60 protein-coding genes, 2 tRNA genes and 1 pseudogene (2 of these 63 only partly in view) are annotated in these 53,298 nt (G+C 67.3%); 23 read left to right on the top strand and 40 right to left on the bottom strand.

Annotation, left to right across the window (positions count from 1 at the left end; all coding sequences use genetic code 11):
- On the top strand, positions 1-872 hold the 3' portion of the coding sequence (locus tag ABDW31_RS11190) for a class I SAM-dependent methyltransferase (protein ID WP_343698771.1). Its footprint begins 664 nt before the window's first position; 872 of the gene's 1,536 nt are visible here — the last part of the coding sequence; the start codon falls outside the window, past its left edge; the stop codon is at positions 870-872.
- 578 nt (positions 873-1,450) lie between these two features.
- Here the strand turns inward: ABDW31_RS11190 and ABDW31_RS11185 are convergent.
- From ABDW31_RS11185 to ABDW31_RS11175, 3 genes are all read right to left on the bottom strand, one after another.
- Positions 1,451-2,200, bottom strand: coding sequence for a DUF599 family protein (locus ABDW31_RS11185; protein WP_343698770.1), 750 nt, complete (start codon positions 2,198-2,200; stop codon positions 1,451-1,453).
- Positions 2,201-2,346: 146 nt separating this feature from the next.
- The gene (locus ABDW31_RS11180) at positions 2,347-2,502 is read right to left on the bottom strand and encodes a DUF3309 family protein (protein WP_184721576.1); all 156 of its coding nucleotides are present in this window, start codon (positions 2,500-2,502) and stop codon (positions 2,347-2,349) included.
- Between the two features lie 104 nt (positions 2,503-2,606).
- Positions 2,607-2,999, bottom strand: a complete 393-nt coding sequence (locus ABDW31_RS11175) for a DUF983 domain-containing protein (protein WP_343698822.1) — start codon at positions 2,997-2,999, stop codon at positions 2,607-2,609.
- Between the two features lie 269 nt (positions 3,000-3,268).
- Here ABDW31_RS11175 and ABDW31_RS11170 point away from each other — a divergent pair, with 269 nt between their 5' ends.
- Positions 3,269-3,427, top strand: coding sequence for a hypothetical protein (locus tag ABDW31_RS11170; protein WP_343698769.1), 159 nt, complete (start codon positions 3,269-3,271; stop codon positions 3,425-3,427).
- On the opposite strand, the gene ABDW31_RS11165 is transcribed toward ABDW31_RS11170, so the two are convergent.
- From ABDW31_RS11165 to ABDW31_RS11155, 3 genes are all read right to left on the bottom strand, one after another.
- Entirely contained in the window at positions 3,424-3,561 is a 138-nt protein-coding gene (locus ABDW31_RS11165; protein WP_343698768.1) for an entericidin A/B family lipoprotein, read from the bottom strand. The genes ABDW31_RS11170 and ABDW31_RS11165 overlap by 4 nt on opposite strands.
- 88 nt (positions 3,562-3,649) lie before the next feature.
- A complete protein-coding gene (locus ABDW31_RS11160; RefSeq protein ID WP_343698767.1) occupies positions 3,650-4,048 on the bottom strand; it encodes a beta/gamma crystallin-related protein in 399 nt (132 codons plus the stop codon).
- An 11-nt stretch (positions 4,049-4,059) separates the two neighbouring features.
- Complete coding sequence (locus tag ABDW31_RS11155) at positions 4,060-4,668, bottom strand: beta/gamma crystallin-related protein (protein WP_343698766.1); 609 nt, start codon at positions 4,666-4,668, stop codon at positions 4,060-4,062.
- Between the two features lie 222 nt (positions 4,669-4,890).
- Between ABDW31_RS11155 and ABDW31_RS11150 the strand changes: the two genes are divergently transcribed.
- Positions 4,891-5,769, top strand: coding sequence for an alpha/beta hydrolase (locus ABDW31_RS11150; RefSeq protein WP_343698765.1), 879 nt, complete (start codon positions 4,891-4,893; stop codon positions 5,767-5,769).
- Here ABDW31_RS11150 and ABDW31_RS11145 read toward each other — a convergent pair.
- The gene (locus ABDW31_RS11145; RefSeq protein WP_343698764.1) at positions 5,766-6,839 is read right to left on the bottom strand and encodes a L,D-transpeptidase; all 1,074 of its coding nucleotides are present in this window, start codon (positions 6,837-6,839) and stop codon (positions 5,766-5,768) included. The two genes, ABDW31_RS11150 and ABDW31_RS11145, sit on opposite strands and share 4 nt — an antisense overlap.
- A gap of 75 nt (positions 6,840-6,914) precedes the next feature.
- Here ABDW31_RS11145 and ABDW31_RS11140 point away from each other — a divergent pair, with 75 nt between their 5' ends.
- A complete protein-coding gene (locus ABDW31_RS11140; RefSeq protein ID WP_343698763.1) occupies positions 6,915-8,003 on the top strand; it encodes a D-alanyl-D-alanine carboxypeptidase family protein in 1,089 nt (362 codons plus the stop codon).
- On the opposite strand, the gene ABDW31_RS11135 is transcribed toward ABDW31_RS11140, so the two are convergent.
- Both ABDW31_RS11135 and ABDW31_RS11130 read right to left on the bottom strand, forming a co-directional pair.
- Positions 7,933-8,553: a glutathione S-transferase gene (locus ABDW31_RS11135; RefSeq protein WP_343698762.1), complete on the bottom strand. Its 621-nt coding sequence runs from the start codon at positions 8,551-8,553 to the stop codon at positions 7,933-7,935. The genes ABDW31_RS11140 and ABDW31_RS11135 overlap by 71 nt on opposite strands.
- Complete coding sequence (locus ABDW31_RS11130; protein WP_343698761.1) at positions 8,550-8,723, bottom strand: hypothetical protein; 174 nt, start codon at positions 8,721-8,723, stop codon at positions 8,550-8,552. Before ABDW31_RS11130 ends, ABDW31_RS11135 begins: the two co-directional genes overlap by 4 nt.
- 63 nt (positions 8,724-8,786) lie before the next feature.
- On the opposite strand from ABDW31_RS11130, the gene ABDW31_RS11125 reads away from it, so the two are divergent.
- The 4 genes from ABDW31_RS11125 (at position 8,787) to ABDW31_RS11110 (ending at position 14,288) form a co-directional block, all read left to right on the top strand.
- Positions 8,787-9,332, top strand: a complete 546-nt coding sequence (locus tag ABDW31_RS11125) for a hypothetical protein (protein ID WP_184721561.1) — start codon at positions 8,787-8,789, stop codon at positions 9,330-9,332.
- A gap of 53 nt (positions 9,333-9,385) precedes the next feature.
- Positions 9,386-10,162 (top strand): DUF3883 domain-containing protein, encoded by a 777-nt coding sequence (locus tag ABDW31_RS11120; RefSeq protein WP_343698760.1) that lies wholly within the window; start codon positions 9,386-9,388, stop codon positions 10,160-10,162.
- Between the two features lie 122 nt (positions 10,163-10,284).
- On the top strand, positions 10,285-10,755 hold the full coding sequence (locus tag ABDW31_RS11115) for a response regulator (protein ID WP_343698759.1): 471 nt from the start codon (positions 10,285-10,287) through the stop codon (positions 10,753-10,755).
- Positions 10,752-14,288, top strand: coding sequence for a PAS domain S-box protein (locus tag ABDW31_RS11110; RefSeq protein ID WP_343698758.1), 3,537 nt, complete (start codon positions 10,752-10,754; stop codon positions 14,286-14,288). The genes ABDW31_RS11115 and ABDW31_RS11110 overlap by 4 nt, the downstream gene beginning before the upstream one ends.
- A gap of 85 nt (positions 14,289-14,373) precedes the next feature.
- Here ABDW31_RS11110 and lepA read toward each other — a convergent pair whose 3' ends face one another.
- A complete protein-coding gene (lepA, locus tag ABDW31_RS11105) occupies positions 14,374-16,182 on the bottom strand; it encodes a translation elongation factor 4 (protein ID WP_343698757.1) in 1,809 nt (602 codons plus the stop codon).
- A gap of 535 nt (positions 16,183-16,717) precedes the next feature.
- Between lepA and ABDW31_RS11100 the strand changes: the two genes are divergently transcribed.
- The 3 genes from ABDW31_RS11100 to ABDW31_RS11090 all read left to right on the top strand — a co-directional run bounded on the left by ABDW31_RS11100 (position 16,718) and on the right by ABDW31_RS11090 (position 18,949).
- Entirely contained in the window at positions 16,718-16,903 is a 186-nt protein-coding gene (locus ABDW31_RS11100; RefSeq protein WP_343698756.1) for a hypothetical protein, read from the top strand.
- 1,471 nt (positions 16,904-18,374) lie between these two features.
- Entirely contained in the window at positions 18,375-18,668 is a 294-nt protein-coding gene (locus ABDW31_RS11095; RefSeq protein WP_343698755.1) for an antitoxin of toxin-antitoxin stability system, read from the top strand.
- Complete coding sequence (locus ABDW31_RS11090) at positions 18,665-18,949, top strand: type II toxin-antitoxin system RelE/ParE family toxin (RefSeq protein WP_343698754.1); 285 nt, start codon at positions 18,665-18,667, stop codon at positions 18,947-18,949. The genes ABDW31_RS11095 and ABDW31_RS11090 overlap by 4 nt, the downstream gene beginning before the upstream one ends.
- A gap of 467 nt (positions 18,950-19,416) precedes the next feature.
- Here the strand turns inward: ABDW31_RS11090 and ABDW31_RS11085 are convergent, their stop codons facing one another.
- The 7 genes from ABDW31_RS11085 to ABDW31_RS11055 all read right to left on the bottom strand — a co-directional run bounded on the left by ABDW31_RS11085 (position 19,417) and on the right by ABDW31_RS11055 (position 22,505).
- A complete protein-coding gene (locus tag ABDW31_RS11085) occupies positions 19,417-19,602 on the bottom strand; it encodes a DUF3606 domain-containing protein (protein WP_343698753.1) in 186 nt (61 codons plus the stop codon).
- Between the two features lie 77 nt (positions 19,603-19,679).
- Positions 19,680-20,099: a hypothetical protein gene (locus ABDW31_RS11080; RefSeq protein ID WP_343698752.1), complete on the bottom strand. Its 420-nt coding sequence runs from the start codon at positions 20,097-20,099 to the stop codon at positions 19,680-19,682.
- A gap of 122 nt (positions 20,100-20,221) precedes the next feature.
- The gene (locus ABDW31_RS11075) at positions 20,222-20,836 is read right to left on the bottom strand and encodes a hypothetical protein (RefSeq protein ID WP_343698751.1); all 615 of its coding nucleotides are present in this window, start codon (positions 20,834-20,836) and stop codon (positions 20,222-20,224) included.
- Positions 20,837-20,840: 4 nt separating this feature from the next.
- Positions 20,841-21,425 carry an SOS response-associated peptidase family protein gene (locus ABDW31_RS11070; protein WP_343698750.1) on the bottom strand — a complete coding sequence of 195 codons (585 nt, stop codon included), beginning with the start codon at positions 21,423-21,425 and terminating at the stop codon, positions 20,841-20,843.
- A gap of 14 nt (positions 21,426-21,439) precedes the next feature.
- On the bottom strand, positions 21,440-21,841 hold the full coding sequence (locus ABDW31_RS11065) for a hypothetical protein (protein ID WP_343698749.1): 402 nt from the start codon (positions 21,839-21,841) through the stop codon (positions 21,440-21,442).
- Positions 21,838-22,194 carry a hypothetical protein gene (locus ABDW31_RS11060; protein ID WP_343698748.1) on the bottom strand — a complete coding sequence of 119 codons (357 nt, stop codon included), beginning with the start codon at positions 22,192-22,194 and terminating at the stop codon, positions 21,838-21,840. Before ABDW31_RS11060 ends, ABDW31_RS11065 begins: the two co-directional genes overlap by 4 nt.
- Complete coding sequence (locus ABDW31_RS11055; protein WP_343698747.1) at positions 22,191-22,505, bottom strand: hypothetical protein; 315 nt, start codon at positions 22,503-22,505, stop codon at positions 22,191-22,193. The genes ABDW31_RS11060 and ABDW31_RS11055 overlap by 4 nt, the downstream gene beginning before the upstream one ends.
- Before the next feature lie 389 nt (positions 22,506-22,894).
- On the opposite strand from ABDW31_RS11055, the gene ABDW31_RS11050 reads away from it, so the two are divergent.
- Positions 22,895-23,155: a hypothetical protein gene (locus tag ABDW31_RS11050; protein WP_343698746.1), complete on the top strand. Its 261-nt coding sequence runs from the start codon at positions 22,895-22,897 to the stop codon at positions 23,153-23,155.
- Between the two features lie 263 nt (positions 23,156-23,418).
- On the opposite strand, the gene ABDW31_RS11045 is transcribed toward ABDW31_RS11050, so the two are convergent.
- Positions 23,419-24,759 (bottom strand): hypothetical protein, encoded by a 1,341-nt coding sequence (locus tag ABDW31_RS11045; protein WP_343698745.1) that lies wholly within the window; start codon positions 24,757-24,759, stop codon positions 23,419-23,421.
- 388 nt (positions 24,760-25,147) lie between these two features.
- Between ABDW31_RS11045 and ABDW31_RS11040 the strand changes: the two genes are divergently transcribed.
- Positions 25,148-25,882 (top strand): EipA family protein, encoded by a 735-nt coding sequence (locus ABDW31_RS11040; RefSeq protein WP_343698744.1) that lies wholly within the window; start codon positions 25,148-25,150, stop codon positions 25,880-25,882.
- 6 nt (positions 25,883-25,888) lie between these two features.
- On the opposite strand, the gene ABDW31_RS11035 is transcribed toward ABDW31_RS11040, so the two are convergent.
- The 13 genes from ABDW31_RS11035 to infC all read right to left on the bottom strand — a co-directional run bounded on the left by ABDW31_RS11035 (position 25,889) and on the right by infC (position 38,933).
- Positions 25,889-27,463 carry a DUF4139 domain-containing protein gene (locus tag ABDW31_RS11035; RefSeq protein ID WP_343698821.1) on the bottom strand — a complete coding sequence of 525 codons (1,575 nt, stop codon included), beginning with the start codon at positions 27,461-27,463 and terminating at the stop codon, positions 25,889-25,891.
- Between the two features lie 2 nt (positions 27,464-27,465).
- Positions 27,466-28,851 carry a DUF4139 domain-containing protein gene (locus ABDW31_RS11030; protein ID WP_343698743.1) on the bottom strand — a complete coding sequence of 462 codons (1,386 nt, stop codon included), beginning with the start codon at positions 28,849-28,851 and terminating at the stop codon, positions 27,466-27,468.
- 66 nt (positions 28,852-28,917) lie between these two features.
- Positions 28,918-29,514, bottom strand: coding sequence for a peptide-methionine (S)-S-oxide reductase MsrA (gene msrA, locus ABDW31_RS11025; protein WP_343698742.1), 597 nt, complete (start codon positions 29,512-29,514; stop codon positions 28,918-28,920).
- A 65-nt stretch (positions 29,515-29,579) separates the two neighbouring features.
- Positions 29,580-29,867: a hypothetical protein gene (locus ABDW31_RS11020; RefSeq protein ID WP_343698741.1), complete on the bottom strand. Its 288-nt coding sequence runs from the start codon at positions 29,865-29,867 to the stop codon at positions 29,580-29,582.
- A complete protein-coding gene (locus ABDW31_RS11015; RefSeq protein ID WP_184721471.1) occupies positions 29,852-30,148 on the bottom strand; it encodes a hypothetical protein in 297 nt (98 codons plus the stop codon). Before ABDW31_RS11015 ends, ABDW31_RS11020 begins: the two co-directional genes overlap by 16 nt.
- Positions 30,149-30,273: 125 nt before the next feature.
- Complete coding sequence (locus ABDW31_RS11010; protein WP_172263880.1) at positions 30,274-30,426, bottom strand: hypothetical protein; 153 nt, start codon at positions 30,424-30,426, stop codon at positions 30,274-30,276.
- Positions 30,427-30,697: 271 nt separating this feature from the next.
- Complete coding sequence (pheT, locus tag ABDW31_RS11005; protein ID WP_343698740.1) at positions 30,698-33,136, bottom strand: phenylalanine--tRNA ligase subunit beta; 2,439 nt, start codon at positions 33,134-33,136, stop codon at positions 30,698-30,700.
- A 10-nt stretch (positions 33,137-33,146) separates the two neighbouring features.
- The gene (gene pheS / locus ABDW31_RS11000) at positions 33,147-34,220 is read right to left on the bottom strand and encodes a phenylalanine--tRNA ligase subunit alpha (protein ID WP_343698739.1); all 1,074 of its coding nucleotides are present in this window, start codon (positions 34,218-34,220) and stop codon (positions 33,147-33,149) included.
- Between the two features lie 143 nt (positions 34,221-34,363).
- A complete protein-coding gene (gene rplT, locus ABDW31_RS10995) occupies positions 34,364-34,720 on the bottom strand; it encodes a 50S ribosomal protein L20 (RefSeq protein ID WP_172263421.1) in 357 nt (118 codons plus the stop codon).
- Between the two features lie 15 nt (positions 34,721-34,735).
- Positions 34,736-34,936, bottom strand: coding sequence for a 50S ribosomal protein L35 (gene rpmI / locus ABDW31_RS10990; protein WP_018061454.1), 201 nt, complete (start codon positions 34,934-34,936; stop codon positions 34,736-34,738).
- Positions 34,937-35,069: 133 nt separating this feature from the next.
- Complete coding sequence (locus ABDW31_RS10985; RefSeq protein ID WP_343698738.1) at positions 35,070-36,263, bottom strand: MFS transporter; 1,194 nt, start codon at positions 36,261-36,263, stop codon at positions 35,070-35,072.
- Positions 36,264-36,320: 57 nt separating this feature from the next.
- Positions 36,321-38,225, bottom strand: coding sequence for a S9 family peptidase (locus ABDW31_RS10980; RefSeq protein WP_343698820.1), 1,905 nt, complete (start codon positions 38,223-38,225; stop codon positions 36,321-36,323).
- Positions 38,226-38,411: 186 nt separating this feature from the next.
- Complete coding sequence (infC, locus tag ABDW31_RS10975; protein ID WP_172263415.1) at positions 38,412-38,933, bottom strand: translation initiation factor IF-3; 522 nt, start codon at positions 38,931-38,933, stop codon at positions 38,412-38,414.
- Between the two features lie 238 nt (positions 38,934-39,171).
- On the opposite strand from infC, the gene ABDW31_RS10970 reads away from it, so the two are divergent.
- Positions 39,172-39,771: a YitT family protein gene (locus ABDW31_RS10970; protein ID WP_343698737.1), complete on the top strand. Its 600-nt coding sequence runs from the start codon at positions 39,172-39,174 to the stop codon at positions 39,769-39,771.
- 1 nt (position 39,772) lies between these two features.
- Here ABDW31_RS10970 and ABDW31_RS10965 read toward each other — a convergent pair whose 3' ends face one another.
- Both ABDW31_RS10965 and ABDW31_RS10960 read right to left on the bottom strand, forming a co-directional pair.
- Positions 39,773-40,744, bottom strand: a complete 972-nt coding sequence (locus ABDW31_RS10965) for a glycosyltransferase family 9 protein (RefSeq protein ID WP_343698736.1) — start codon at positions 40,742-40,744, stop codon at positions 39,773-39,775.
- Complete coding sequence (locus tag ABDW31_RS10960; protein ID WP_343698735.1) at positions 40,741-41,958, bottom strand: glycosyltransferase family 4 protein; 1,218 nt, start codon at positions 41,956-41,958, stop codon at positions 40,741-40,743. The genes ABDW31_RS10965 and ABDW31_RS10960 overlap by 4 nt, the downstream gene beginning before the upstream one ends.
- A gap of 56 nt (positions 41,959-42,014) precedes the next feature.
- Here ABDW31_RS10960 and ABDW31_RS10955 point away from each other — a divergent pair, with 56 nt between their 5' ends.
- Positions 42,015-42,887 carry an alpha/beta hydrolase gene (locus tag ABDW31_RS10955; RefSeq protein ID WP_343698734.1) on the top strand — a complete coding sequence of 291 codons (873 nt, stop codon included), beginning with the start codon at positions 42,015-42,017 and terminating at the stop codon, positions 42,885-42,887.
- Between the two features lie 3 nt (positions 42,888-42,890).
- Here the strand turns inward: ABDW31_RS10955 and ABDW31_RS10950 are convergent, their stop codons facing one another.
- Positions 42,891-43,751, bottom strand: a complete 861-nt coding sequence (locus ABDW31_RS10950) for an SDR family oxidoreductase (protein WP_343698819.1) — start codon at positions 43,749-43,751, stop codon at positions 42,891-42,893.
- Between the two features lie 147 nt (positions 43,752-43,898).
- On the opposite strand from ABDW31_RS10950, the gene ABDW31_RS10945 reads away from it, so the two are divergent.
- From ABDW31_RS10945 to ABDW31_RS10920, 6 genes and pseudogenes are all read left to right on the top strand, one after another.
- A tRNA-Gly gene (locus tag ABDW31_RS10945) sits at positions 43,899-43,973 on the top strand.
- Between the two features lie 49 nt (positions 43,974-44,022).
- Positions 44,023-44,097: transfer RNA gene (locus tag ABDW31_RS10940), tRNA-Gly, on the top strand.
- Positions 44,098-44,197: 100 nt separating this feature from the next.
- The gene (locus ABDW31_RS10935; RefSeq protein WP_343698733.1) at positions 44,198-45,961 is read left to right on the top strand and encodes a DUF885 family protein; all 1,764 of its coding nucleotides are present in this window, start codon (positions 44,198-44,200) and stop codon (positions 45,959-45,961) included.
- Positions 45,962-45,963: 2 nt separating this feature from the next.
- Positions 45,964-46,896: a sugar kinase gene (locus ABDW31_RS10930; RefSeq protein ID WP_343698732.1), complete on the top strand. Its 933-nt coding sequence runs from the start codon at positions 45,964-45,966 to the stop codon at positions 46,894-46,896.
- Positions 46,896-47,756 carry a hypothetical protein gene (locus ABDW31_RS10925; RefSeq protein ID WP_343698731.1) on the top strand — a complete coding sequence of 287 codons (861 nt, stop codon included), beginning with the start codon at positions 46,896-46,898 and terminating at the stop codon, positions 47,754-47,756. The genes ABDW31_RS10930 and ABDW31_RS10925 overlap by 1 nt, the downstream gene beginning before the upstream one ends.
- A gap of 25 nt (positions 47,757-47,781) precedes the next feature.
- Positions 47,782-47,994, top strand: a pseudogene (locus ABDW31_RS10920) (DUF6456 domain-containing protein); the annotation flags it as partial.
- Here the strand turns inward: ABDW31_RS10920 and ABDW31_RS10915 are convergent.
- The gene (locus tag ABDW31_RS10915) at positions 47,966-48,715 is read right to left on the bottom strand and encodes a glucose 1-dehydrogenase (RefSeq protein ID WP_343698730.1); all 750 of its coding nucleotides are present in this window, start codon (positions 48,713-48,715) and stop codon (positions 47,966-47,968) included. The pseudogene ABDW31_RS10920 and the gene ABDW31_RS10915 sit on opposite strands and share 29 nt — an antisense overlap.
- Positions 48,716-48,862: 147 nt before the next feature.
- Between ABDW31_RS10915 and ABDW31_RS10910 the strand changes: the two genes are divergently transcribed.
- Positions 48,863-49,387, top strand: a complete 525-nt coding sequence (locus ABDW31_RS10910) for a hypothetical protein (protein ID WP_343698729.1) — start codon at positions 48,863-48,865, stop codon at positions 49,385-49,387.
- A gap of 4 nt (positions 49,388-49,391) precedes the next feature.
- On the opposite strand, the gene ABDW31_RS10905 is transcribed toward ABDW31_RS10910, so the two are convergent.
- The 5 genes from ABDW31_RS10905 to ABDW31_RS10885 form a co-directional block, all read right to left on the bottom strand.
- Positions 49,392-49,694, bottom strand: coding sequence for a helix-turn-helix domain-containing protein (locus tag ABDW31_RS10905; protein WP_343698728.1), 303 nt, complete (start codon positions 49,692-49,694; stop codon positions 49,392-49,394).
- A gap of 86 nt (positions 49,695-49,780) precedes the next feature.
- Positions 49,781-50,230, bottom strand: a complete 450-nt coding sequence (locus ABDW31_RS10900) for a PA2169 family four-helix-bundle protein (protein WP_343698727.1) — start codon at positions 50,228-50,230, stop codon at positions 49,781-49,783.
- Between the two features lie 56 nt (positions 50,231-50,286).
- Positions 50,287-51,255, bottom strand: coding sequence for a rhodanese-related sulfurtransferase (locus ABDW31_RS10895; protein ID WP_343698726.1), 969 nt, complete (start codon positions 51,253-51,255; stop codon positions 50,287-50,289).
- Positions 51,239-51,664 (bottom strand): SufE family protein, encoded by a 426-nt coding sequence (locus tag ABDW31_RS10890; protein ID WP_343698725.1) that lies wholly within the window; start codon positions 51,662-51,664, stop codon positions 51,239-51,241. Before ABDW31_RS10890 ends, ABDW31_RS10895 begins: the two co-directional genes overlap by 17 nt.
- Positions 51,665-51,706: 42 nt before the next feature.
- Positions 51,707-52,504, bottom strand: a complete 798-nt coding sequence (locus ABDW31_RS10885) for a HAMP domain-containing sensor histidine kinase (RefSeq protein WP_343698724.1) — start codon at positions 52,502-52,504, stop codon at positions 51,707-51,709.
- A 193-nt stretch (positions 52,505-52,697) separates the two neighbouring features.
- Here ABDW31_RS10885 and ABDW31_RS10880 point away from each other — a divergent pair, with 193 nt between their 5' ends.
- Positions 52,698-53,298 carry the 5' end (the start) of a HAMP domain-containing sensor histidine kinase gene (locus ABDW31_RS10880; RefSeq protein WP_343698723.1) on the top strand. 1,154 nt of this gene lie beyond the right edge of the window, so the window shows 601 of its 1,755 coding nt (coding positions 1-601); it begins with the start codon at positions 52,698-52,700; the stop codon falls past the right edge of the window.

Here is a 53,298-nt window from a genome sequence, read left to right as displayed (position 1 = left end):
TGGCGCACGAGTACATGAACCGCGACTGGTCGCCGATGTACTTCGCCGACATGGAGGCCTGGCTGACCGAGGCCAAGGTCGGGTTCGCGGCTTCGGCCCACACGATCGACGGCCTGCACGACCTGAACATGACGGCCGACCAGGCGGCGTTCATGCGCGGCATTCCGGACGCCTCGCTGCGCGAGACGATCCGCGACTTCTACACCAATCAACAGTTCCGCCGTGACTACTGGCTCCGCGGCGTCCGCAATATGGTCGGCCACGAGCAGGCGACGGCCCTGCGCGAGGAGCGGGTGGTGCTGACCGTGGCGCGGCCCGACCTGCCGACCAAGGTGCGGGGCGGTCTGGGCGAAGCCGGCCTGATGGAGCAGATCTATCACCCGATCTACGACATCATGCAGGATCACAAGCCGCGGACCATCGGCGAGATCGAGGCCTATGTCGCCGCCAAGGGCGTCAGCTTCCAACAGCTAACCTCGGCCGTCAGCATCCTGCTGGGGCTGGGCGTCCTGCTTGCGGTCGCGCCGGGGCAGGATCTCGCCAAGGCCAAGACCCGGTCGCACGCCCTTAACCGCGCGATTTCCAAGCGGTCGATCTCTGTGGGCGACGTGGCCTACTTCGCGTCGCCCGTCCTGGGCGGCGGGATCACCGCACCGCGCTTCCAGCAGCTCTTCTGGCTGAGCAAACAGAACGGCGGCAAGGGACCGGCGGACTGGGCGGCCTTCGCCTGGTCGCTGCTGCAGGGCCAGAACCAGGCGCTGATCAAGGAGGGGGCGACCCTTCAGGGCGAGGACAACCTCACCGAACTGACGGCGCAGGCCGAGGCCTGGGGCGCCAAGGTTCTGCCGGTGTGGACCGCCCTGGGGGTCTGATCGAAACTTCGGTGCGCGCTAAGCGGGAGTTTGGCGCGCATCGAGGCCTTCGGGTCGCCCCGAGCGGCGCCGACGTCGCGGGACGGATTCGCTTCTCCGGTGAGTGAAAGGCAAATCTATCCACGCTGTTTGGCGTAATCACGTCTTTAGAAGGTGATGTGGGGTGCGTGGCGCACTAAATGCGTCGGCATATCAATGTTCACGCCTCTGGTTCGACTTGATTTTTGCGAAGTAAACCGGCGCGGCAGTTCTATATAAATCGAACTGCTGCTCGCGTCTTTCTCCGGGGCATGGTTCTTAATTTCGATATTTCAAACCTGGCCCCGGGAATCTGGGAGGAGCTTGGCAATATCGGAAGTTGAACGCCCAATTCACGAAAGAATATCGGAATCTCGCCGTTGCCCCGTTGCGAAGCGCAGCTGGTTAAGGTATGAAGAGCTTGTCTACCCACAAGACTTCCCATTAGCCCCGCCGGAGACCGTGTCACCGGCGGGGCTTATTGCATCTGGGCTCAATCCTTAGCGGCGAAAGAACGCCGCGCGCGGGGCGGCGTTCCTAAAGCTCAGTTTCCGCAAAACCTAAATCCGGTCTTCCGGCGGCGAGGTGTCCCGCACGGGCATGTGCGGGCCATGAACCACGGGCTGGCGCTCCAGGATCTGGCGAACCTTGCGGACGGCCGTGGAGGCGCGGCTGCGGCGCTGGCGCCAGAGCAGCAGGGTCATCGCCCCCACGGTCGCGGTCATGAAGGGCAGGGGGCCCAGCAGCCAAACCGCCGCCGCCAGGGCGAAGTAGTAGGCCCGTACACCGGCGTTGAAGGCCGACAGGGCCGGGTTGAGGATGCCGCCCGCCGCCTCGGCATATTCGGCCAGCACCTTGGGCGGGGCCCACATCGGCGTCGCGCCGATCGCAGCCAGGCAGTAATTCATCTGGCGGATCGACCAGATGAAGTCGAGCAGGCCGCGGGCCAGGGCCACCAGCACCAGGCCCAGCTTGACCTGGAACATCAGCGGGGGGGTCTTGGCCAGTACGGCCAGGCCCTCGACGTTTCTCAGCGCATTGTCGCCGCCGAACAGCACGCCCGCCGCGGCGGCGATCAGGATCAGGTTCGACGAGGCGAAGAAGCTCGCCGAATTGATCGCGTGGCCAAGCAGTTGGCCGTCCAGCAGGGCGATCTCGCGCACCGCCATCTCCTGCATCCACCGGCGGCGGATGATGGTCATGTCGGTGTTCAGCGCGCCGCCGCTCTCGCCCAGGCGCTTGAGCATGGGTTCATACAGCAGCCAGCAGGCGGCGAAGACGGCCAGGACGATAATGTCGAGCAACGGCATGATGACGTTCTAGACGCAGGCGAAGAGTCGGAAAACCAGGTTCGGCCTTGTTGTCGGGTTCGGCCGTATCGAGCCGGCATGAAAAACTCCCCCTCCCGTTGCCGGGAGGGGGAGCTGAAGCGGAGCATCCGTTTGGCGCGGGCGGCCTAGAGCCTGCCCATCAGCACCAGGATGATCAGGATGATCAGCACCAGGCCCAGGCCGCCGCTGGGGAAGTAGCCCCACGAACGGCTGTGGCCCCACGTCGGGAGCGCGCCGATCAGAGCCAGGATCAGGATAATGATGAGGATGGTGCCCAGCATGGTCCGAAAGTCCCTCCAATCCCGCGTCCGCCACCACGGCGCCGCTGGGATCACGCTTTCGGAATACGTGGCGCCGCTTATCGGTTCCGCGCCGCTTGGTTCCCTCAGGTCGCGGTGTTTTCGGCCTTGCGCATCCGCATGGCCCACAGCGTGCCGATGACCGCCCCCTTGACGCGCGGCAGGGTCAGCAGGGTCAGCGTCGCCAGCAGGGTCAGGGTCACGGGGGCCACCAGCATCGGCGGGGCTTCCCAGATCCATGGGAAGAACAGCAGCGGCGCGACCACCAGGTGGCCGATCAGCAAGATGGTGAAATAGGCCGGACCGTCGTCGGCGGGATAGCTGGCCAGCTCGTGGCCGCAGGCCTCGCACTCGGGATCGACCTTCAGGTAGCGCATGTACAGCCGGCCGTCGCCGCAGTTGGGGCAGCGGTGCAGCAGGCCGCGCTTGAGGCCGGTGAGCAGAGGGTTGGCGGGCTGGGTCTCTGACATGGCGTCCATATGCGCCTTGAGCGGCGTCAAGGAAAGGGCGACCAGCCGTCGCACCTTGCTCATGCCACCATGTGTTGAACAAGTATTGGTGAACGCGTCTTTAGATCCGCGGGCTGGTTGTCCGTGCAAATCCTATCGCGATGACAACTTGGATAATCCCGCTATCGAAGAATATTCAATGATGGGTGGGGCTTAGGTGCCGGCGCTGAGCGAACTGAGGCTGGAACGGGCGTCGCGCGCTCACGTTGATTACCGGATCTGAATATAGTGAGGCGAGCATGTCATCGAACGTCGAAACGCCCAATCCGCAGCCGCCACGGGACGGCGCGGCGGCCTCGAAGGCCGAACACGCCGTCCGCAAGGCCCCGGAGGCCGCCGTCGCACCGCGCGAGAAACGGGCGATCGGCGCGGAGACCTCTCGGGAGGAAGACGCCTAGCGCTTGGCGTCGCTGGCGGTGGTGCTGACGGCGCGGCCGGCGGCCGAGACGTCGCGACCCATGCCTTCGATGGTGTTGCAGGCCGAAACCAGCAGGGCGGCCGCCGCGGCGGCCAGAACGACGATCTTACGCATGGGTTTCGAACTCCACCTGGAAAAGCGCGGGAACTTAACCGTTGGCCGCGCCGGGCTTCAAGAGGATCCTCAGGCGCGGCGTCCGGGTCTAGCGAATGCGACGGACCGAGCTGTACCGGTCGTTCTGCTTCTTGGGCAGTGACGGCGCGTCGTAGCTGTAGGTCCAGCAACGGCCGCGGTAGTAGTTGTCCTCGCAGAACTCCCACTCGCCGCGCAGGATCTTCATCGACGACACGACGTCGTTAAAGCTCATGCGGCCCAGGTCGGGCTCGTTGCCGCGGATCGGGCGGGACTGACCGCCGAAGTCGCGATGCTCGAACAGCACCAGGTCGACGCCTCCGCGATCCCAGCGCCCATCCCGGCGATCATCGCGACGCTCGTAGCGGCCGTCACGGCGATCGCCGTAGTGGCGGTCCTGCGCCACGGCGGCGCCGGTGGTCAGCAGGGCCAGGGCCCCGCAGACCAGGGTGAAGGCTGTCTTGCGCATGGCGGTGTCTCCTAGCGGACGCGACGGACCGAGCTGATCGCGTCGTTCCATTCGCGCGGCAGAATGGTCTGATCGGCGTCCAGTCGGCTGCAGCGGCCCTGATAGTTGGTGTGCTCGCAGATCTCCCACTGGCCGCGGACGATCTTGATGGACGAGGCCTTGTCGTTGAATTTGACCATGCCCAGGTCGGGCATGTCGCCGACCACCTCGTAGACGCGGCCCTGATAGCCGGCGTCTTCGAACATCAGAAGGTCGCCGCGATAGCTGTTGCCCGGGCGACCGCCACCGCCACCGCCCCAGTTGCCGCCACCACCATTGCCGCCGCCCCAGCCGCCGCCGTTGCCGCCGCCGTAGCCGACGCACTGCAGGCGGCCGTCCCGGTTCTCCAGGCCCTGGGCGCCGCAGTCGCGGATACGGGCGCTGCTCCATTCCCAGCCGCCGCGACGGTTCGAGCACCGGGCCCAGACCTCGCCGCGGAAGGCGGTGATCTCGCGGCAGGATTGCGTGTACGAGCCGCGCGGCGGATCGTCGTACTGGCCGTTCCAGGACGGCGCCTGCGCGGTGGCGCTGCCGGCCAGGGCCAGAACGGAAAGAGCGGTCAGGCTGAAAGTCTTGAGCATGTCGTTTCCCCACCCAGAGGGCTTCATCGTGAAGCCAAGCTAGCCGTTCTCCGCCTGAACGGCGTCTGAACGCTGCAGCTTCATACCGTACCGTCGTTCGTTTGCAGATAGCCGACGGGAGCGCCCGCGTCGGCGCTGCTGGAGGTTGATCCGTAGGGGGCTTGCGAGTCGCCCGGTGTCGTGGCGGGATCGGGCGACGACCTCAGGGGAGGGCCAAGTCCCATGGACATCACCTGGAACCGCCGGAGCCTCCTGGCCGCCGGTCTGGCAGCGACGGCCGCGCCGGCCTGGAGCGCCGAGATCGCGCCCGAGCATATCCCGCTGTGGCCTGGCCTGGCGCCGGGCGGGGACAAGGTGCGGGTGGTCGAGCGACTGGACCCCTTCACCATGCCCGACGGCACGATCGACAACAGCGTCGTCGGCGTCACCCGCCCGACCCTGACGATCTATCCCGCCCAGGGAACGCCCAGCGGCCTGGCCGTGCTGGTCATTCCCGGCGGCGGCTTCCGCAAGGTGGTGGCCGACAAGGAAGGCCGCGCCATCGCTCGGTGGCTGGCCGGCGAGGGGATCACCGCCGGCGTGCTGGTCTACCGCCTGCCGGGCGACGGATGGGAGGACGGCATGGACGCGCCTCTGCAGGACGCCCAGCGGGCCTTGCGGCTGCTGCGGGCCCGCAGCGGGGCGGCCAAGATTGGGGCGCTGGGCTTCTCGGCCGGCGGCACGATCGCCGCGGCCCTGGCCTCGCGCGGCGGCGCGCCGCTGTATCCGCCGATCGACGACCTGGACGAGAAGGCCTCGCTGCCGGACTTCGTGGGGCTGGGCTATCCGTATTTGAACGTGCCCGCGCCGCGCCGGCCCGAGCAGTCGATGTTCCGGGGCTTCACCACGCCGACCAAGGCGTTCCTGTTCCACGCCGTCGACGACCAGCGGGTCTCGGTCGAGAACAGCCGCAAGGGCGCGGCGGCGATCCGCGCGGCCGGCGGGACCGCCGAGGAGCACGAGTACCCGACCGGCGGGCACGGCTTCGCCCTGACCTCGCCGCCCGGCGCGCCCGCCGGCGCCTGGCCGGCGGCGTTCCTGAAGTGGGTGAGGGCGCTCTAGGAAGCGCGGGCTTCGGCGCCCATGAAGATCACCTTGGCGCCCTTGCTGACCGCCGAGCCCAGTTCGGCGGCGTCCCAGTTGGTCAGACGCACACAGCCGTGCGAGGCGCGCTTGTTGACCAGCTTGGGATCAGGCGTGCCGTGGATGCCGTAGGTGTCCTTGGTCAGGTCGATCCAGGTCGAGCCCACCGGATTGTTGGGCCCGGCCTTGATGGTTAGCTTGCCCTTGGGCTTGCCGAAGGTCAGGCGCGAGGGGTCATAGGTATAGGTCGGGGCGGGCGCCAGGGTGCGCACGGCCCACTCGCCGGACGGGGCCGGGCGCTCGGTGCTGCCGACCGTGGCCGGATACACCGCCAGCTCCACGCCTTGCGCGTCGAAGGCGCGAACCTGGCCCAGGGCCTTGTCGATCTCGATCCGCTCGACCTTGCGATCCAGCTTGTCGACGCCGGCGGCGGTGACCACGATCGCCGTACCCGCCTTGGCAAAGTCGACGCCGGGGTTGAGGGCCTGCAGCAGGGCCTCGTCCATGTGGAAGCGCTCGGCCAGCAGCTCCAGCGGGCTGTGGTAGTTCATGGCCGGCAGCTTCGACATCGCCTCGTAGTCGCCGGGGTCCAGCTCGGGCGAGAACGGCCCACCGACATCGGCGTCGCTGATCGTGTAGTCGACCAGGACAGCACCGCTGTCACCGGCGGTCAGGGCGTCGAGGAGGGCCTGGGTGACCTCGCCGTCGGCGGTCAGGTTGCGGGCGGTCTGGAAGGCCTTGATGGCCAGGGTCATGTTGGTGCCGTCGCGGCCGTCGATGACGCCGGGCGAGAAGTGGGCGCGGTCCAGCAGGGTCTGCACCCGCACCAGTACGTCGCGGCGGGCCATGGGATCGGTCGCGGCGGGGTCGAAGGCGGCGGCGTTGATCGCCTGGGCCATCGGGGTGTTGGCGGCCGAAGCGGGCGGCGCGGCGACCACGGGGGCTTTCTGGACGGTCTTGGCGGGGGCGGGCTTGGCCGGCGGAGCGTCGTCGCAGGCGGTCAGGGCCAGGGCGGCGACGAGGGCGAAGCGGGAAACCAGACCGATCATGCATACTCCACGGGAACGAGTCAGAGTTCTCAAGCCTTGAGCCATGGCGAAGTTCCACAGCGGGTAGGGATCGACTTGAGGGCGCTGCGTCGGCTGCTGTGGGGTGTGGGCGTACTGGCGCTGGCCGTCGGCGGCTTCTGGCTATGGGTCGTCTGGCCGACCGGAGGAGCCACGCCCGTCCAACCGCAGCCGCGCGACGAGGTCGCCTATGCGACGCCGCAGCATGTGGCCTCGATCGATCCGCCCGCCATCCCCCTGAGCGGCGCCGCGCCCCTGGCCGGCGCGCCTGAAACCTGTGACGGCAGGGATGCGCCGGGCAGCGCCGCCGCCGTCAACGCCGCCGCCCTGTCGACCCTGGCCTGGAGCCCGTTCGGCAAGCCCGAGACCGGCTGGGAGATCTATGCCCCGCGCATCGCCGCCGAGATCGGCACGACCTGCGCGCCGGGCTCGAACGGCTTCGCTTCGGCCCTGGCCCGCTGGCAGGGCGCCCACGGCAAGCCGCGGACCGGCGTGGTCGATCCGGACACCTTCGGGACCATGCTGACCGGCTGGCACCTGGCGCGACCCTTTGTGCGGGTGAACCGTCAGGGCATGTGCCCCGGCGCGCCGCCCGAGGCCAACCTGGCCCAGGCCGACGCCAAGGAGAGCTATGGCGGCAAGACCATCCGCCTTCGGCCTGGGGCGCTGGAGGCCTATCGCAACATGGTCGGCTCGGCGCGGGCGGCGGGCGTGCTGACCAAGCCTGAGGCCCTGCGGATCTTCTCGGGCTTCCGCGCGCCGGACGCCGACGCCCAGCGCTGCGCGCGGGACAACAACTGCCAGGGTCTGACCCGCACGATCTGTTCGGCCCACCGCACGGGTCTGGCCATGGATGTGGTGATCGACGCTGCGCCGGGCTTCGGACCCGACAGCTCGGCCGACGCTAATCGCCTGGCGATGGCGCGCTCGCCGCTCTATCGCTGGATGGTCGTCAACGCCGGCCGCTTCGGCTTCGTCAACTACGCCTACGAGCCCTGGCACTGGGAGTGGACGGGCGAGGCGATGCTGCCCGGCGTGCCGATCTCCAGCCTGCCGACGGCGGGCTCTGAGCCGCTTACGGAACCTCCGGAAGCGCCCACTTCCGGAAAGCCGGCCGCGCCTGCAGTCGCGCGTAATAGTCGTTGAGCGCCGGCCATTCCACCCGCTCGATCGGGCTGTGCAGCCAGCGGTGCACCGACAGGCCCAGCACGATGTCGGCCAGGGTGAACTGCTCGCCGATCACATAGGCGCCGGTGTCGACCAGCCGCGCGTCCAGCAGACCCATGGCCACGTTCCAGGCGTCGACGCTGTGCTGGATTCGCCGCTTGTCGCCAAAGCCCCGCGTCTTGCGCACCAGGCCCGAGAAGGCGAAGCGCCAGGCGGTGTTCAGCTCGGTGGCCTGCCAGTCCATCCACTGGTCGACCAGCGCGTGCGGGCGGCGGGCTTCGGGGTACAGCGGCGTTCCGGTCGCCACATAGCGGCAGATGGCGTTGCTCTCCCACAACGGCCCCTCGTCGTCGACCAGGACGGGCACGAGGGCGTTGGGGTTCAGCTTGACGAACTTGGCGTCGTTGGTGGGCGCAAAACCCTGGCCCCAGTCCTCCCGCTCGTAGGCGACGCCCAGCTCGTCCAGGGTCCAGAGAACCTTGCGGACGTTGATGGAGGCCGTGCGGCCGAGGACCTTGGGAATTGTCACCGGGTCATCCAGGGCTTGGACTTGCCGGTGGGGGCGACGGCGCTGGCGCGCTCGACCTTGCCGCTGGAGGCCTTGGGGCCATGGCCATGCTTGCCCTGGGCGGCCTTCTTCAGGCGCAGGGCGCGCTGCATCGGCGTCTCGTCGGCGGGCGGGGTCTGATTATCGGTCATAAGGGCGATGTAGGCCTGCGAAAGCGCCTTGAGAAGGCCGTGCTTGGCGGTCAGTCTGGAAAGATGTCGCGCCGCCGTTCGGTTCCCCTGTTGTTTGCGCTCTCCCTGGCCAGCCTGGGAGCGTCCGCCGCCTTGGCTCAGGAGGCCAATCAGGTCTCGCCGGTGCTGATCCTGCCGCCGACCAATCCGCCGAAGATGGTCTCGACCTATCCGGCGCAGGGCGCGACCGTCGCGCCCGGCGTCCTGATTCTGAAGGTGGCGTTCGACCAGCAGATGTCGCCCAGCGCCTGGAACTACGCCCCGGCGCCGGATGTCACCCCGATGGACTGCGTGAAGACCCCGCGCCTGCTCAGCGACCAGAAGACCTTCGTGCTGCTGTGCCGGGTGCTGGGCAACCGCGACTACGGCGTCACCTTCAACGCCCAGCGCGGGGGCGGCTTCGCCAATCTGGGCGACAATCCCGCCGAGACCGCGGCCCTGACCTTCAAGGTCGGCGCAGACGATCCGGTGACCACCCTGCGCCGGGCCATGGACGCCGCCGGGCTGAAGCCCGACCAGATGCCCGTGCAGGACGCACCGCGCGCCGTCGGCGACGCGGCCAAGGGTTGATCCGCATACTCTAGCTTGTGGCGTCGTCCCGCAGCTTGGCGCATCATTCTCCGATGACGGGGGAATCGGGGCGCGACTGGACGGGAGCTGAGCTCGCGGTGGTGGTGGGCGACTATGTCGTCCAGCTGGAGAAGACGCTTGCCGGCAAGCCCGTCGACCGCAGCGCCCACGATCGCAGTGTCCGCTTCGTCACCGGCAAGGCCGACATGCCGATCCTGTGGAAGCAGGGCGAGATTTCGGCGGTGCTGTCGCTGATCGGCCTGCCGATCCTGCGCGATCAGCCGCCGCGCTGGTCGTATGACCACGCCCTTCTGGAGGCCGTCGAGGCGCAGCTGGCCGCCAAGCCCGCCCTGCTGGCCGCCGCCGTCCGCCCCCACGCCCTGTTCGCCGCGCCGTCGGCCGTGCCCCTGATCGAGGCCGCGCCGCCCAAGCCGATGCCGATGGACGCGCGGATGGTGCAGGCGATCCAGCGCTTCGACATGTCCACGCGCGAGGCCGACGACCGCTTCCTGCGCGGCCTGGGCGTGGCCAGCATCGTCGCCCACGAGGCCCGCCGCCTGTCCGAGCGCGGCCGTTCCGACCTAGCCGGCCGCGTCCATCCGGCCCGCGAAGGTGATCCTGCCGGTTGCGACGTCATCGCCTTCGGCCTGGACGAGAGCCCGCGCCTGATCGTCGTGAAGACCACCCTGTCGGGGGACGTCTCGCCGTTCGGCCTGAGCCAGGCCGAGTTCGACCTGTCGGAGGCCCGACCCGAGGCTTTCCGCATCCGGCGGGTCTACGACCTGCTGGGCGAAGCGCGATTCTACCGCCTCAAGCCCCCGTTCCATTGAGAAGCGCGATCTCGGGACCATGCGGCGATGCGCCACAGCGGTCGAGGTCGATGATTCAGGGATTTTGAACGTGTGAGGCCGCCTTCTGGCGTTGGCCGCATGTATGGCTGACGGAGGGCGTCTTGGGCAGTTCACGGATGGCGGACCGCGCCGCTACCGATCTCAAAGGGCGCGACGAGCGCGGCCTGGGGTCGTTGATCTACGTCGTTGATGACGATCCGATCCAGATCGCCTTTCTGGAAGCCAGCCTGGCGCGCTGCGGCCACGTGGTCGTGGGCTTCGCCGACGGCGAGGCCGCCCTGGTCGCCGCCCTGCAGTCGCCGCCGGACGTCTGGGTGGTCGACATCCGCATGCCCCGCATCGATGGCCTGGAAATGCTGAACCGCATCAAGGCGGCTTCGGAGGGCAAGGCCCGGGTGATGATGATCACCGGCGGCGGCCGCCTGGACCGCATCGCCCAGGCGATCAGCGCCGGCGCCGACGACTACCTGATGAAGCCCTTCGCCCCGCTGGAAGCAGCCCAGAAGATCCACACGCTGGCCACGCGCCCGTCCGCTGCCCCGCCGGCGAACGATACGGACGCCCGCCGGTGAACCCAGACCCAGAGGTCGCGCGCCTCGCGGCGCTGAAGTCGTACCGCGTTCTGGACACCCCGCCCGAGGACGTCTTCGACGAGATCACCGCCCGCGCCGCGGCGCTGTTCGACGCGCCGATCTCGCTGGTCTCGCTGGTCGACGACCATCGCCAGTGGTTCAAGTCGCGCCAGGGCCTGGAAGCCTGTTCGACTTCGCGCGAGGTGGCCTTCTGCGCCCACGCCCTGCAGCTGGAGCCGCACGGCGTGCTGATCGTCGAGGACTCGGCCAAGGATCCGCGCTTCGCCCAGAATCCGCTGGCGATCGACGAGCCCTTCGTGAAGTTCTACGTCGGCGCGGTCCTGACCAGCGACGACGGCCACAATCTCGGCACGCTGTGCGTGATCGACAACAAGCCGCGGCCGCGGCCGGACCAAAACCTGGTCGAGCAGCTGAAGATCCTCGCCAGTCTGGTCGTGGCCCGGCTGGAGGCGCGTCGCGCCCAGCACCAGAGCCGGGAGCAGGGGCGGCTGCTGGCCATGACCGAGACCATCTCGGGCGTGGGTCACTGGCGCGCCGACCTGACCGAGCGGACGGTGACCTGGTCCGACGAGGTCTATCGCATCTACGGCCGTGATCCGGCGACCTTCACGCCCGGCGTCGACATGTGGCTGAACCTCGTCCATCCCGATGACCAGGGAGGGCTGCGCGTGCGTCTGCGCGACGCCCTGGCCGGTGAGCCGCAGAGCTACAAGATCCGCATCCTGCGCGGTGATGGAGCCTTCCGCACCTGCTTCGGCCGCGCCACCTGCGAGTTCGACGCCGACGGCAAGGCGATCGGCGTCTTCGGCGTTCTGGAGGACATCACCGACCGCGAAGCCGCGACCGTCGCGCTCAAGCGCAGCCGCGCCGGCTACAAGCTGCTGGCCGCCAGCATGGCCGACACCGTCGCCCGCATCCGTTTCGACGGGGCCAGCGACTACGTCTCTCCCGCCGTGCAAAGCCTGATCGGCTGGACGCCCGAGGAGATGGCCGGGCAGGGCGCTCTGGACTTCGTCCACACCGACGACCGCTGGCTGGTCTCTGCGGCGTTACAGCGCCTGGCTAAGGGCCAGGACGTGGCCACTGTCCGCCACCGCGCCGTGCACCGCGACGGCCACGCCATCTGGGTTGAGACCCGCTTCCGCCTGGCGCAGAGCGACGAAGACGGCCGTTTCGACACCGTCGCCGTCATTCGCGACATCAGCGACCGCAAGGCGCTGGAAGATCAACTGCAGGCCAGCGAGGCGCGCTCGCGCAAGATCCTGGCCAACGCTCACCAGGCCATCGTCACCATGGACGGCGAGGGCAAGGTGACCGGCTGGAACCGTTTCGCCGAGCAGACCTTCGGCTGGTCCAGCAGCGAGATGTTCGGCAAGCCTTTGACCGACTTCATTATTCCGCTGCATCGGCGTCAGGCTCAGCTTGACGACTTGGCGGGCTTTATCCGCACGGGGCACAGCGCTTTCGTCGATCAGCGGGTCGAGGTTCCGGCCCTGCGCAAGTCCGGCGAAGCCTTCACGATCGAGTTGGCGATCAGCGCCGAGCGTGGGCCGGATGGCTGGAGCTTCACGGCGCTGATGCACGACATCTCCGCCCGTAAGGCCCAGGCCGCCCTGTTCGAGACCGCATTCCACAACGCCGCCGTCGGCATCGCCCTGGTCTCGCCGGAGGGGGGCTTCGCCCGCGTCAACAGCGCCTATTGCGACATCGTCGGCTACAGCGCCGAGGAGATGCTGGCGGTCGACTTCCAGACGATCACCCATCCCGCGGATCTGGATAACGACCTGGAGCTGCTCAACCAGTTGGTGGCCGGCCAGATCCCCAACTACCACATGGACAAGCGCTATATCCGCAAGGACGGGGCGGTGGTCTGGGTGCGCCTGTCGGTGTCGATGGTGGCCAATCCCGACGGCAGCCCCAAGCACTTCATCGCCCAGGCCCAGGACCTGACAGCCCGGGTCGAGGCCCAGGAAGCCCTGGAGCGCCAGACCGAGCATCTGGCGACCATGGCCGTGCAGCTGGCCGCCGCCAAGGACGACGCCGAGGCCGCCACCCTGGCCAAGGCCGAGTTCCTGGCCAACATGTCCCACGAGCTACGCACGCCGCTGAACGGCGTGGTCGGCTTCTCGCGCCTGCTGGCCGAGGAGGCGATGTCGCCGTCGGCCCGCCGCAAGGTCGACCGCATCCGCTCGGCCGGCGAGACGCTGAGCAGTCTGATCAACGACATCCTCGACTTCTCCAAGCTGGAGGCCGGTGCGGTCGAGCTGGAGGCCAGCGCCTTCAATTTCGATGACTTCGTCACTGACAGCATCGCCTTCGTCGAGCCCCAGGCCGGTGAGCGCCGCGTGACCGTGAACGCCAGCGGCAACCCCGTCGGCTGGGTGGTCGGCGACCAGCTGCGCCTGCGCCAGATCCTGCTGAACCTGTTGTCGAACGCCGTGAAGTTCACCCGCGAGGGCGCGGTGAACGTGCGGACCAAGGTGGTCCAGGCCGGCGGCGTGGTGCGTCTGCGCCTGGAGGTCGTCGACGAGGGCGTCGGCATCGCGCCCGAGGCCATCGATCGCCTGTTCACCCGCTTCGCCCAGGCCGACGGTTCGATCACCCGCGTCTTCGGCGGCACGGGCCTGGGCCTGGCCATCTGCAGCGAGCTGGTCGAGCTGATGGGCGGCCGCATCGGCGTCGAGAGCATGATCGGCCAGGGCTCGACCTTCTGGGTCGATCTCGTGCTGTTCACCGCCGATCCGGTGGTCCAGCCGATCCGGAGCGACGTGGAGCACGGCGACTATATCGGCCGCGTCCTGCTGGTCGACGACGTCGAGCTGAACCGCGAGCTGGCCGAGGAGCTGCTGAAGCGCCGGGGCCTGATGGTCGACGTCGCCTGCGACGGGGCCGAGGCCGTGCAGGCCGTGTCCCGCCAACGCTACGACCTGGTGCTGATGGACCTGCACATGCCGGTGCTGGACGGCCTGGCCGCCACCCGCGAGATCGCCGCCCTGGGCCTGGACTGCGGGCCGGTCATCGCTTTGACCGCCAGCAACACCGAAGTTCAGGTCGCCGCCTGCCGCCAGGCGGGCATGGTGGGCCACCTGCTCAAGCCGTTCCACGAACGCGAGCTGGACAAGCTGCTCGCCGATCACTTGCGGCCGGACCTGTCCCGCATCGCCGGCGAGCCGGCCCTGGCGGACCTGTGCGGCGAAGCCCGCGCCCGCGACGACTTCGTCCAGGCCCTGGGCAAGGACGCCGCTGTGAAGCTGGGCGGCCTGCTGCTGGTCCAGCTGGACGGCAAGTTCCAGTCCGACGACGTGGCCGTGCTGGAATCCGACGGCCACTCCCTGGCCGGCTCGGCGGGCCTGCTGGGCTTCGACACCCTGGGCGCCGACGCCCGCAAGGTGGAATCCGCCTGCGCCGCCGGCCTAGGCGTCCACGAAGCCGTGGCCCAGGCCCGAGCCAGCGCCGCCGCGGCCCGCGAGGTGCTGACGGCATGGCTGGAGACGCTGGGGGCAGGGCGCTAGACGCGGCCGATCCCTAAAAGACAAACGCCCCGCCGGCTGGACCGGCGGGGCGTTTTTCTTTGTCCGAAGTCCCGGCGTGGGCCGATCAATCCTCGTCCATCTTCAGGGCGGCGATGAAGGCTTCCTGGGGGATCTCGACCTTGCCGAACTGGCGCATGCGCTTCTTGCCGGCCTTCTGCTTGTCCAGCAGCTTGCGCTTACGCGAGGCGTCGCCGCCGTAGCACTTGGCGGTCACGTCCTTGCGCAGGGCGCGGACGGTCTCGCGGGCAATGATCCGGCCGCCGATGGCCGCCTGGATGGGGATGACGAACATGTGCTGCGGGATGAGTTCCTTCATCTTCTCGCACATGCCGCGGCCACGGCTTTCGGCGCGGTCGCGGTGGACCAGCATCGACAGCGCGTCGACCGGCTCGGCGTTGACCAGGATCGACATCTTCACCAGGTCGCCGACGCGATAGTCCTCGAGCTGGTAGTCGAAGCTGGCATAGCCCTTCGAGATCGACTTCAGGCGGTCGTAGAAGTCGAAGACGACTTCGTTCAGCGGCAGGTCGTAGACGACCATGGCGCGGCTGCCGACGTAGCTGAGCTCGCGCTGCTGGCCACGACGGTCCTGGCACAGCTTGATCACGCCGCCGAGATATTCGTCGGGCGTGAAGATTGTGGCCTTGATCCAGGGCTCGGAGATGTTCTCGATCTGCATCACGTCCGGCAGGTCGGCCGGGTTGTGCAGCTCCATCTCTTCGCCGTTGCGCAGGTGGATTTTGTAGACGACCGAAGGAGCCGTCGCGATCAGGTCGAGGTCGAACTCGCGGGAGAGACGCTCCTGGATGATCTCCAGGTGCAGCAGGCCGAGGAACCCGCAGCGGAAGCCGAAGCCCAGCGCGGCCGAGCTTTCCATCTCGTAGGTGAAGCTGCCGTCGTTCAGGCGCAGCTTGCCGACGGCGGCGCGCAGGTCCTCGAAGTCGGCGGCGTCGACCGGGAACAGGCCGCAGAACACCACGGGCTGGACGTCCTTGAAGCCCTTCAGAGGCTCGGCCGTCTGCTTCTTCTCGTCGGTGATGGTGTCGCCGACGGCGGCGTCGGCCACTTCCTTGATCGAGGCGGTGAAGAAGCCGACCTCGCCGGGGCCCAATTCCGCGACGTCGGTGGCCTTGGGCGTGAACACGCCGACCTTGTCGATGCGGTGAGTGGCGCCGGTCTGCATCATGCGGACCTGCTGGCCGGCCTTCAGCGTGCCGTCGAAGATGCGCACCAGCACGACCACGCCCAGATAGGCGTCGTACCAGGCGTCGACCAGCAGCGCCTTCAGCGGCGCGTCGCGGTCGCCCTTGGGGGCGGGCAGGCGGGTGACGATGGCTTCTAGCACGTCGTGGATGCCCAGGCCCGACTTGGCGCTGGCCAACACGGCGTCGCTGGCGTCCAGGCCGATCAGCTCCTCGATCTGGGCGCGCACCCGGTCGGGTTCGGCGGCCGGCAGGTCGATCTTGTTCAGGACCGGGACGATCTCGTGATTGTTGTCGATCGCGGAATAGACGTTGGCCAGGGTCTGGGCTTCCACGCCCTGGGAGGCGTCGACGACCAGGATCGAGCCTTCGCAGGCGGCCAGCGAGCGGCTGACTTCATAGGCGAAGTCGACGTGCCCGGGGGTGTCCATCAGGTTGAGGATGTAGTCCTCGCCGTCGTCGGCCTTGTACTTCAGGCGCACGGTCTGCGCCTTGATGGTGATGCCGCGCTCTTTCTCGATCTCCATGTTGTCGAGAACCTGGGCGCTCATCTCGCGCGCGGTCAGGCCGCCGGTCTCCTGGATGAGACGGTCGGACAGTGTCGACTTGCCATGGTCGATATGGGCGACGATCGAGAAATTGCGGATCTTGTCGAGGGGCGTAGAGCTCATGGGCGTGCGCATAGCACATTTGGCCCGCTTCGCGAGAGGCGTTGCTTGCGGGACACGCCTGTCATGGTTAACCACTCGCTAGTTCGGCCGTTAATTTATCGGCGGGAAAGTCCATCCGTTCAGAGGATGACGCTGCAACTTGAGGCTTTGGAGCGCGAGTATCGCTCTTGCTTTCGGAAGGCGCTCGCGGACTGCGCGGCGGAGCGATAGGGCGTGTTTGGCTCTAACAACCACACCGGTTCAATTACGTCGCTTCCAGAGCCTGATGAATTGCCGGCGCTGGTGCGTTGGTCGGCTGCGCAAACGGATCGGTGATGGCCGCTTCCAACTCCATCAGGCGTTTGAACCCTCGCGCGGCAGAGCGGGACCGAACGATCCAGGCTAGCCCAAGCAGGCGGAGTCCTGGCTCCGCAGACTCGGAAGCGGTTGCGATTGGACGATCATGGCGTCACGACTTGTGCTCGCCCTACGGCCCTCGTCGATTATCGGCTCGGTCGGCCCACACCCCTAACTCGCCCGATCGGCGGTCCCGGCCTTGGCCGATGGCTTCGAGGTGGCGCCTGAGCCGTCCACGCCCGTCCGGGTGTTCGAAGGCGACGAGCGTGACGGCCAGGGCCGTTATCAGCTTACCGCCTTCCTGATCTTTGCGGACCAAGCCGAAGCGCTGCCGGGGTTGGGGTTCGAGCCGGAGCCGGTGCCGATCCCGGCCGATGAGGTCTAGTGCGACTTCTTGAAGAGGCGCAGGCAGGTAGCAGTCTGGCGGCAGTCCTCTGCCATCCGTTCGAAGGACTGCTTTTCGAGGAAAGACCGCGTCTCGGCGGCTTTACGGTCGAGGTCCCTAGCTTCTTCTTCCAGTGCATCGTGTAGTTCGACGGGCGCTTCCATAGGCTTACCCTTTTCGTGTTTCTCCTCAGCGTATTCACGCTCTCATCACGCAGGGCTGCAATTCTGCATTTCTGCAACGTCGCCGTGGCGCTGACCCCACACCTCTAGATCACCGCCGTGGCCACGTTTGCACTGTCTTCATGATCCGCCACGCCAGCGCCTCACTTCTGAAATTAGGGCGTATCGCAGACCGGAGCACCTCAGCCTCGAGCGCTGCGAACTCCGACTTCATCGTCACCAGTTCACTCGTGACCTCATCGCCGTTGCGCCACTCAAGGGTCAAGCGCTCACCACTCCGGGAAATGGCCTGCAGATAGGGCATGTGTAAAGCTTACCTAGGGTCGATCTCTCTTCAAGATGAATGTAGAACGAGTTTTTGCGTTCTGGTGAGAGTGCCCCCATGCCCCAAATCCGATGGGGGAAATGCCGGCCGTTCACTCCCCAGCGAACGACCGGCGCGGCTGGCTGCGTACAGCGGGAGCAGCTTCACCGACGGAGCATACGAGCTTGAAACGGCACAGCTCCCCACTGCGCTGTGGCTGTCGGCTTCCTGACGGCGTTTTCGCACGAAGGGGCAACGTAGGGCGAACCAACGGGCACCCCGTCACCGGCTTCAAGCCTCAGTCGGCGCAGGCGACAACGAACAGGGACCGGCCCTCAGTCTCGACCCGGATTCGTTCGCAGCCCTCATGCTGAGCCTTCAGGGTGGCGATCATAGCCATGACCTCTCCCGCGTTCTCGCAGCGGGCTTCCGCGCGAGAGCGACACTCGGCGGGGTAAAACACCTGCACTAGGTACACTTAAGATCCGATCGGGGAACGGCTTGAGGCGGCCCAAGAGGAGCAATCGCTGAATAGTGAAACCGTTCCCCGCCCGGTTGAGCGGGCGTCCGTTTCGCCCGTCACCATCCAAGAGACGACCACGGCTAGGAGCGGAGGGTAGGGCCACGGCACAGCGCGATCCATCCAGCGGACAATCTCCCACCTCGGGAATGCTCGCTGAATTGTGGGGGCGTCGCCAATGGAAAGCGGAACCAAGTGTAGGCGCGTTGTAGCCAGGGACGGCATGCGGTGAGCCTACGCGATGCTTCTATGCCGCAATAGAGCGGACATCGTCATCTGTCGTGGCTAGCGAATGTCCGGTTCCTGGAGGCGCACCAATATCGGCTACTGGCGCAACTGAGGATTCGGCCGCGCGACTCCATCGGTCCCGTGCGGTCCATGTCGACTCTGACACGCGCGTCGCGGCCGGGCTTGCGGCATACGAACAACGTATATACGTTTTCATTATCCGTTAGGGGAACATCCATGGGTAAGGATGCCGTTTTCACGATGAAGCTGGAGCCGCAGTTGCGCGACGCCTTCATAGCTGAGGCGCAGGCAGCACATCGTCCAGCCTCACAGATTGTCCGCGATATGATGCGGGACTACATTCAGCGTCAACGCAGAGAGCGCGACCATGACGCATTCGTCACGGCCAAGGTCGAAGCCGGCCGTCGGGATCGCGTCGGCGGCCTGGATTCTTCGAACGACGAGGTCGAAGCTGAATTCGCTGCACGCCGCCTGGCGCTCCAAGGAAAGGCGGATGAGGCGAGTTCGTGAGAGTTCGCTGGACTGGGTCGGCGCGGCTCGATCGTCTCGACATCATGGACTACATCGCCGCCGAGAGTCTAAGGGCGGCCATACGAATGGACCAGCTGTTCTCTGAAGCGGCAGCGTCCCTAACCGACTTTTCGACGCGGGGCCGACCCGGCCTAGTGGAGGGGACGCGAGAGCTGTTTCCTCACGAAGCCTATCGTCTGGTCTACGAAGTAGAAGGCGAAACGGTGTGGATTCTCGCACTGCTCCACACCGCACGACAGTGGCCACCACTGCGTGAATAGGCCCGCGACAAAGCCCAAGATCTGTCCCGATCTATAGAATCTGAATGTCGTGCTCCTGGAGGCGAGCCCAGGTCCGGTGATGGCGCAGGATAGTAGCTCGCATCGATCAACCTGAAGGACTGCTTCCCGACCCTTGCGGACATCTCGATCGTCCGGTTCACGAATGGCCGTCGACCCTGCGGAGTAGCGGCCTTTTTGCTACTGCGGGCCACGAAGCGTGACTGGGGCACAATGGCTAACAGCTATCCAGACGGTGGCGAACGGCCTCTGTCCTCGGGCGAAATGATCGTTATGGCGTTGTACGGCTTAGCGCTCGTGTCGGCGCCCATCAGCTTGCTGTTACTGTACTTGCTTTCCCAGATGGGCCCGCGGCCGGGCCCGGCTATGATCGCCGTGACGTGCGCTCTTGGCCTCGCGATTGGTGCGCTGTGGGTGCGGCCCTGGAACCCGACGCCGCACCGGCGTCGCTAGTGAGAATGACGCTGAAGGTGAGCCTGGACGGCGTCGGCGCTGTTGCCGACCGCATTGACGGCGCGCTGTAGGGTATCGGCGGTCACACCGAACTTCTCCGTCCAATACTGAACCTCGTAGTCCTCGCCCATGGCGATGCGGCGGGCGTCGGCGGGGCCGGTGTTGGTCTTGTCGTCGGACATGCAGTTCTCCCTTTTCCAAGGGAGCAAAGCCGACCGGCTGAGCCGGGTTCCTAGCTGTGCCGTTTGAGCGCCCGCGGTTAGGCCGTCAGGATCGCTATGTGGGTGCGGTACTTTTCGATCCGCTCGTAGTCCTTGTCTGTCGGAAACGGGATCCGCGACAAATCCATGTTGTCGCGCATGTCCGCGATCTTCACTTCGGTGGCGAGCGGGTTCAGGCCAACGCGAGCGATGAAGTCGCTATAGGTCTCAAGGTGTCGCTTGGTCAGAGCCTGCAGGGCGTCGAGGACGGCCTGGCTGAAGCCAGCTTGTTCGACCATCCAGGCATAGTCCGGGCAGTCCTCAAGCACATCGTGCAGCACGGCCACGATACGGGCTTCCTCGCTCTTGAGCGAGAGCATCACCCTGACGGGGTGCATGATGTAGGGGTGGCCGCCCTTATCGACCTGGCCGGCGTGCGCGGCGAGGGCAATGGTGATGGCGCGGTTGAGGTTGCTCATAATGCGACCATAGCACTAGCCGCGGCGAGGAGCGAACGCGCGGCCCGGCTTGAACGTCGCCGATGAGCTTGATCTGGTTCCTGGCGTCGGAACGGCGAGATCTTCAAGAGCGATCCGACTCGCTAGTCCGGGTCGACGGCCTCTCCATACAGCACGACCGACGCGGTTTCGGCGACATCGACCCGCTTGAACAAGTCGTCGCCGATCGGCGCGAACGTGCCAAGCGTGCTGCCAAAGCAGCGATATTTTCTTCCGTCGGGCAGCGGGATTTCAGCGGGCGCGTCGGGCGGCAGCTTGCTCAGCTCGGCGAGCAAGAGATCTTTCGAAGGCGAGTAGATCCGCCAGGTGTTCGCGCTCGCCCGGATCATGACTTCCAGCGTTGGGCCGTAGCATTTGGCATCACGGTGCATGGCTTCGGCCGTAACGGTTTGGGTCGGTTCTACGGTGATCCAGGCCTGGGGCCACCGCGCGACGCCGCGCTCATTCCAGGTGTTCGCCCAGGAGGTCACGTCGTCGATGGGCCAGGGCGCGTGGGCGCCACGGGTCAGCTTTTCGTTGATGGCGCCGGATGCGCCGTCTCGGAACCTCAGAAACGCCAAGCCGTCACCGGCCTTGACCACCTCGGCCCGATCGGATGGTTCAAAATTAAATTCCGGCACCATCTCGCCGTCGGCGTCGAAGCGCTCGGGGATCTCGCGCCGCAGCTCGTCCATCGCGTCGTCGAGTTCTTTGCTCATCACGTCATCCAAACAGGTCAGGCGGCGGGAAATCGCGTTCGACAGCAAGGCTGCCGGCGGGCAGGTGGGTCAAGAGTTCGGATTGAGGCCGGGTCAGATCAAGCCAGTCTCGGCCCTGGTCCGCGCCCAGGATGACGACCTGGCGGTCGTGATAAGGCGCGACGTCTGGGCCTGGCTCCGTGGTCAGCATCGACCAAGCGCCATTCTTCACGATCCCGGCGACCCAGAACATGGGGCTCGAAGGCATCGTGAACTTCCAGCGGGTCTTTCGCTTCTGGCCGGGCAGGGCGTCGGTGAACTCGTAGAAGGCGTCGGCGGGGATCAGGACGCGGTCGCTGCTGGCGAAGTCGCGCCCGTCGGAGCGGAAGTTGAAGACCGGTTTTCCGCCTGGACCTGGCCAAGCCCACTTCGTCATCGAGACCACGGCCTTGCCGCCGACATGGCGCAGGATCGGAGCTTCCTCGGTCATCTTGATCTCGGGGCGCGGCTCGAAGTTCGAAGCCTTGCCGTCCCAGACCACAGGAAGGCGCAACACCTGCTGCCACAGACTGAACAGGTCGCCCTGACGCAGACTGTAGAGGTTGCACATTCCCAGCTAGCTCCTCATTCGTAGGGTTCGGCCAGAGCGGCCAACAGGGTTGGCGGGTCAGCTGCGACCCGGCGCAGCAGCTCAACGGCCAGGAGGGCCTGATAGTCGCGCAGCTCATTGATGGCGGCTGACTCTTCCAGCTTCGCCATCAGCAGGGCCCGCGCCATCACGATCTGGCTGGTCTTGTTCGAGTGGGCGACTTCCTTGTCGACCTCGATCGCCGCGCTCGCCGCGCGGCGGACGGCCGAAGGAAGTTCGTCGTTGGCAACCTCGGCCGTCATCCACTGGCCGCCGCCCGCCTCGTGGAGGGAGAAGCCTAGGGCGCGAACGCCCTGCTGGATGGCCTGGCTCCAGAACCCCGTCACTTCGGCAGACATCGGCTCCAGCTTTCCACTCTTCACGCGCACCCAGCTCATGAAGACATCTGCTGGGGCTTCGGGTTTTCCGTCAACGGCGGGTAGCCATAGGAGGCCGGGTCGAGGCCGGCGTCGGCCAGGGTCGAACGGATCAGAACGGCTTGGGCCTCGAAACGGTCTGACGTCATGCCGTAGTGCGCATAGCAGCCGGCGACCTCGTACACGAACATGCCCAAGGCCTTGCACTTCGGGCACCGGATGCGCTTGGCCATGTCGTCAACGTCGGCGTTCAGATAGGGCTGCCACGCTCCCAGGAAATGGGCCTTGGACCGCCTTTCGCTATGACCGCATCCATGGCAGTTCACCGACAGATCCCAGCCGTACTCCAGCACTTCGACCAGACGATAAGTCATCGCACCCCCTCCGGCGGGTCCACCTGGCGGACGGCCCGCCACCAGGGCCACATGCGCCCGGCGCCGCGCTCGACCTGCTCCACCTCGAACCAGGCTTCCTTGCCCTCGAACTCAGGCACGTTCTCGGGATCGATAAAGGTCACCGCTGACCGAGTGCCCTTCTTTCCGCCGGGCATAGTGAAGTGCATCGTGCGGCCGGCATTCGGCCCCATCCCCACCGTCACGCGGGTGAGCTTCGCCACTTGGCGGAAGCAAACTCTCGGGACGCGGACGTGCGTCGTCGCGCGCTGCTGAACGCGGCTGGGCGGCATGGGAAGGCTCCAAAATGTTCTTCAAATGTTCTCGCCCTCCTGCGCGGGGGGAGTCAATCGGAGAGGTCCTCACGGCGGGGATATTGGCGTAGAGCCAGGACGGTGCAGGGCGATGCCTGGAGCTGATCGAAACCAGCGGAGCAGTGCCGCCGAAGCAGTCATCACTAACGCCCTGACCTTCGTTCCGAGCGCTGCCGTTTGGGCCGCCATAAGGGCCGCGGCTACCTCCTGGCTTGGCAGCGCATTTTCATTAACGTTTGAGGTGGGAGGGCAGAGAGGATCCGTGCTCGTGACCCCCCCTCCGGTCGGAATACAACTCCCGTTTGCAAATTGACACAATCTGTGGTGCGATTTGGCGCGGGAACTCGTGCCCGTTGAGGGGACTACTGATGAAGCGCTTCGTTCAAGTCTCGCTGATCGCCGCCACCCTGGCCCTTTCGATGGTTCCGACGGTCTCGACTGCTCTCCCCAGGTTCTACCGGGAGACGATCTTCTACGACATGGAATACTATGCGGGCCCGGGCCACTCCCCCTCGCCAGGTGTCAGAGTTGAGGTGGGCTGGCATCGCTATTACTGCGACGGGACCGTTCGGACATTCGGGAGGATGTCCGGCGACTTCGAGGACTCTGAATTCGGCACTTGCGACTGATCTAGCCCGGGGCCCGCCGTCAACGGCGGTGGGCCTCAACTGCGTGAAGCAGCTGGGGCGACGGGGCGCCCGGATCTGTCGCGCTCAAGCCAGAGCTTAGGCGCATGGAGGAAGTGCTCAAGTTCGCCACCGCTGCTGCCTGGACAGCTCAAGCTGCAGAGACCCTTACTACGCGGTCGCCGCGTGATCTGTACAAGCCTGGGCGCCGGGTTGGGCCCGGGCGGATCGGGTGGGGAGGGGTCGTCAGCCCCTCCGCCGGGCGATTAGCCACCGTAGACGAAGTCTGCCTTGTAGTAGCCGTTGGACGGGTCGATGATGTTGACCGCGTACGGCGCTGATCCGTCCGAAAGATCCGTCAGCCAAGCATCATTGGAACGGGCGAAGACCCCGACGTTTTCGGTGGCGGCTGCGGCCAGCAGAAAGCCGACCATCGCCGCCTTGGTCCCAATCCCTTCGGCCGGATCGCCGCTGAAGCTGGCCAAGAACGACACGCGGCCATCGAGAAGCTGCGCGACCTTTGCGTCACTCGGCGTGGCGCCGAAGATCACGCCATAGGCCTTCTTAGTGGCCTGGGCGAGCGTCAGCGAACCGTATTCGGCGGCAAAGGTGTCTTTGGCTTCGCCGTTGCGGCCAAGGTTCATCGCGAAGTTGATGTAACGATTGACCGTGTTGAACTTGGCGTAGACCTCGCTGTTGAGGTTGCCGCCTGCGTTGGGTCCGTCAGGCGCGACCAGGAAGTCGAAGCCTAGCGACGACGGTACTTTGCCGGTGAAGAACTGATAGCTCATCGAGGCCACGGAGGTTGTGGCGTCCGCGGCGTCAACGATAGCCTTCGTGACCTGGGCGCTGGTGAGTTGGCCGGCGTTCCATTTTGCGAGAAGGTCTTGGTACAGCGCCGATTGCGCGCTCGCCCCCTCTGGAAGCCTCAGAACGCTCTTCATCTGAGAGGTCAGTTCCGAATTTGAGGGTGCGGTTGCAAATTGAATCTTCTCAATGCCCGTCAGGCGATCGATGCCATCCGGCGCGCCGGGGCGAAGGTCCGTGACGGTTTGGGAGCCGTCAGCGTTTGTCACCACGTTGTAGTTGGACATGTAGCCGCTGTACTTGGCCGTATCCGTGCCAGCGCCACCTGAGAGCTCGTCGTTGCCCGCGCCGCCGATCAGAATGTCGTCGCCATCGTTGCCGATTAAGGTGTCATTCCCGCCAAACCCCATCAGGCTGTCATTGCCCAGCCCGCCGGCCATGTAGTCGGCGAACGCCGAGCCGGAGAGTTCATCGTTGCCCGAAAGCACGTAGAACACGCCGCCTACGGTGTCGGCGTTCTTGACGTAGGACATGAACGTGACAGCCGAGGCCGCTGCGCCTTCCACCATCACCACGAGCGCATTGCCAACATAGGCGCGGTAGCCGGTGATTGTACCTCCCGTAGGTTCTCCGAAGGCGTTGTAGGTGAACCCGGCGCCATAGAACTCGTCGCGGTCCCCTGCGCCGTAGTCGATGATCAAGCTCGTCGTCGTGGCTTTTGGCGTTCCTTCCAAAAGCCCAGTCAGGTCGAGATTGCGGAAATCAAGCGGATAAGCGGTACCAGCGGTGACAACGGCCATTCTCGGCTCCCCAGCCATAGGTTCTTATCAGCACCACCCTAACGGGGGGTCGATGGAGATCGCAAGATTGGCGATTGTAAGCGGAATCCCTCAAGGTCGGGCTAGAGGCGATGCACGTGACGGCGTGAAGCGCTCGGCGGCTGCATGCATCTGCCGACTGAAAGGGACCCTAAGTCTTCGGCATCTGCGTCAAAGCCAGACGGCGTCCGACTTGGCTGAAACATTATGCGCTGGGTTAGAAATTCTCAAAAAGCTAAATTATTGAAGATCTTGAACAATCGGCAGCTCGTGCCTTAGGGCATCGTTAACCGCTCGTTAAGTTTGGAGCCGCAAACCGGTCTCAATGACTTGCAACAACGTTGCAATGAAATCGATCCGGAGGGCTCCCATGGACCGTCGCAAGCTGATCCTCTCGGGCGCCGCCGCCGGCCTCAGCGCCGCGAGCACTCAGGCCCTGGCGCGCCAGAGCAACTACAGCGAAAAGCTGCCGCCGCCGCAGCCCATCGGCCCGGCGCAAGCCGCCGACTCCTATCCGTCCGCACCGCCGCCGCCGGCAGCGCAGGAAACCTACGGGGCCTATCCCTCGCCGCCGCCGTCGAACACAGGTGGCCCCACGCCGGTCTATGACACCGGCCGGGCCCAGACCTATTCGGCCGACGAGATGGTGCGAGCCACGTCCGACTTCCTGGGCGTCACGGCCGAAAGCGCCGGCTCCGCGATCGAGCGTATCTTCAAGGACAAGGGCCAACCGACCGCCTACATCGCCGGCGAAGAAGGCTCGGGCGCGTTCGTCGCCGGCCTGCGCTACGGCCGCGGCCTGCTCTACATGAAGGGCCGGCCGACGATGGAAGTGTTCTGGCAGGGGCCGTCGGTAGGCTGGGACTGGGGCGGCAACGCCAGCCGCGTCTTCACCCTTTGCTATAACCTGCAGTACCCGGACGCAATCTTCCGCCGCTTCCCCGGTGTGGAAGGCACGGCCTATCTCGTGGGCGGCCTGGGCGTAAACTACCAGAAAGCCGACGAGATCACCCTGGCCCCGATCCGCGCCGGCGTCGGCCTGCGTCTGGGCGCGAACGTCGGCTACCTCGGCTACAGCCGCCAACGGCGGTGGCTGCCGTTCTAGGGGCGGCTAGTCCGCTCGGCTGATCGCGTAGCGGAAGGTGCGGCGCTCGCCCGGTCCAAGGGTGATGCGCCAGGCCACCTGGCCGTTGCGGATGTCGTGCTTCTGCGGCTCGGACACGACCTTGAACAGCGACGCGCTGGGATCCTGCCGGACCTCGATGGTCACCGGGATGGTCTTGGCGTTGGCGAGGTCGACCTCGTAGGTCCGGCGCACACGGCTCTTCCCCTGCTTGGCTTCCTCCACCAGACGCGGGTGGGCCGTGACGTCCATCGCCTGGCCGATCACCAGATCCAGCGGCTCGCCCACCGCCACATCGCGCACGGCCTGTTCGCCGGCGAAGGTCGGGCGTCCGTCGATCGTCTCGATCGCCGACAGCGCCCCGGACGGCAGCGGCTTGCCCAGGCCCTCGTCGGCCTTGTTCTCCAGGCGCAGCACCACCTGCGGCGTGACCGCTTCGTCGTCGCCGCCATAGTCGTCATAGGCGTCGATCGCGACCGCGTAGAGCCGCTGGAACGCGACGCCCTTCTGGTCGAGGAAAGCCACCTGCTTGGTCTGGCGGGCGTTCAGCGTGACCGGTTCAGGCAGGGTGTAGAGCTTGTAGTCGCCCAGGTCCGACTGCTCGGCCAACTTGGCGCGGGCGCCGGTGACCATCACCTCCTCGAGCGCGGCCGAGCGGGCCATCGCCGGCGCCATGGCCATGGGCATAGGCGGAGGAGCGGGTGGTGGCGGCGGCGCGGGCGGCTGGCCGTAGTGCGTGGTGTCCAACGGCCAACAGGCGCGGACGATCCGCTGAGCGCGGCCCTTGTCCACACGCACATATTGGCGCGACAGTTTGCCGGCCACCGCCTGGGTCTTGGCGTCGGCGAACCGGCTGCCGCCGCTGTTGACCAGGGTCAGCCAGCCGGTCAGGTCCAGCCGCTTGCCGTCCGGATGGATGCGGGCGACGTAGTCGGCCTGCCAGTTCACCCCCAGCGCCAGATAGGACAGGGTCAGCCTGGCCCGCGTCGGGCGCTCGACAGCGACGATGGTCGAGAGGCTGGGCTTGTCGGTCAGACCCTCAGGCACGCGGTCCATGACCAGGCGCTCGGGTCCGCCGGAGCAACCCAGGGCCTCGACACCCTCGACGGTGCGAACCATCAGGCCGTTCGGGCCCTGGAGCAGGGTGGCGTCGACCGTCTGCTGGCGACCGGAGGTGCGGTTGGTGCGCACGACCTTGATCGGCTGGCCCAGCGCGCGTTCGACCAGGGTCCCGGGGCTGAGCAGGGCGTAGTCGTAGTTGCGTTCGACCGCCCTGCCAGGCAGGCCCTCGACCGCCGCGCTCTGCGGGATCAGGCCCTCGGCGACGCCATCGAACCGCACGACGTGGCGGCCGGCCGGCAGATAGACCGTGCGGGTCTCGGTGACCAGGATCAGACCCTTCTCGCGCGCCTGCCGGCGTTGCCACTCGGGCATGGCCTGAAACGGCCCGTCGCCGTCGCGATACAGCGTCACCGCCACCTTTTCAGGCGCGGGCGAGGGGATGGTGGCGGCTGTGGCGGGGACGGCGGCGGCGAAAGCGAGCGCGCCGATCAAGGCGCGCATGGTCACCACCCCGTCTCGACCGTGAAGGTCAGGGTGGTCTCGCCGTTGGCCGGCACCGGCACGCTCCAGCCCAGGGTGCGCGCGTCGATGCGGCGGCTCTTGAGGCTCTCGGCCTTGACCTCGCCGTCGCGCCACAGGCCGCCCTGGCGCAGCTCGACCGTCACCGGCTCATTGCGGGCGTTGCGCAGCAGATAGCGCATCTCGTAGCGCGAGCGGGTGCGCGAGACCTTGGTCTCGGCCACCAGGGTCGCCTGGCTGGAGACGTCGAAGGCGTCGCCGGTCTTGATCGACAGCTCCGAGCCGCCGGGCGTGTGGCCGATGGCGTTCTCGCCGACGAACTTCGGATCGCCGTTCGCGTCGCGCATGTAGATCCGCATGGTCCCGGCTGGCAGCTGGCTGCCCAGGCCCGCCAGGCGCGCATTGCTGAACTGGATGGCGACCGAGGCCTTCTCCGGCTCGGCCTGGCTTGAGAAAGCGCCCTCGCGGATCTCGTAGACCTTCTTGGCCGCCACGCCCTGGGCCGACAGGAAGCCGACCTGCTTGTTCTGGTTGGCCGCGATCGTGGTGCGCTCGGGCAGGGGGTAGACGTAGTAGTCGGCCACGCGCTCGCCGGTCCCGCTCTCGGTTCCGGCGCTGACCACGCCTGACGTGCCGCGACGGTTGGGGCGATAGACATTGGCCTGGTTCAGCTGGTTGACGTCGCCGGCTACCAGCTGGGTGCGGGCGTTCTCGAACGGGGTGCCCGACTGGTTGGACAGGGTGATCCAGCCCTGCAGGTCCAGGGCGTTCTTGGCCTCGTCGAACAGGGCGACATAGTCGGCCTTCCAGGACAGGCCCGAGGTGAGATAGCTGAGCTTGGCCTGGCGCGAGCCGGCGTTGGCGGCGTCGACGCTGACCGACAGAGTAGGGCGAGCGCGCAGGGTCTCGGGAACCTTGTCAAAGATCACCCGGGTCGGGACGCCGTCGTCGCGCAGCACCTCGATGCGGTCGCCGATCTTCAGCACCACGCCCTGGTTGGCGGCCAGCACGGTGGCGACCTCGGTGGTCTCCTTGCCGTCGCCGGGATTGGTGCGGACGATCTTCACCTGCTGGCCGACCGCCTTCTCCATCAGCTTGTCGGGGGTCAGCAGGTCGTAGTCGAAGTTCTGCTCCAGGATCGTCACGCCCGGCGCCGACAGGCTGACCGTCTCGGGGCGGATCTGGGCCGAGACGTCCTTGAACTCCAACGTCTGGCGGCCGGACTTCAGCTCCAGCGGCCGGGCGTCTTCGACCAGGGCCAGATCTGAGTTGTAGATGGTGACGGAGACGTCGCGGGCCTGGCCTTGCGCCTGGGCGGTGAGGGGCATCAGCAACAGACCGGCTGTGGCCAGCAGTGCGCGACGGTTCATCGATGTCTCCCCGTGTATTTACATGAGTAAGCTACACGGGATTAGGGCGGAGTCGAGGCGGCCCCGTTAGCCGCCCCACACCTGCTTGAGTTTGGCGTCGCGGCCGCAGCCAGTGCGGTAGGCGAAGTAGTTCAGCTTGTTCCGCTTGGCGTAGTCGCGGTGATATTCCTCGGCCGGCCAGAAGGTCTGCACGTTCAGGATCGGGGCCTTCATCGTACCGCTCTTCAGGCGCTTGGCGGCCTCGGCGCGGGACTTCTCGGCGATCGGGCGCTGAGCGGGCGTGACGAAGACGGCGGGACGGTATGAGGGGCCGCGGTCGCAGAACTGGCCACCGTCGTCGGTGGGATCGACCAGCTTCCAGTAGCGGAAGAGCAGGAAGCCGTAGTCCAGCTTGGCCGGGTCATAGGTGACGCGCACGGCCTCATAGTGGCCGGAGGTTTCGCTGGTGACGTCGCGATAGCTGGGGTTTTTCAGGTGGCCGCCGGTGTAGCCGCTCTCGACCTTGATGACGCCGGGTACGCCCTGCATGTCGTGCTCCATGCACCAGAAGCAGCCGCCGGCGAAGATGGCGGTCTCGGTCTTCTTGGGCGGCGTGGCGGCGAGGGCCGAGCTCACGCCCAGCATGGCGAACAGGGCGGCGAAGGCGATGATCAGGCGGCGCATGGGACGGGTCCGGTGGAGGGCTTGATCTCAGATAGGAAGGCGCCCTGGAATGTTCAGGGGCAAATTCACGCCCGCCAGCCAAAACCCACGCCGCGCACGGCCGGACAGGCGGCCAGGCGAGAGGCCAGAGTGGCGGCGCGGTCGTCGCCCTGGTCGTCGATCTCGAGCCTAATGGTCATGTGCAGACCCTCGGGAGCGGCGGACAGGGCGCGCAGGCGGGCCTGCTGGACCGAAGCCACGCCCAGCACCCGCATCAGGGCGTCAGGCGTGTCTTCCGCGGTGACGAGGAAAAGGCGGCGCTTTTCCTCGTCCGGTTTGAGCGGTTCTACGAGACCGCTCACGGGCGAAACCACTGATGCTCGACCGAGGCCGAATTGACGCCCGGCCAGGCGGCGAGGTCGCGGGCCAGCAGGCGAGCGGCCTGGTCGCCCAGGTGGCGGACGCGCAGGGAGGCTTCGACGATCTGGCCGACCGGCTTCATCGACAGGCCGCACAGTTCGGCGCCGCTGTCGGCCAGGCTGGCGCGGACAGCGTCCAAGGCGCTGGGGGCGTCCTGGGCGGCCAGCAGCAGCTGGTGAACCGTGACGCCTTCGTGGTCACTGTGGAACGCGGGTGGTGAGGGCAGGTAGCTCATTGAGGTTGGTCCTGTGCATGAGAGAGACTGGAAGGACCGAGGAACCGCACAACAAAAAACCCCGCTCGTGGGAGCGGGGCTTTTGGAGATCTTGCGATCCTTCGGTTTGTGGAGGGTAGGTGTTCCTACCGCTGCCTGCGCCGATTTTGCCCCGTCCGAATAGGTACGGTTTTAATCTTGGTGTTAATCATATTCCACATCGCCACCGCGCACGACATCGCGACGCCAGCGGTGAGGCCGGTCGCGATAAAGGCGGTAAAGGCGAAGTGCGATTGCATGTGGAAGTAATGAATCCAGTTAGCGCCTAATACAGGTAGCGTGGCGTTGGGCTTTGCGCAAGGTCTTGCCCGCGAGATGTGCGATTGGTCGCGGGAGGGGGCGGATTTGTCCAAGCGGCGCCTGGAAACTCAGCACTGGCCCCCACCTGACCTGCTGACGCAGGTCTGTCCGCCCCCAGCCGGGGGCGGATAGATCTCTCCTCCCCCTCTGGGGAGGGTGACCGCCGAACGGCGGTGGAGGGGCCAGCGGGACGCCAGCCCCTCTTAAGCATTAACCCCGCAGCTTGCCGCCGGCCTTTTCGGCCGCCGCGACGACCTTGGCCGACAGGGCCTCGATCTCGGCGTCGGTGAGCGTCGCGTCGCGCGGCTGGACGACGACCTCGATGGCGACCGACTTGAAGCCGTCCGGCACGCCGGGGCCTTCATAGACGTCGAACACGCGCGCGGCGGTGATCAGCGCCTTGTCGGCGCCAAGGGCGGCCTTGACCAGGTCGCCGGCGGGCTTGGACTTCTCCACCACGAAGGCGAAGTCGCGGGTCAGCGGCATCAGCACCGAGGGCGAGAAGGCCGGCTTGGTCTTGACCGCCTTCTTCTTCGGCTCAGGGATCGCCTCCAGGGTGATCTCGAAGCCGTAGACGGGGCCGGCCACGTCCAGGGCCTTCAGGACCGCGGGGTGGATCTCGCCGAACTCGGCCATCACCGCCTTGGGGCCCAGCTGCAGCCGCGCCGAGCGGCCCGGGTGCCACCAGGACGAGGCCGAGCCTTGCGCGGTCTGCAGCGACGCCACCGGCGCGCCCAGCTCTTCGAGCAGGGCCAGCAGGTCGGCCTTCACGGTGAAGAGGTCGCCTTGCGCGGCCTTGTCCCAACCGCGCGGCGCCTTCGGAGCCAGGATGGCGCCGACGACGGTGCGCTGGTCGTTCGGGCGATCGCCGTGGAAGGTCGGACCGACCTCGAACAGCGCCGCGTCGGGGAAGCCGCGACGGGCATTGCGGCCAGCGGCTTCGATCAGGTTGGGCAGCAGCGATGGGCGCATGCAGTCCAGTTCCGCGGCGATCGGATTGGCCAGCATCAGCTCGGGCTGACCGCCGCCGAACAGGGCCGCGGTCTTGTGGCTGGTGAAGCTGAAGGTCACCGCTTCGGCGTAACCGGCGGCGGCCAGGGCGCGGCGGGCCGTGCGGGCGCGAGCCTGTTTGGCGGTCAGCACGCCACCGACGGCGCGGGCCACTTCCGGCAGCGGCGTCGAGGGCAGGGCGCCGTAGCCGGCGATGCGGGCGACTTCTTCCACGAGGTCGGCCTTGCCGTCCACGTCGCGGCGGAAGGTCGGCGGGGTCACGCAGACCAGGCTCTCGGCATGGGTGACGAAGTCGGCGGCCGAGACGTCCTTGGGCGGGTCGATCGTGAAGCCCAGGTCGCGCAGGATCTGCAACGACCGCTGCGGCTCGATCTCCAGGCCCGACAGCTGGCCGACATAGGCCGGGTCGAACAGGATCGCGCCGGGCGCGGCCGGCACCTCGCCGGCCACGACGATGTTCGACGGCTCGCCGCCGCACAGCTCCAGGATCAGCTTGGTGGCTAGCTCGATGCCCGGGACGACCGAACCGGTGTCGACCGTGCGGGCGAACCGGTACTGGGCGTCGCTGGCGATGCCGGTGGCGCGGCCCGTCTGGGCGATTCGGATCGGCTCGAACCAGGCACTTTCGACGAAGACGTCGACCGTCTCGTCCGAGCAACCGGTGCTTTCGCCGCCCATCACGCCGCCCAGGCCGATCGGGCGTTCACCCTCGGCGTCGGCGATGACGCACATCTCGGGCGTCAGCTCGTAGGTCTTGCCATCCAGGGCGATCAGGTGCTCGTCGCCGTGGACGCCATGGCGGCCCAGGCGCGTCGAGATCTCGGTCCCGACCAGCTTGGCGGCGTCATAGACGTGCAGCGGGCGGGCGCGGTCGTACGAGATCAGGTTGGTGACGTCCACGAGGGCGTTGATCGGGCGCAGGCCGATGGCGGTCAGGCGGTCGGCCAGCCACTTGGGCGAGGGGCCGTTCTTGACGCCGCGGATGAAGCGACCGGCGAACACCGGGCAGGCTTCGCCATCCACCTTGATCGAGATCGGGCTGTCGAAGGTCCCGGCGACCGGGGCGATCGACACGTCCTTCAGCTTGCCCACACCGGCGGCGGCCAGGTCGCGGGCGATGCCCACGACGCCCAGCCAGTCGGGGCGGTTGGGGGTCACTTCGAAGTCGATGACGGCTTCCAGGCCCAGGGCGTCGACGGCGCTCGTGCCGACCGGCAGGGCGTCAGGCAGCTCCATGATGCCGTCGCTCTCGCTGGCGTATTCCAGCTCGGCGGCCGAGCAGAGCATGCCGTTCGAGACGACGCCGCGGACGGGCTTCTCAACCAGGGTCACGTCCAGGCCGGGCACATAGGCGCCGATCGGGGCGTAGATCGTGGTCAGGCCCGGACGGGCGTTCGGCGCGCCGCAGACGATCTCCTTGCGGCCGTCGACGGTGTCGACCTGGCAGACCTGGAGACGGTCGGCATTGGGGTGACGCGCGGCCTCCACGATCTTGCAGACCGTGAACGGGGCCAGCTTGGTCGCCGGATCGGTGACGTGCTCGACCTCGAGCCCGGCCATGGTCATGGCCGCGACGATCTCGGGAACGGTGGCGGTGGTCTCAAGGTGATCCTTGAGCCAGGAGAGGGTGAATTTCATCGTTCTGGTCTCAGCTCAGGCCCGAGGCGGCGTTCGGCGCGGCGAAGGCGCTGAAGCCGTAGTGCGACAGCCAACGGACGTCCGACGACCACATGTCGCGCAGGTCCGGCATGCCGTATTTCAGCATGCCCAGGCGATCGACGCCCATGCCGAAGGCGAAGCCCTGATACTCGTCCGGATCGATGCCGCAGGCGCGCAGCACGTTCGGATGAACCATGCCGCAGCCCAGGATCTCGAGCCACGACGTGCCCTGGCCGATCTTGATCTCGCCGCCCGAGCGGTCGCACTGCACGTCCATCTCGGCCGACGGCTCGGTGAACGGGAAGTGATGCGGGCGGAACTGGGTGGTGACCGCGTCGGTCTCAAAGAACCGCGCCAGGAAGGTCTCTAGGGTCCACTTCAGGTGACCCATGTGGATGGCCTTGTCGATCACCAGACCCTCGACCTGGTGGAACACCGGCGTGTGGGTGGCGTCGTTGTCAACGCGATAGGTGCGGCCCGGCGCGATGATGCGGATCGGCGGCTTCTGCGACACCATGGTCCGCACCTGCACGGGGCTGGTGTGGGTGCGCAGCAGCATGCGCTCACCGGTTTCCTTCGTATTGAAGAAGAAGGTGTCGTGCATCTCGCGGGCCGGGTGCTTCTCGGGGAAGTTCAGGGCCGTGAAGTTGTGGAAGTCGTCCTCGATGTCCGGACCTTCGGCCACGGCGAAGCCCATCTCGGCGAAGATCGCGATCACCTCATCCATGGTCTGCATGGTCGGGTGGACGCTGCCCTTGCGGCGGTGCGGGGCGGGCAGGGACAGGTCCAGGGTCTCGCTGGCCAGGCGCGCGTCGAGCTCGGCGGTCTCGAGGGCCGCCTTCTTCTCGGCGATGGCGGTCGCGACCTTGTCGCGGAGCGCATTGATGGCCGCGCCGCGGTCCTTGCGCTCCTCGGGGCTCATCGCGCCCAGGGTCTTGAGCAGGCCCGAGATCGAGCCAGTCTTGCCGACGGCCGCCACGCGGACGGCGTCGAGCGCTGAGAGGTCCGCCGCAACGGCCACCTGGGCCAGGACGTCGGATTCGAGGGAGTTGAGATCGGTCATGACGGGCATCCGTCTAGGCGGTTTCAGGACGTTTCGGAACCCTGCGAAGGCAGGGGAGGGAACGTTTCGCGCAGCAAAAAGCCCTCCGGTTCGCACCGGAGGGCTTTTCAGGATCGAATGGACTTCAGAAAGTCCAGATGTCCTTAGGCCAGGGCGGCGCGAACCTTGTCGGCGATCGCCTTGAACGCAGCCGGGTCGTTACCCGCGATATCGGCCAGGACCTTACGGTCCATTTCGATACCCGCCACGTCCAGGCCGTGGATAAACTGCGAGTAGGTGAAGCCTTCCAGGCGGGCGCCAGCGTTGATGCGCTGGATCCACAGCGAACGGAAGGCGCGCTTGCGCACCTTGCGGTCACGGTAGGCGTATTGACCGGCCTTATCGACGGCGGCCTTGGCGGTGCGGATGGTGTTCTTGCGGCGGCCGTAGAAGCCTTTCGCCTGTTCAAGAACCTTCTTGTGCTTGGCGTGAGCAACGACGCCACGTTTAACGCGAGCCATGTGTCAGCGCTCCTCTTAAAGGCCGTAGGGCAGGTACGAACGGATGGTCTTGGCGTCAGCCTCGCTCATCACCTTCGTTCCGCGGTTTTGGCGGATGTACTTGCCGTTGTGGCCGATCAGACGGTGGCGCTTGCCGGCGACGCCGGCTTTCAGCTTACCCGTGGCCGTGATCTTGAAGCGCTTTTTGGCGCCAGACTTCGTCTTCAACTTAGGCATTTCGCGTCGGAGCTTGCGCCCCGTCCTCTGGAAGCATGACGAACCGCCATGGCATGCCAATGGCCAGGCGGTTCCGGAAAGTCGGCGTTGCTACAGGAAAGACTCGGCCAACGCAAGGGTCTGGGGCAGCGGCTTAGGCCGCCGCCTTCGTCCGTTGCACGATGACCATCGCCAGGCCGACGGCCGGGATCATCAGGGCCGCGCCGACCCAGAACGGTCCGCCCGTCGCCAGGCCGAACAGCGGGCCCGCCAGCAGGGGGCCGCCGATGCGGGCCAGAGAGCCGGCGGCCATGTTCAGGCCCAGCATCTGGCCCTGACGGTCGGGCGGGCTGGCGCGCGACATCAGGGCGGCCACGCACGGGAACACCAGCGACTGGCCGAAGGCGGTGCAGCCGACGGCGGCGGTGGCGAGAATCGCATTGGGCGCGAACGGGGTCAGGAACAGGCTGACGGCGATGATCGACAGGCCCGCGGACAGCACCCGGCCTTCACCGAACCGGCGGGCCAGGCGTCCGGTCAGGAAGCCCTGGCCGATGGAGGCGATGACGCCGATCACGGCGAAGCACAGGCCGACCTGGCGCGGGCCCCACTCGAAGCGGGCGTGGGCCCACAGGCCGAAGATCGACTCCATGCCGGCGAAGGCGGCGGTCGAAACCAGGGTGGCCAGCAGCACGCGCGACAGGATCGGATGGGCCTTGGCCTCGTTCAGGGCCTCGCGGCGGCTCGCCTGGGGCGCGCCGGGTGCGGAGCGTGCGCGGCTCTCGGCCACGAACAGCATGACCCCCAGCGTCGCCAGGGCGGCCATGCCGGCAGCGGCGAAGAGGGGGATCTGGAAGCCCAGCAGGCCGGCGTCCGGGTGGGCCAGCAGGCCGCCCAGCGATGGTCCGATCACGAAGCCGGCCCCAAACGCTGCTCCCAGCAGGCCCATGCGGCCGGCGCGTTTCTCGGGCGGGGTGACGTCGGCCATGTAGCCCTGGATGGTCGAGATGTTGCCGCTGCCGAATCCGCCGACCAGACGGATGGCCATGGCGATCCAGATGTTGGGTGCGAAGGCCAGGGCGACATAGGCCAGGGCGTTGGCGGTGATCGTGACGATCAGCACCGGCCGCCGGCCGATGCGGTCCGACAACCGTCCCCAGAAGGGCTCGCCGAAGAACTGGCCCAGGCTGTAGGCGGCGAACATGGTCGTCACCTGCCACGGGGCGGCGTCCATTGCGGTCGCGTAGAACGGCAGCAGCGGAATGACGATGCCGAAGCCCACCAGGTTGATGAAGACAACCAGGAGTAGGACGATCAGGGCGCGGGCGCTGTGGGCGGGATCGGACATCAGGACGCGGGATTTACGCCCGAACGCTCCGCTTGGCGACCGCGTTTGCGGGCTGCGTCAGTTCGGCGGATTGTGCTTTTCGACGAAGGCGACGGTGTCGGTCAGCATCTTCAACCGCGTGGCGCCGCGCGACAGCCAGTGGTCCTCGCTGGGCAGGGTGACGAACTCGACCGGCTTGCCCGCCTTCTTGAGGGCGTCGGCCATGATCTGGCTCTGGTCATAGCGCACGATGGTGTCGTCCTTGCCGTGGATCAGCAGGATCGGGATCTGCGTCTTGGCGACCTGCTGGGCGGGGGAGAGGGCGGCCAGATCGGGATCGCGCAGGCCGTCGACGCCCATGAAGCGCCGCCAGTAGCGCTGCGACGAGGCGCTGCGGCCGGGCGTGGTCAGGAACCGCTTCAGGTCTGACAGGCCGGCCACCGACACCGCGCAGCGATAGACGCCCGGATCCAGCGTCGCGCCGGCCAGTGCCGCGTAGCCGCCGTAGCTCGCGCCTACCACGCAGACGCGCTTGGGATCGATGATCCCCTGCTTGGCTAGGTCGCGCACGCCGTCCGACAGGTCGGTCTGCATCTTGCGGCCCCACTCGCCGAAGCCGGCCTTGACGAAGTCCCACCCGAAGCCCTCGGAGCCACGGAAGTTGGGTTGCAGCACGGCGTAGCCGCGCGAGGCCAGGGCCTGGCTCCACCAGTCGAAACCGGGCGTATCGCGCCCCTCGGGTCCGCCATGCGGCAGCACGATCAGCGGCAGGTTCTTGGGATCGCGACCCTTGGGCAGGGTCAGGTAGCCAGTGATCTCCAGGCCGTCGGCCGCCTTGTACTTGATCGAGCGAACGGGCGAGATCGCATCGGGCGTGACGCCGGAATAGACGTCGCCCAGCCAAGTCGCCTGCTTGGTGTTGAGATCGACCAGGGCATAGGCCTGGCCCGCTTCGGGCGAGTCGACCAGGACGACCACGCGTTTGCGGTCAGCCGACCAAGATGTCAGGCTGACCCGCTCGCCCTTGAACGCCTTGACCACCGAGTTCCAGGCCTTCTGGCTGCTCTCGTCGAAGAAGGTGTAGGTGAGGTCGTCGCCCTTCAGCGTGTAGCCGCCCAGCAGGTGCAGGCCGACCGGATCGTGCAGCAGGCCGCTGAGGTCCAGATCGCTGGGCAGGTCGACGGACTTGCCGTCGCGCGCGTACTCGCGCAGGACGCCATTGTTCTGATCGTCGGTGCGCCAGACTAGGACCGTTTTTCCGTCCCGCCCGAAGCCGGCGATGCCGTACGAACCCATCGGGGTGTTGGCCTCGTCGACCTTCCGCCAGCCGGAGTCCTGCTTGATCTTCAGGCTCCAGCGGCCGCGCTCGGCGTCGTACTGCGACTGGGCCACGGGCGCGCCGTTCGCGTCGACCAGCCAGCCGTCGGTGTCGACATCCGCGCCGTAGTCCAGCCGTCGGGTTGCGTTCGAGCGCAGGTTGATGCGGTAGAGCGTGTCCACGCCCTGGCCGGCCATGAAGTAGACGCCCTCAATGAACAGGACCGGCTCGTTGTCGATCGTGCGGACCATCGGCGGGCCGATGACCACGTTCATGGCGCTTTCCTGGTTGCGCAGCACGAAGGTGTGCTTGCGAGCCTTCCAGTTGTAGGTCGAGGCCATGTAGTACTCGCGCGCCGGACCCCGCAGGCCCACCACGTCGGCGGTCTGGGACACCACCAGCACCAGGTTTTCCTCGCCGGCCCAGGTGACGCCGCGCAGCTTGGTGTCGCCCACCGCGACGCCGGCCAGGATGCCGCCGCCGACCTGGCGCACGGTCAGGAAGCGCTGCTCGCCATTGGTGACGATCACCGCCAGCTTCGATCCGTCCGGCGAAATCTCGACCGTCTCGATGTTGGGCAGGGCGCCGTAGACGGCAAGGCTGGGCTTTTCGGCCGCTTGGACCGGCATCGCCGACAGGGCCAGAAAGGCCGCGCCGGCGGCCATGAAGCGCTTGATCACTGAAACTCCCCCGAACTTCAGTCTAAGCTCTACCAGAGGGTGCGACGGAGTCGGGCGCGCGTTCGAGAGGACCGGCCAGTTCGAGGGGGCCGCCAAAACAAAAGGACTGGCCAAAACAAAACGCCCCGGCCGCGAGGCCGGGGCGTTTCGATGTCTACCCGAGGATCGAACCTAGCGCGGGGCCAGGATCATGATCATCTGACGGCCTTCCATGCGCGGCTCGTACTCGACCTTGGCGACTTCGTCGAAGTCGGCCTTGACCTTGAGCAGCAGCTTCATGCCCAGTTCCGGGTGCGCCATTTCACGACCGCGGAAGCGCAGGGTCACCTTGACCTTGTCGCCTTCTTCGAAGAAGCGAGTCATGGCTTTCGCCTTCACTTCATAGTCGTGGATATCGATGTTCGGACGGAGCTTGATTTCCTTGAGCTCGACGACCTTTTGCCGCTTGCGCGCCTCGTTCTTCTTCTTCTGCTCCTGGAACTTGAACTTGCCGTAGTCCAGGATCTTGCAGACGGGAGGATTGGCGTTCGGAACGATTTCAACCAGGTCCAGGCCAGCTTCCTCGGCCGCTTCCATGGCGGACGCGGTCGGCATCTCGCCTTGCTTTTCGCCGTGTTGGTCGATCAGCAGGACGCGCGGGACGCGGATGTCTTCGTTGATACGCGGCCCGTCCTTGACGGGCGGCGTTTGCATAGGACGGCGAATAGGGGCGGCTCCGGGGCAGTTGAAGGGGGTATGAATAAACGCATACGCGCCGCGCTGGGCGCGCCGCGAGAAAATGATATATGACGCGCCGACCGCTCTCTATCAAGCGAGGGTGGTCAATAGACGCGCCGGCCGGCCGAGTTTTTTCGGCGGTGAACGGTCGGCAGGGCGGAAATGACAGGGCGGGAGACGGTTCTTCCTCCATCAAGACGCCTGCCAAGACCTCATGACCACCCATCGTCACACCGCCATCGAGGATGTCCACGCCCTCCTGATCGGCTCGAGTTTCTGCGCCGTGGGCCTGACCCTGTTGAAGGCCGCCGGCCTTGTCACTGGCGGCATCGCCGGCATCGCTTTGATCATCTCGTACCTGGGCGACTGGCCGGTCGGGACGGTGTTCTTCCTGCTGAACCTGCCGTTTTACATCCTGGCCCAGCGCACCCTGGGCTGGCTGTTCACCGCCAAGACCCTGGCCACCAACCTGCTGCTGGCGGGCCTGGCCTGGGGGATGCCCTATTGGCTGAAGGTCGAGCGCGTCGATCCGATCTTCGCGGCCGTGTTCGGCGGCACGATCATCGGCATGGGCATCCTGGCCCTGGCCCGGCACCGCTCCAGCGTCGGCGGGGTGGGGGTGCTGGCGCTCTATCTGCAGGAACGCCGCGGCATCAGCGCCGGCAAGGTGCAGATGGCCACCGACTGCCTGATCGTCGGCGCGGCCTTCTTCACGCTCAGCTTCGACAAGCTTCTGCTATCGGTCGTCAGCGCGGTGGCGCTTAGCGCGGTGCTGATCGCCAACCACAAGCCGGGACGCTACGCGGGGTACTGACCTAACGCGGCAGCAGCGCCATCGCCGCGCTGGCGACGGTGCTGACGGGCAGAGCCTTCAGGTCCGGCGAGCGAATCACCGCCACGTGGCCGCGCGGGCCGCACAGCTCGGGATCCGAGGCGTCGGAGAACAGTGCAATGGTCGGCGCGCCGGCGGCGGCCAGCAGGTGCGTCGGGCCCGTGTCATTGCCGACGGCCAGGGCCGCCTTGGCCCCCAGCACGGCCAGCTGGGCAAAGTCGGTGCGGCCGGTCAGGTCGCGGGCGCCGCCCACAGCCTTCTGGATGTGGCGGGCCATAGCGCTTTCCTGCGGACCGCCGATGATGACGATGTCCAGGCCGCGCGCCTTCAACAGCGTGCCCAGCTGGGCGTAGTACTCGACCGGCCAGCGCTTCTCGAGCCGGTGGGCCGAGCCGCCGGGCACGAACAGCACATAGGGCTTGGGCGTGGCGGCGCCGGCGACGGGGCGCGGCTCCTTGTGCTTGCGCAGGATCCACGACAGGTCCGGCGGCGGGGCGCTGCCCGGCTCGGTCGGGGCGTCAGGCCAGATGCCGGCGGCGCGCAGCTGGTCGGCCTGGCGCTCAAGCGTGTGCATGTGCAGGCGGGCCTTGCCCTTCTGCGGCAGCGAGGCGCCGAAGGCGATGCCGCTCCATTGCGGCGCGAACGGGCGCAGCAGCTGGAAGTACCAGTTGGTGCGGCTGTTGGTCTGCAGGTCGTAGACCCGGTCGTAGCGCGCCTTGCGGATCCGGCCGATCATGGCCAGCGTCTCGCCGAAATCGGCGGTGCGCCCGTCGGTCTCGACGGTGTTGAAGTACGGGCTGAGCTTGGCCAGCGCCTCGAAGGGCGGGGTGGTCAGCAGGGTGATCTTGGCCTTGGGATGGGCCTCGCGGATCTTGCGCATCGCCGCCAGCGCCAGCACGAAGTCGCCTAGAGCGCCCAGCTTGATCACCAGGACCTTCTTGATCTCCTTGCTCAAGACGAACGCTCCGAACCCACTACGCTTGGCCCCGGGATGTGAGGCCCCGGGATATGGGCCCCCAAGATCTGGGCGTAAACCTTGAGGGTCGCTTCGCACATCGCGTCCACCGAATACAACCGTCGGGCTCGCAAACGGGCGGCCATACCCATGAGGTGGCGGCGATGGGCCCCGGCCTCGCAGGCCTCCAGCAGCGCGTCGGCCCAGGCCTGGGCGTTGCCGGCCCTGACCAGCCAGCCGGTCTCGCCGGGCACGACGGTCTCGCAGGTGGCGCCGTGGTCCGAGGCCAGGACGGGGCGGCCCATGACCTGGGGCTCGACAGCGGTGCGCCCGAACGCTTCCGGCTCCAGCGATGGGGCGATGGCGAGGTCGGCCAGCATGTAGGCGGCCGGCATGTCGTCGCAGTGGCCGACCAGCTTGACGGCGTCCTGCAGGCCGCCGGCCGCGATCGCCGCTTCAAGTTCGGCGCGATAGCCCTTGCGGCCCTGGTCGTCGCCGGCCAGCAGCAGCAGGATCCGGTCCTCGCCGCGCGCCTTCAGCAGGGTCATGGCCTCGACCAGCAGCCCCTGGCCTTTCCACCGGGTCAGGCGGCCGGCCAGCAGCACCTTCAGCCGGCGCTCGCCGGGCGCCACGCCCCAGGCCTTGCGCAGGGCCTCGATCCGCTCGCCGCCGACAACGCCGGGCTCGAAGCGCGCCAGATCAACGCCGCGCGGGATGGCGACCACCTTCTCCGGCGCGATGCCGTGTTCCTTGATGACGTGCTGGCGCGTGTACTCGGAGTTGGCGATGACCAGATCGCCCTTGGTCATCACCGCGTTGTACCAGCGCTTGAGATTGGACTTGGCGTTGTAGACGCCGTGATAGGTGCAGACGAACGGCACCTTGGTGGCGTGGGCGGCCCACAGGGCGCTGAAGGCCGGAGCGCGCGAGCGGGCGTGGACGACGCTGACCTTCTCGCGCCGGATCAGATCGATCAGCCGCGCGGCGTTGCCCAGCATCACCAGCGGGTTCTTGGACTGGGCCGGCATGTGCGCCAGCCGGCCGCCGTCGGCCTCCAGGCGCGAGGCCATGCGGCCGCCCTTGGTGGCGACCAAGGCCTTGCCGCCTTGCGCGACCACGGCGTGGGCGACATCAATCGTCGTCTGCTCGGCGCCGCCCGTTTCAAGCTCGGGGGTCACTTGCAGCAGGGTAAAGTCGGCGGGTAGGTCGGGCACACGACTCTCGGCGGAACAACTCTGGTTTTAGTTAGCGAAAGGATCGAGGCGACGCCATGACCGAATCCCGGGGCGCCCTTGCGCGTGAAGACGGCTCGAAACTGGCCTGGCGGCGCGTCCAGGGCGAGGGTGCAACGGTCGTGTGGCTGGGTGGTTTCCATTCCGACATGACGGGGACCAAGGCTCAGGTCCTGGCCGAGCAGGCCCAGGCGACCGGCGGGGGCTATGTCCGCTTCGACTATTTCGGCCACGGCGAGTCGGATGGTCAGTTCAAGGACGGAACCATCAGCCGCTGGCGTGAGGACGCCTTGGCCGTCATCGACGAGTTGACCGACGGCCCGCTGGTGCTGGTCGGCTCGTCCATGGGCGGGTGGCTGGCGTGCCTGGCGGCCATCGCCCGGCCCGACCGCATCAAGGCCCTGGTGCTGATCGCGCCGGCGCCCGACTTCACCGAAAAGCTAATGGCGCCCGAGCTTTCCGACGAGGCCAAGGCGGCCATCGCCCGCGACGGCCTCTGGATCCGCCCCTCCGAGTATGACGACGGCGGCTACGCCATCACCCGCGATCTGCTGGAGGACGGCGCGCGGTGGTCGATCTTGCCGGGGCCCGTGCCGATCGACGTCCCGGTGCGCGTGCTGCAGGGCGGCGCGGATCCGGACGTGCCGTGGACCCACGCCTTGGAGCTGGCCAACGCCGTGAACAGCGACGACGTAGTCTTCACCCTGATCAAGGACGGCGACCATCGCCTATCACGCCCCCAGGACCTCGAACGCCTGGTCGCCGCCGTCAACGAGGCCAAGGCCTTGGCCGAGCCGGAGGAGGGCGACCTCGTCTCGCGCCGCTTGGCCCGGGCGGCCAGACTGCGCAACGCGGCAGGCTTGGAGGCGGTGGGAATCACGCCCCGCGCGCCGCTGATCGACGACGAGTAGGTCTCAGCCGCCCGCCGCCAGAATCGCCGCCAGCCCTTCGCGATAGGTCGCGTACTTGGGCCGCCAGCCCAGTTCGGCCTTGGCCAGGGCGTTCGAGACGCGCTTGTTCTCGGCGTAAAAGCGGCGGGTGGCGGGTGACAGGCCCAGCTCGTTGAAGGGCAGGTCCGGCGGGACCGGGACGCCTAGCAGGCGGGCGGCGTGCTCCATCACGTCCTGCGGCGGGGCCGGCTCATCGTCGACCAGATTGTAGACCCCGCTGGCGCGCGGGCGGTCCAGCGAGGCCAGCAGGCCGGTGACGATGTCCTCGACATGGATGCGGCTGAACACCTGGCCGGCCTTGACGATGCGGCGGCCTTCGCCGGCGCGCAGGCGGTCCAGGGCGCTGCGGCCCGGGCCATAGATGCCGGGCAGGCGGAAGGCGGCCAGGGTCAGGCCCATGCCGCGCGCGACCTCCTGCCAGTCGCGCTCGGCGCCGACCCGGCGCGCGCCCTCGACCGACTGGGCCTTGAGCGGGCTGGTCTCGAACACCCAGCGGCCATCGAAGTCGCCATAGACCCCGGTCGTCGACAGATAGCCAATCCAATCGGGGAAGGCCTGGGCTTGGGCGAGCGCGGGAATGATCGCTTCCAGCGCCGGACAGCCGTCAGGGCCGGGCGGGGCGGTGACCAGTATCGCGTTCACGCCGGTCAGGGCCGCGGCCATGGCGTCGCGGTCGGCCGGATCGGCGGGCAGGATCCCCTGGGCGCGAAGCTTTTCCGCCTGGACGGCGTCGCGCGCCGTGGCGGCGATCTCCCAACCCCGGGCGCGCAACGCTTCGGCGAAAGCGTCGCCGACATAGCCCAGACCGAACACGAACAGACGCAACACTGGAACTCCGCCCCCGGAAAACCTCGGCCAATCAAGCCTCTGAAAATTCCCTCTTCGCAACCCCTCAACGGTGCTTGCAAAGCACGAAGCGCTCTGCCATAAGCCGCCTCCTCGTCGCGGGGCGCTCTTCTGAGCCTCGCCGATGCGGGCGTAGCTCAGTGGTAGAGCGCAACCTTGCCAAGGTTGATGTCGAGAGTTCGAATCTCTTCGCCCGCTCCATTCTCCCGGTTTTCGGGAAGCATGGATGAGTACATATAGCGCGAATAGCGCGGGCGTAGCTCAGTGGTAGAGCGCAACCTTGCCAAGGTTGATGTCGAGAGTTCGAATCTCTTCGCCCGCTCCATTCTCGGTTCTCTTCCGAAAATTGGATCTTTTCGCCGGTCGGTGACGACCGGGCGATTCGCGTATCGCGAGGCCCGCGGTGTTCGCCTAAGCTTGGCGTCATGACTCGCTCCGCATCCTGGCGCGCCGCCCTGGCCGGCGCCGGCCTTGTCGCGCTGACGGCTTCGGCCGGGTGGGCAAGTCCCTCCACCAACCTGACCGGCCTGGTTCTGCGCTACGAAGCGCTCGGCGATCCGGGCGAGGATCCGGATTCAGGCGGTTCGGCCGACCTGCGCTGGCGTTTGCCCGACGTCTCGCCGGCCGCCGACGCCGACCGCGCCGCCAAGCTGAAGGCCATCCAGACCGAGCTGACGGCCATGGGCGCGAAGGGGCTGTCGGAGCAGGAGCGCCTGACCCGCGATCTGCTGCTGTACAGCTTGGCCGACCGCCTGGAAGCCGCCAGCTTCGACGAATCGCGGATGCCGTTCAGCAGCGACGGCGGCTTCGACGTGATGATGCTGTATCGCGCCAGCGGCATGACCCTGCGGACCGAGGACGAGGCTAGGCGCTGGATCGCCCTGCTGAGCGGCATGCCCGGCTGGTACGCGGTCAATATGGACAATGCCCGGCGCGGCGTCGCCAGCGGCTTCGTCCAGGCCGTCCCGACGGCCCAGGCGGTGCTGGAGCGCGCCCAGCGCACGGCGGCGACGCCGCTGGCCGAGGATCCGCTGCTGGCTCCGCTGCGCGCCCTGCCGGCCGGCGTTCCCAACCGCGCTATCCTGATCGCCGAGGGCGAAAAGGCGGTGGTCGAAAAGGTCGCCCCGGCCCGCGCCGACTTCGTCACCTTCATGCAGACCGAGTACGTCCAGCACGCGGCCAAGAGCCTGGCGGCGTCCGACCTGCCGGACGGCAAGCGGTACTACGCGTTCCTGGCGCGTCGGCACACGACCACCGACCTGACGCCCGACCAGATCCACGACATCGGCCAGGCCGAGGTCGCTCGCATCCGCGCCCGCATGGAGGGGGGGATGAAGGCCGCCGGCTTCCAGGGGGACCTGACCGGCTTCATCGCCATGCTGCGCCAGGATCCGCGCTTCTACGCCACCAGCCGCCAGCAGCTGCTGGAGAAGTCCAGCGAGATCGCCAAGCGCGCCGACGACCAGTTGCCGGCCCATTTCGGCGTCCTGCCGCGCCTGACCTATGGCGTGCGGCCGGTGCCGGCCAGCATCGAGCAGGGCTACACGACGGGGCGCTACTTCGGCGGCGATCCCAAGGTCGGCCGGGCCGGCGGGCTGATGATCAACACCTCGCAGCTGGACCAGCGGCCGCTGTACGAGCTGCCCGCCCTGGTGCTGCACGAGGGCGCGCCGGGCCACCACATCCAGACCTCGCTGGCCCAGGAGCAGGCCGACGTGCCGGAGTTCCGCAAGAGCCTCTACTTTACCGCCTATGGCGAAGGCTGGGGCCTCTATTCGGAGTGGCTGGGCGAGGAGATGGGGATCTATCGCGATCCCTATGAACTGTTCGGCCGGCTGTCCTACGAGATGTGGCGCGCCTGCCGCCTAGTGGCCGACACCGGCATGCACTGGAAGGGCTGGAGCCTGGAGCAGGCCCGCGCATGCTTCACCGACAACACCGCCCTCTCGCCGGTCAATATCGAGGTCGAGCTGAAGCGCTACGTCTCGTGGCCGGGCCAGGCCCTGGCCTATAAGATGGGCGAACTGAAGCTGCTGGAACTGCGCAAGCGCGCCGAGACCAAGCTGGGATCCAGGTTCGACGAACGTGGCTTCCACGACGCGGTGCTGCTACGGGGCTCGCTGCCGCTGTCGGTGCTGGAGACCCGCATCGACGCCTGGATCGAACAGCAATCCAAGAAGAAGGGCTGACCATGGCCAAGATCACCGTCCTGGGCGAATGCATGGTCGAGCTGTCGCCCGAGGCCTCCCATGGGGCCAGTGACGGCGGCGCGCCGCTGTACCGGATGGGCTATGCCGGCGACACCTTCAACACCGCCATCTACATGGCGCGGCTGGGCGACGACGTCGCCTACTGCACGGCGCTGGGGCAGGGCGACCCCTTCAGCGAGGGCGTGCTGGCGACCATGCGCCGCGAGGCGATGGACACCCGCTTGGTGCGTCAGGTCGAGAACCGCCTGCCGGGCCTCTACGCCATCGTGCTGGACGACGCCGGCGAGCGGAAGTTCCACTACTGGCGCGAGCGGGCCCCGATCCGCGACCTGTTCTCGGCCCACACCGCCGACCAATTGATCGAAGCGGCCAAGGCCAGCGACCTGGTCTATCTGTCGGGCGTGACCTTGGCGGTGATCGGCGACATCGGACGAGCGCGCCTCAAGGACATCCTGGCGTATGTCCACTCGCTGGGCATCGCCGTGGCGCTGGACTTCAATTACCGCCCGGCCCTGTGGCCAAGCCCCGAGGCCGCCCGCGCCGCCCTGGACGGCATCGTGCCCTCGTGCCGCTACGTCTCGCTGAGCAGCGAGGACAGCCGCCCCCTCTATAGCCGCGAGGCCGAGGATCTGGCCGGCGAATGGGCTGCGGCCGGGGCCGAGGTGGTGGCCCGCGACGAAAGCCATGCCGTCAACGTCCATCGCCCCGAGGGCCGCACCGCCACGCCGCCGCCTGGTCGCGTGAAGGCCGTCGACACGACGGGGGCGGGGGACAGCTTCAACGCCGCCTATCTGTCGGCGCGACTGGCGGGTCTGTCGATCGAGGAGGCGGTCGCCCGGGCCCACGCCCTGGCCGCCCTGGTCGTCTCGCACCGCGGCGCGATCCTGCCGCACGGCGTCGCCCTCGCGTCCTGATGCTGCTGCCGCCGGACGATCTCAGCGCCGACGCGACGCAGACGGCGCTGACCGAACGCTTCCTGCTGCCGGCCCTGTCGGAGATAGAGGCGGCGCTGCTGGAACTGCGCCTGGACACCGACCAGGCGTTGGCGGGCAAGGTCCCGGCGTACAAGGGCAGGGCCTATCCCTATGGCTGCTGCCACGAGATCACCCTGGACATCATGGGGCGGCTGACCGCCTTCGCCGCCCAGCGCGGCTCGCCCGGTCGACAGGCGTTGAACGATTTCTTCGGGCATGGCGGACGCGGCAAGCTGGTCTGGGGCGTGCTGCGCGACAGCTATTTCCAGAACGCCATCCATCTGGGCGGCCTGTACGTCGACGTCTCCAACGACACGGTCGACGTCACCAAGCCCAAGGTCGAGATCCTGCCGATGGACCAGTCGGGCATGGTGCTGATCCAGGACGCCGTCCACTTCGCGCGGGTCGCCGAGCGCTATTGGGACGCGCGCGCCTACGCCAACACCCTGCTGCCGTCGCTGGCCCCGCTGTTTCCGGTGGTGCTGGTCGACGCCATGGGCGGCGTCAGCCTGCAGTCGAACACCGGCTACATGAAGCGGCTGCTGGCCACCGACGGCTTCGCGCGCGCCGAGCAGTGGCTGCGCACCGGTCCGCGCCTGCCTGACGCGCTGGCGGCGGCGTTCCGCAACGCCTGCCCGCCGGATCTCCAGGCCGCCAATCCGGCGGTGGGCCTGGAGGCGGCGCTTGCCGCTTGCCAGACGCTGCGTGACGAGGTCATCGATGCAGCCTGGGTGCAGGTCATGAGCGAGTCGTTCGTGCGGGCGCCAGCCATGACGATCTCGCGCACGCCGACGGCTTGAATGCCCGTCTCGGCCGTCCGGACCCCGAGTCGCCATGGCCCTGGCGGACGTCGGCCCCGGCCTGCGCGAGATCGTGGAGCGCATCTGCCTGCTGGGCTCGGCCCTGGAGGCGGCCGAGGCGTCGCTGAAACTACCGCGCCGGGCGGGCAAGACGGTCCTGAAACTCGCCCTGCAGCGCCTGGCGCAGCACTATGGGATGGTCTGGGCGGTCAGCGGTTGCCGCCGGCCACAGCGATGATTTCGCCGGTGATCCAATAGCTCTCGGGCGAGGCCAGGAAGGTCGCCACCGGCGCGATGTCTGACGGCTGGCCGATGCGGCCCAGCGGGGTGATGGCCACCAGCTGGTTCTCGAAGTCGCTGCCGGCGATGCCCGCCGCATGCGTGCCTTCGGTCTCGACGCCGCCGGGCGAGATGGCGTTGACCCGGATCTTGCGCGGGCCCAGCTCCTTGGCCAGCACGCGGGTGATCGAGTCCACCGCCGCCTTGCTGGCCGTGTAGATCGAACCCGTCGGCAGGTCGGCGGTCACCGCGGCCGAGCTGATGTTGATGATGCTGCCGCCCTCGGGGCCAAAGCGCCTGGCGGCCTCGCGGCTGGCCAGCAGCACGCCCAGGACGTTGGTGTCGAACTGGCGGCGGTACTCGGCCTCGGCGAAGTCGTCGATCGGCCCGAAGGCGTAAACGCCGGCATTGTTGACCACGATGTCGACGGCGCCGAACGCCTGGACCGTCTCTTCAAACAGCCGCACCACGTCGGTCTCCTGGGCCACCGAGGCCTGGACCGCGACGGCCTTGCCGCCGGCGGCGACGATCTCGGCCACGACCTTGTCGGCGCCCTCGCGGCTGGAGGCGTAGTTGACCGCCACGGCCGCGCCCTCTGCGGCCAGGGCCTTGGCGATTGCCGCCCCGATGCCCTTCGACGCGCCGGTCACGATGGCGGTCTTGCCTGCAAGCTTGCTCATTGAAGTCTCTCCGGTCGCCCTCAGTGGCGAACGTTTCGACATTTAGATAATCATCGAAGTGATTCAATGGGCGGGGCGGAGAGATTTTCTCAGGGTGTATATACCCTCGGGATTCGCTTCCGACGCGCCCGCCGGTAAGGACCGCTCATGCTCCGCACCTCCCTCGCCATCGCCCTGGTTTCGGCCGCGCTTCAGGGAGGCCAAGCGTCGGCGCAGGCGTTCTATGACGCGGCGATCTGCAAGCCGCCCTACACGATGTCGTCGGCGATGGCGCTCTATGACGCGGCCGAGAAGCTGGCCAAGCCGGACACCTCGCTGCTGACGGCCAATGTCTACAAGTTGCCGCAGGACATCGGCCAGGACGGTTTCAAGACCGACGAGGTGGTGTTCGCCGGGACGTCGATTGGCGTGCTGGTTCAGGGCGCGCAGGCCGAGGCTCTGGCGAAGCGCTATCAGCTGGAGCGTGAGCGCTCGACGCTGCTGGGCGCCTCGACCAAGGGCTATGCGCGCGAGCTACCGGCCGACCAGCAGCCCCAGCCCGAGGGCGGAACGGTTTCGATCATCGCCCGGGAGAGCGCGGCCTTGCCGGGCAAGACCTTGCTGGCCTGCGAGTTCGTCTCGAAGGCGGATCGGGCGGCCCTGGAAGCCTACGAACGGTCGAAGGGCCGCTGAGGCCTCAGATCCCGGCCAGTTCGGTCAGATAGGCGTTCAGCACGTCGCGCTGCAGCACCAGGAAGGCGAACTTGCCCTGGCGGCAGATGCGGATCAGGCCCGCCGTCTCCAGCTCCTTCATGTGATGCGAGAAGGTGGCGGCGCTGACAGGCATCTGGGCGGCGACCGCGCCGCAGGCGGTGGGTTCGCTGGCCGCGCCAATCTCCTTGAGGATCTGGCGGCGGCGCGGCTCGGCCAGAGCCTTTGCGATCAGGGTCACCTGTCGCTCGTCAAGCACGATGGGCGGGGCTTCTTCCATCGCTCTCATATGCGGTGGAGGCGGCGCATAAGCAAACGGGCAGCAGAAAGGGCGGGACCTTTCGATCCCGCCCTTCGAAGCGTCCGGGTCGAGCCCTAGTGCTTCAGCATGTGCTTGATGTCGCGCATCTGGTCGTGGCCGGTCTTGACCGAGGCCCAGGCCTTTTCGATCACGGCGCGGGTCTGGGGCTCGACGTCGGTGTCCTGCAGGGCCTTCTCGTACTTGCCCTTGATGTAGTCCTCGCCGGACTCGACCTCGGTGATCACCGCCTCGTCGCCCTTGCTGAGCGAGTCGCGCAGGTTGACGAACGCGCGGTGCGCGGCGGCCAGGATGGTGCCGTCGTCCTTGGCCTCGCCGCCCAGGCGGCGGACTTCGTCCTGCAGTTCCGAGGCGATCGAGCGGCGCTCCTGGGCGCGGCGCGTGAACAGGTCCTTGTAGCGCGCGCTGTCGGCGTCCTTGGCGGCCTCTTCGTAGCCGTCGGCGCTGTCGATGGTGGTCTCGACCAGGCCGTTGACGAGCTTGATGTGGTCTTCGTTCGTATGCATGGGGCGACTCCACTGGTGATGGGGAGCCGGGTCAACGCGGGGCGGGCGCTTAAGGTTCAGCCCTGAAGCTCGTTGGGCGCCGGAAGTTGGGCGCCGACGTGGTCGATGCCCAGGGTCTCGCAGTGCTGGGCCTGGCGGTGGCGCTCGGCGGCGCGGGCCTTCTGGTCGTCGCTGCGTTGGTCGTGGCAGGCCGGGCAGGCGACGCCCTCGACATAAAGCGGCGAGGCGCGGTCTTCCGGACTGACCGGCATCCGGCAGCCGCGGCACAGGGCGTGGGTGCCGGGCGTCAGGCCGTGACCGACCGCCACCCGCTCGTCGAACACGAAGCACTCGCCGCGCCACAGGCTTTCGGGCTCGGGCACCTGTTCCAGGTAGTCGAGGATGCCGCCCTGCAGGTGGAAGACGTCGGCGACGCCCTCGGCCTTGAGAAAGGCGGTCGACTTTTCGCAGCGGATGCCGCCGGTGCAGTACATGGCCACCTTCAGCGGGGCGGCGTCCGGGCCGCGCTGGGCTTCCACGTCCTGGCGCCAGTCGCGGAACCAGGTCGGGAAGTCCGAGAAGCTGGCCGTTCTAGGATCGACCGCGCCCTCGAACCGGCCGACGGCGACCTCGTAGTCGTTGCGGGTGTCGATGACGAAGACGTCGGGATCGCTGATCAGGGCGTTCCAGTCGGCGGGCGCGACATAGGTCCCGGCGTCGGTCGGATCCAGGTCCGGCTCGCCCAGAGTGACGATCTCTTTCTTCAGCCGGACCTTCATCCGGTAGAACGGCATGCGCTCGGCCCAGGCGGTCTTGGGCTTCAGGTCGGCGCAGCCGGGTAGGGCGCGGATGTGATCCAGCACCGCCTCGATGGCGGCGTCCTCGCCGGCGATGGTGCCGTTGATGCCCTCGCGGGCCAGCAGCAGGGTGCCCTTGACGCCCAGGCTGCAGCACAAGGCCGCCAGCGGGCCCTGGATCGCCAACGGATCCTCGAACCGCGTAAAGCGATAGAGCGCGGCGACGCGATAGTTAGGCGAGGCGGACATTGGCGTCGTGCTGGATGCGGGCGACCATCGACTTCAGGCCGTTGGAGCGCTGCGAGGACAGAGCTTCGGAAAGGCCAAGCTTGTCCAGCGCGCCCTTGGCGTCGAAGGCGGCGATGTCGGCGGGCGTGCGGCCCGAATAGAGGCGCAGCATGATGGCCACCAGACCGCTGACGATATGGGCGTCACTGTCGCCACGGAAATTCAGCGTGCCGTCAGCCTGGGGTTCGGTGACCAGCCACACCTGGCTGGCGCAGCCGCGCACCTTGTTCTCTTCCGAGCGCTCGGCGTCGGTCAGGGGCGCGAGCTCCTTGCCCAGCTCGATCACGTAGCGATAGCGCTCTTCCCAGTCGCCCAGGAGTTCGAACTCGTCGGCGAGGTCGTTGAGAGCGGTATCGATCGGGCTGGTCATGGGGCGCCAATTAGGGGGCGAGGCGCCGCAAGGCAAGCCGCACTAGCCAGCCGGGAGGATCAGCCTGGCCAGGAAGCCGGCGCCGAGGCTGGACGACAGCTTCAGCCGCCCGCCCATGGCGCGCGACAGCAGATCGACGATCGGCAAGCCAAGGCCGACGCCCTCGCTGGTGCGGGTCAGGGCCGAGCCGGCCTGTTCGAACGGCTGCAGCAGGCGGGGCAGTTCGGCGCTCTCGACGCCGGGGCCCTGGTCGCGGATCGAGATCTCGACCTCGTCGCCGATGCGGCTGGCGGCGACATGCACCACGCCGCCGGCCGGCGAGTGGGCCACGGCGTTCTGGATCAGGTTCGACAGCATGGTGCGCAGGCCGCGGCTGTCGGCGACCACCAGCGGCAGGGCGCCCTGGCCCAGCACATTGACGATGACCTCGCGGCGGGCGATCTCGCCGCGCAGAATGTCCAGAACGTCCTCGAGCGCCTCGTCGAGCGGCTCGGGGGTCATTTCGATGTCGGTGACATGGCCTTCCAGGCGCGCGATCTCGACGATCTGATTGACCAGCTTCAGCAGCTTCAGGCCGCTGTCGTGCACGATGGCGGCGTATTCGCGGTACTGGTCGTTGCCCAGCGGACCATACAGTTCCTGGGACAGGATCTCGGAAAAGCCGATCACGGCGTTCAGCGGGGTGCGCAGCTCGTGGCTGACCATGCGCAGGAACGAGCGCTTGCGGTCGTCCAGGGCCAGGCGTCGACGCTCCTGCGCGGCCGCGCGGCGGTCGGCCGGCACGGGAGGCGCGAAAGGCGTGACAATGGACGGGTCTTTTTGGGACGCCGCTTCTGGCATGGTGAACTCCCGGACGTTCTGTCCGTACGACTAAGGAGCGGATCATGCCTGACGGCGCTTACGAATCCGTTTCCGTCCACAACAACCCGACATGGAAAGATCGCTTAACGATTGTGCGCGCTTGGCCGGACCCGGCGCCAGGCGTTAAGGTTTGAAGACAGCGGCGGTCCTGCCGCGCCTGAAGTTGTAGCCGTTGGAATTCGAGACGCTTCCAGACCCGATCAGACGCCCCGCTCGCGCGGCGGGGTTTGATCCTGCGCACGCGTGGCGCCTGGGCTGGCTGGCGGCGATTTGTCTCGCCGCGGCGGCGGCTCTGTTCGCCCAGAACACCGGCGGCTGGCCGATCTGGGCGGCGCTGGGCGCGGGCGCGGTTCCGGCCCTGGTCTCCCTGGTCCTAACCAGCGAGGACGAGCGCACCCAGTCGGTGCTGCTGGTGCTGTGGGCCGTGGGCGGCGCGCTGGCGGCGGTCCTGACCGGCGGCGTCTCCGGGGCCATGGCCGCCTGGTGCCTCGCCCCCGTCGCGGCGGCCTCGGTGCTGGACCAGCCCAAGCGTCTGGCCGAAGGCGCGGCGCTGTCCCTGATCGGCGGCTGCGTGGCCGCTCTCAGTCAGCTTTCGGGCCTGGCCCCGCCGACCCCGGATGGTCCCCTGGCCTTCGTGCTGGGTTTCCTGGCCCTGGTCACCACGGGCCTTGGCCTGGCCGCCGGCCTGCTGATCGGCCGCCGCCGCCAGGGCGCGCGCGACGACCGCTACGCCGCCGAGATCATTTACCTCGAAACCCTGCTGGACGGCTTGC

The organism is Caulobacter sp. (assembly GCF_039596335.1).
Taxonomy (GTDB): Bacteria; Pseudomonadota; Alphaproteobacteria; order Caulobacterales; family Caulobacteraceae; genus Caulobacter.
The sequence above is the reverse complement of the archived record's forward strand: the minus strand, read 5'-3'. Positions and strand labels throughout refer to the sequence as shown.

What these genes read in the sequence shown, in the direction of transcription:
- ABDW31_RS11185 (WP_343698770.1), bottom strand. Translation starts at nt 2,200, where the DNA reads ATGCCGTTGCTCGACATTATCGTCCTGGCCGTCTTCGCCGCCTGCTGG.
- ABDW31_RS11180 (WP_184721576.1), bottom strand. Translation starts at nt 2,502, where the DNA reads ATGCTGGGCACCATCCTCATCATTATCCTGATCCTGGCTCTGATCGGC.
- ABDW31_RS11175 (WP_343698822.1), bottom strand. Translation starts at nt 2,999, where the DNA reads ATGGACGCCATGTCAGAGACCCAGCCCGCCAACCCTCTGCTCACCGGC.
- ABDW31_RS11170 (WP_343698769.1), top strand. Translation starts at nt 3,269, where the DNA reads ATGTCATCGAACGTCGAAACGCCCAATCCGCAGCCGCCACGGGACGGC.
- ABDW31_RS11165 (WP_343698768.1), bottom strand. Translation starts at nt 3,561, where the DNA reads ATGCGTAAGATCGTCGTTCTGGCCGCCGCGGCGGCCGCCCTGCTGGTT.
- ABDW31_RS11160 (WP_343698767.1), bottom strand. Translation starts at nt 4,048, where the DNA reads ATGCGCAAGACAGCCTTCACCCTGGTCTGCGGGGCCCTGGCCCTGCTG.
- ABDW31_RS11155 (WP_343698766.1), bottom strand. Translation starts at nt 4,668, where the DNA reads ATGCTCAAGACTTTCAGCCTGACCGCTCTTTCCGTTCTGGCCCTGGCC.
- ABDW31_RS11150 (WP_343698765.1), top strand. Translation starts at nt 4,891, where the DNA reads ATGGACATCACCTGGAACCGCCGGAGCCTCCTGGCCGCCGGTCTGGCA.
- ABDW31_RS11145 (WP_343698764.1), bottom strand. Translation starts at nt 6,839, where the DNA reads ATGATCGGTCTGGTTTCCCGCTTCGCCCTCGTCGCCGCCCTGGCCCTG.
- ABDW31_RS11130 (WP_343698761.1), bottom strand. Translation starts at nt 8,723, where the DNA reads ATGACCGATAATCAGACCCCGCCCGCCGACGAGACGCCGATGCAGCGC.
- ABDW31_RS11125 (WP_184721561.1), top strand. Translation starts at nt 8,787, where the DNA reads ATGTCGCGCCGCCGTTCGGTTCCCCTGTTGTTTGCGCTCTCCCTGGCC.
- ABDW31_RS11120 (WP_343698760.1), top strand. Translation starts at nt 9,386, where the DNA reads ATGACGGGGGAATCGGGGCGCGACTGGACGGGAGCTGAGCTCGCGGTG.
- lepA (WP_343698757.1), bottom strand. Translation starts at nt 16,182, where the DNA reads ATGAGCTCTACGCCCCTCGACAAGATCCGCAATTTCTCGATCGTCGCC.
- ABDW31_RS11095 (WP_343698755.1), top strand. Translation starts at nt 18,375, where the DNA reads ATGGGTAAGGATGCCGTTTTCACGATGAAGCTGGAGCCGCAGTTGCGC.
- ABDW31_RS11085 (WP_343698753.1), bottom strand. Translation starts at nt 19,602, where the DNA reads ATGTCCGACGACAAGACCAACACCGGCCCCGCCGACGCCCGCCGCATC.
- ABDW31_RS11080 (WP_343698752.1), bottom strand. Translation starts at nt 20,099, where the DNA reads ATGAGCAACCTCAACCGCGCCATCACCATTGCCCTCGCCGCGCACGCC.
- ABDW31_RS11075 (WP_343698751.1), bottom strand. Translation starts at nt 20,836, where the DNA reads ATGAGCAAAGAACTCGACGACGCGATGGACGAGCTGCGGCGCGAGATC.
- ABDW31_RS11070 (WP_343698750.1), bottom strand. Translation starts at nt 21,425, where the DNA reads ATGTGCAACCTCTACAGTCTGCGTCAGGGCGACCTGTTCAGTCTGTGG.
- ABDW31_RS11065 (WP_343698749.1), bottom strand. Translation starts at nt 21,841, where the DNA reads ATGAGCTGGGTGCGCGTGAAGAGTGGAAAGCTGGAGCCGATGTCTGCC.
- ABDW31_RS11060 (WP_343698748.1), bottom strand. Translation starts at nt 22,194, where the DNA reads ATGACTTATCGTCTGGTCGAAGTGCTGGAGTACGGCTGGGATCTGTCG.
- ABDW31_RS11055 (WP_343698747.1), bottom strand. Translation starts at nt 22,505, where the DNA reads ATGCCGCCCAGCCGCGTTCAGCAGCGCGCGACGACGCACGTCCGCGTC.
- ABDW31_RS11050 (WP_343698746.1), top strand. Translation starts at nt 22,895, where the DNA reads ATGAAGCGCTTCGTTCAAGTCTCGCTGATCGCCGCCACCCTGGCCCTT.
- ABDW31_RS11045 (WP_343698745.1), bottom strand. Translation starts at nt 24,759, where the DNA reads ATGGCCGTTGTCACCGCTGGTACCGCTTATCCGCTTGATTTCCGCAAT.
- ABDW31_RS11040 (WP_343698744.1), top strand. Translation starts at nt 25,148, where the DNA reads ATGGACCGTCGCAAGCTGATCCTCTCGGGCGCCGCCGCCGGCCTCAGC.
- ABDW31_RS11035 (WP_343698821.1), bottom strand. Translation starts at nt 27,463, where the DNA reads ATGCGCGCCTTGATCGGCGCGCTCGCTTTCGCCGCCGCCGTCCCCGCC.
- ABDW31_RS11030 (WP_343698743.1), bottom strand. Translation starts at nt 28,851, where the DNA reads ATGAACCGTCGCGCACTGCTGGCCACAGCCGGTCTGTTGCTGATGCCC.
- msrA (WP_343698742.1), bottom strand. Translation starts at nt 29,514, where the DNA reads ATGCGCCGCCTGATCATCGCCTTCGCCGCCCTGTTCGCCATGCTGGGC.
- ABDW31_RS11015 (WP_184721471.1), bottom strand. Translation starts at nt 30,148, where the DNA reads ATGAGCTACCTGCCCTCACCACCCGCGTTCCACAGTGACCACGAAGGC.
- ABDW31_RS11010 (WP_172263880.1), bottom strand. Translation starts at nt 30,426, where the DNA reads ATGCAATCGCACTTCGCCTTTACCGCCTTTATCGCGACCGGCCTCACC.
- pheT (WP_343698740.1), bottom strand. Translation starts at nt 33,136, where the DNA reads ATGAAATTCACCCTCTCCTGGCTCAAGGATCACCTTGAGACCACCGCC.
- pheS (WP_343698739.1), bottom strand. Translation starts at nt 34,220, where the DNA reads ATGACCGATCTCAACTCCCTCGAATCCGACGTCCTGGCCCAGGTGGCC.
- rplT (WP_172263421.1), bottom strand. Translation starts at nt 34,720, where the DNA reads ATGGCTCGCGTTAAACGTGGCGTCGTTGCTCACGCCAAGCACAAGAAG.
- rpmI (WP_018061454.1), bottom strand. Translation starts at nt 34,936, where the DNA reads ATGCCTAAGTTGAAGACGAAGTCTGGCGCCAAAAAGCGCTTCAAGATC.
- ABDW31_RS10985 (WP_343698738.1), bottom strand. Translation starts at nt 36,263, where the DNA reads ATGTCCGATCCCGCCCACAGCGCCCGCGCCCTGATCGTCCTACTCCTG.
- ABDW31_RS10980 (WP_343698820.1), bottom strand. Translation starts at nt 38,225, where the DNA reads ATGGCCGCCGGCGCGGCCTTTCTGGCCCTGTCGGCGATGCCGGTCCAA.
- infC (WP_172263415.1), bottom strand. Translation starts at nt 38,933, where the DNA reads ATGCAAACGCCGCCCGTCAAGGACGGGCCGCGTATCAACGAAGACATC.
- ABDW31_RS10970 (WP_343698737.1), top strand. Translation starts at nt 39,172, where the DNA reads ATGACCACCCATCGTCACACCGCCATCGAGGATGTCCACGCCCTCCTG.
- ABDW31_RS10955 (WP_343698734.1), top strand. Translation starts at nt 42,015, where the DNA reads ATGACCGAATCCCGGGGCGCCCTTGCGCGTGAAGACGGCTCGAAACTG.
- ABDW31_RS10935 (WP_343698733.1), top strand. Translation starts at nt 44,198, where the DNA reads ATGACTCGCTCCGCATCCTGGCGCGCCGCCCTGGCCGGCGCCGGCCTT.
- ABDW31_RS10930 (WP_343698732.1), top strand. Translation starts at nt 45,964, where the DNA reads ATGGCCAAGATCACCGTCCTGGGCGAATGCATGGTCGAGCTGTCGCCC.
- ABDW31_RS10925 (WP_343698731.1), top strand. Translation starts at nt 46,896, where the DNA reads ATGCTGCTGCCGCCGGACGATCTCAGCGCCGACGCGACGCAGACGGCG.
- ABDW31_RS10915 (WP_343698730.1), bottom strand. Translation starts at nt 48,715, where the DNA reads ATGAGCAAGCTTGCAGGCAAGACCGCCATCGTGACCGGCGCGTCGAAG.
- ABDW31_RS10910 (WP_343698729.1), top strand. Translation starts at nt 48,863, where the DNA reads ATGCTCCGCACCTCCCTCGCCATCGCCCTGGTTTCGGCCGCGCTTCAG.
- ABDW31_RS10905 (WP_343698728.1), bottom strand. Translation starts at nt 49,694, where the DNA reads ATGAGAGCGATGGAAGAAGCCCCGCCCATCGTGCTTGACGAGCGACAG.
- ABDW31_RS10900 (WP_343698727.1), bottom strand. Translation starts at nt 50,230, where the DNA reads ATGCATACGAACGAAGACCACATCAAGCTCGTCAACGGCCTGGTCGAG.
- ABDW31_RS10895 (WP_343698726.1), bottom strand. Translation starts at nt 51,255, where the DNA reads ATGTCCGCCTCGCCTAACTATCGCGTCGCCGCGCTCTATCGCTTTACG.
- ABDW31_RS10890 (WP_343698725.1), bottom strand. Translation starts at nt 51,664, where the DNA reads ATGACCAGCCCGATCGATACCGCTCTCAACGACCTCGCCGACGAGTTC.
- ABDW31_RS10885 (WP_343698724.1), bottom strand. Translation starts at nt 52,504, where the DNA reads ATGCCAGAAGCGGCGTCCCAAAAAGACCCGTCCATTGTCACGCCTTTC.